The organism is Hafnia paralvei ATCC 29927 (assembly GCF_001655005.1).
In the GTDB taxonomy this organism is placed as follows: domain Bacteria; phylum Pseudomonadota; class Gammaproteobacteria; order Enterobacterales; family Enterobacteriaceae; genus Hafnia; species Hafnia paralvei.
Map to the genome: position 1 here is coordinate 1 of NZ_LXET01000010.1, position 57,671 is coordinate 57,671.

Here is a 57,671-nt window from a genome sequence, read left to right on the forward strand (position 1 = left end):
GACTCGGACGCCTGCACGGAGTGCATGTAGGTTTCGGTGCTCTAGGCGTACGAAACCTTAACCGCACTCCAATGTTTAGGCGTACGAAACCTTACTTTGAAATTGCATTCACGATCAGAACACTTCATTTTCCTCTTACCGCAAAAACTCCGGTAATTTCCCCTCATATTCTGAAATAGCCGCCTCATGCTGCAACGTCAATCCAATGCTATCTAAACCATTCATCATGCAGTGGCGGCGGAAACTATCCAGCTCAAACGAATAGCTTTTATCTCCCGCTTGCACGGTTTGTGTTTCTAAATCAACGGTGAAACTCATCCCCGGTGCGGCTTCAACCTGTGCGAACAGTTCATCTATTTCGGCTTCGCTCAAGGTGACCGGCAGCAGCTGGTTATTGAACGAGTTACCGTAAAAAATATCGGCAAAACTCGGCGCAATAACCACTTTAAAGCCGTAGTCGGTCAGAGCCCATGGCGCATGTTCGCGAGAAGAGCCGCAGCCGAAGTTTTCGCGCGTCAACAAAATGCTGGCACCTTTGAATTCGGGCTGATTCAGAATGAAGTCAGGATTTGGCTGCTGCCCCGCATCATCCAGAAAACGCCAGTCGTTAAACAGGTGTTGACCAAAGCCGGTGCGAGTCACTTTTTGCAAAAACTGCTTAGGAATAATGGCGTCAGTATCGACGTTGGCGGCGTCTAAAGGAACCACGATCCCACTATGTTTAATTAAACCAGACTGAGTAGATGTAGCCATGAAGAGTGCTCCTGTTAGACCGCTGCGGTCGCTAATTCACGAATATCGGCAAAGTGTCCGCTCACGGCTGCCGCTGCGGCCATGGCAGGGCTAACTAAATGAGTACGACCACCGCGGCCCTGACGTCCCTCAAAGTTACGGTTGCTAGTAGATGCACAACGTTCACCCGGATTCAGGCGGTCGTTATTCATCGCCAAGCACATGGAACAGCCCGGCAAACGCCATTCGAAACCGGCTTCGATGAAAATCTTGTCTAAACCTTCTGACTCCGCTTGGGCTTTTACTGGCCCCGAGCCGGGAACGACGATGGCTTGTACGCCATTGGCAACTTTACGGCCTTTGGCTATTGCCGCTGCCTCACGTAAATCTTCAATGCGTGAGTTGGTGCAGGAGCCGATGAATACTTTGTCGATCGCGACGTCGGTCAACTTAACACCTGCTGCTAAATCCATGTAGGCCAGCGCTTTTTCCGCCGAGGCGCGTTCAATAGGATCGCTGAAGGATTCGGGCGTTGGGATAGGCTGATTAATCGCAATCACCTGTCCTGGGTTGGTTCCCCAGGTTACCTGCGGTGCAATCTCGCCTGCGTTCAACGTGATGATGGCGTCGAATTGAGCACCTGCATCGGATTTCAACGTACGCCAGTACTCGACGGCTTTTTCCCAGTTATCACCCTGTGGGGCAAACTGACGCCCTTTCAGATAGGTGAACGTGGTTTCATCTGGCGCAACCAGACCCGCTTTAGCGCCCATCTCAATGGCCATATTACACAGCGTCATCCGGCCTTCCATTGACAGTGCTTCAACGGCTTTGCCACAGAACTCGACAACATGTCCGGTACCGCCCGCGTGACCGATTTTTCCAATCACGGCCAAAACGATATCTTTGGCCGTGATGCCTTCTGCCGCATCGCCGATAATTTCAATTTTCATGGTCTTCGCCCGCCCCTGTTTCAAGGTTTGCGTGGCTAAAACATGTTCAACTTCAGAGGTCCCAATGCCGAAAGCCAGTGCGCCAAATGCACCGTGAGTTGCCGTGTGAGAGTCACCACAGACGATAGTATTGCCCGGCAGCGTCATTCCTTGTTCTGGCCCGATGACGTGAACAATGCCTTGGAATGGATGATTCAGATCATACAGTTGAACCCCAAATTCCTTGCAGTTTTTCATCAACTCTTGCATTTGGATGCGTGCCATATCGCCGCAGGCATTAATGTCTTTAGTCTGCGTTGATACGTTGTGATCCATGGTGGCAAAGGTTTTACTTGTTTGGCGTACCGGACGCCCCATCGCGCGCAGGCCGTCAAACGCCTGTGGAGAAGTCACTTCATGCACCAAGTGGCGGTCGATATACAACAGTGGCGTTTCGTTTTTAGCTTCATAAACCACGTGTGTATCAAACAGTTTCTGATATAAAGTTTTCGCCATGATCAGGCCTCCTGAGCGATAAAGCGGGCGATGACATCACCCATTTCTGAGGTTGAAATAGCCTGACCATCACCGGCTAAATCACCAGTGCGGAAGCCTTGTTCTAATGCTTTGTTTACCGCTTGCTCTACGGCGTTGGCCGCGTCGTCAGCGTTCAGGCTGTAACGCAGCAGCAGGGCGAATGACAGAATTTGTGCGATAGGGTTGGCAATGTTTTTGCCCGCGATGTCTGGCGCAGAGCCGCCCGCAGGCTCATACAGGCCAAAGCCTTGTTCGTTCAAACTGGCGGAAGGCAACATCCCCATAGAGCCAGTGATCATGGCACACTCGTCAGACAGAATATCGCCAAAGATATTGGAGCACAGCATCACGTCAAACTGCGAAGGGTCTTTGATCAACTGCATGGTGGCGTTGTCGATGTACATGTGATTTAACGCGACATCTGGATAGTCTTTGCCAATCTCGGTAGCAATTTCGCGCCACAAAATAGAACTTTGCAATACGTTAGCTTTGTCGATTGAGGTCACTTTTCCACGGCGCTTACGGGCAGCTTCGAAGGCGATACGCGCGATGCGTTCAATCTCGAAACGGTGGTATACCTCGGTATCAAACGCACGCTCATGCATTCCCTGACCTTCACGGCCTTTCGGTTGGCCGAAGTAGATACCGCCGGTCAATTCGCGCACGCACAGGATATCAAAGCCGCGTGCGGCAATATCGCTGCGCAGCGGGCAGAATTCTTCTAAACCTTCATATAAACGCGCTGGGCGCAGATTGCTAAACAGCTTGAAGTGTTTACGCAGTGGCAATAAGGCTCCGCGTTCTGGCTGCTGCGCCGGTGGCAGATTTTCCCACTTGGGGCCCCCGACGGAGCCAAACAAAATAGCGCTGGCTTGTTCGCAGCCTGCGATGGTTGCCGCCGGCAGGGGTGTGCCATGCTTGTCGATTGCCGCACCACCAACGTCATATTCGCTGGTGGAGATACGCAGGCCAAAGCGCTGACGTACGGCGTCGATGGTTTTGTAGGCCTGAGCCATGATTTCTGGACCGATGCCGTCTCCGGGTAAAACGGCGATGTGATGTGTTTTGCTCATGATTAGACGGCTTCCTGATTAGAATGTGATGATGTTGTTTGTGTCTGGTGGATGCGTTGTTTTTCTTTTTCCACCTGTTGTGCACGCCAGATATTGTTCAGAACGTTAATTAACGCCAGAGCTGATGACTCAACGATGTCCGTTGTGATGCCAACGCCGTGAAAGCGACGACCATTATAATTAGCGACGATATCCACCTGACCCAGCGCATCTTTACCTTGGCCTTTGGCTGACAGCTGATATTTGACGATATCAATGTCATAACCGGCGATACGGTTGATAGCCTGATATACCGCATCAACAGGGCCATTACCGGTCGCAGCTTCGGCGCTAATTTCTCCTCCGATATTCAGTTTTACCGAGGCTGTAGCCATTACGCTGGTGCCAGATTGCACGCTGAAGTAGTCCAAACGGAAATGCTCAGGCTCTTCTTGCTGTTTATTGATGAAAGCTAAGGCTTCTAAGTCGTAGTCGAAAACTTGACCTTTTTTATCAGCCAGCTTCAGGAAAGCGTCATACAGAGTATCCAGATTGAAGTCGGTGCCTTCGCGATATCCCATCTCTTCCATATGATGCTTCACCGCGGCGCGTCCGGATCGTGAGGTCAGATTCAGCTGTACCTGATTCAGACCAATCGATTCTGGCGTCATGATTTCGTAGTTTTCGCGGTTTTTCAGCACGCCGTCTTGGTGAATACCTGATGAGTGGGCAAAAGCGTTAGAACCGACGATGGCTTTGTTGCCAGGGATGGGCATATTGCACATTTGGCTGACAAACTGGCTAGTACGATAGATTTCCTGATGATGAATATTGGTGTGGACGCCCAGCATTTCGGAACGAGTGCGGATGGCCATAATGACCTCTTCCAACGCACAGTTTCCAGCACGTTCACCGATACCATTGATCGTCCCTTCGACCTGACGAGCCCCCGCTTGTACGGCAGTAATAGAGTTAGCGACCGACATCCCTAAATCATCGTGACAGTGTACGGAGATAATGGCTTTATCTATGTTTGGAACTCGCTCGTACAAATTGGTGATGATGCCACCAAATTGATACGGCGTGGTATAGCCAACGGTATCGGGAATATTGATGGTCGTCGCGCCGGCTTTGATCGCCGCTTCCACGATGCGGCACAGATTGTCTAACGGAGTGCGGCCCGCGTCTTCACAGGAAAATTCGACGTCGTCAGTATAATTGCGAGCGCGTTTGACAGAATGTACCGCCATCGCGACCACATCTTCAAAGGACTTTTTCAGTTTAGATTCAACATGTAACGTTGAGGTAGCCAAAAAGACATGGATGCGGAAGGCTTCAGCCACGCGCAGCGCTTCAGCCGCAACGTCGATATCTTTATCTACGCATCGCGCTAAACCACAGACTCGGCTATTTTTGATGTTGCGTGCGATGGTCTGTACTGATTCAAAATCGCCAGGTGAAGAAACGGGAAAGCCAACCTCCATCACGTCAACGCCCATGCGCTCTAAGGCCATTGCGATCTGCATCTTTTCTTTGACGCTCAGGCTGGCTTGTAACGCTTGTTCACCATCGCGCAGCGTGGTGTCGAAAATAATGACTTGTTGGCTCATGCAGGTTGCTCCTCGCAGTTTTTATTAACTCATCAGTTTTTATTAACGCGTTGCGCTGCTTTTGATGCAAAAAAAAGCCCGCGCATTTGCGCGGGCTTTCTTGTGTTTGGTTGGAATCAGTTTTGATTACCGCCCACAGGCTCACCGCGCAAATTGGATGCGAGAAGGAGGAGGCCTAGGAGACGAGTCATCTTGATCATGTGATTCCGCTCTTAATCTGGGTGAATAAACTCAATGCTTAAAGTGATACTGGATAGCGGTAACCTTGTCAACGGCTATTTAGTTGAGTGAAGAAAACTCATCTTCTTGCGCGATAGTGATTAATGTTCCCGTTGTCATGTAATACAGAATTGTGAAGTTCCTTCAATCTTTATTCGAAACATTAGTGTGCTAATTGCGTTCGGCTTATTCTATAGCTTCATGCGTTTTTATTGTAACTAATTGGATGAGAACAGTATTTCCATAAATATACATGGGTATTATTCATTGTTATTTAATCATTGCTTCCTTGAATTTTAAGTACAACTAAATCATTAATCAGTAGAATGTATCAATATTGAATGAGTGGCTGCCTAATGAGTGATTGTTGTACTCGCATGTCATTGTAATTCGAATTGTATAAATTTATCTCAAATCATGTGAGTGCTTTAATTCATAAAGCTTAATGGCTATCTATCATTTATGAATTCATTTGCCCTCAGAATTTTAATCAAACCGTAATGTCGTTTGTTTTAATTTCGACGTTAACAAAGTTATTTATATTAGGGTGATGTATGTCAGCACAAAGTGAAGTTATGTCATTGGCCGAGAATGGAAGTACAGAACTGGTTCAGTTAAGAAACGTTGATCTTAATTTGCTTACCGTTTTTGATGCGGTAATGCAGGTGCAAAATATTACCCGAGCGGCACATGCTTTGGGCATGTCTCAACCCGCAGTAAGTAATGCCGTTGCTCGCTTAAAAGTGATGTTCAATGATGAACTGTTTATGCGCTATGGCCGAGGTATTCAGCCAACTCATCGTGCATATCAGCTGTTTGGTTCGGTTCGTCAGGCATTGCAGATTGTACAGAACGAACTCCCAGGTTCAGGTTTTAATCCGCTGATCAGCGAAAGAGTTTTCAATGTTGCAATTTGTAGCCCATTAGATATTCGCTTAACAGCGAAGCTGTTTAATCAGATCAAAGATAGCGCTTCCCATGTTCAATTACATTTAAACTCATCGGTGAATGAAAATATTGAGCGTAAATTACGTTATCAAGAAAAAGACTTCCTGATCAGTTACAGCCGTTTTGAAAGTGATGAATATTCCTGTGAGCCGTTATTCAAAGATGAGTTTGTTTTAGCGGTATCCAAAAATCACCCGCGTATTAATAATATGGTTAGCGCTCAGCAGTTATTGGTTGAGCAGCATGCGGTTGTTGGATTAAATCTCTTCTCATCGCTGAGTCGTGGTTATTATGAGTCTAGTGAATTAGCACGCTGCATTGCATATCAAGGTACTGATATGAATAGCGTATTGAGCGTTGTTTCTAAAACAGAAATGGTTGCTATTGCACCTCGTTGGCTTGTCGAAGAATACGCTGAGCATTTGAATCTCTCTGCCGTGCTTCTGAGTGATATCGAAAGAGAGCGTACCTGCTACCTGAGCTGGCACCATGCGGCAGAGCGTGACAGCGGTCACCAGTGGATGAAGTCAGTCCTCAGCGAGTTTGGTAGTAAGTTTTAATTATTAATTAATTCAAAAATTGAAATTACATAAAATGGAGAGCCCAGCTCTCCATTTTTATCTTTAGCACAATAGCTCATAAACTAGTGTTTTATACATCCTGAACCCTCTTTTCCCAGTTTTTTATGTTTTTCATTTTTTCGTCTATCGCGCCTAGATTTTCCATCTATGGTGTCGATGTCATGGCTATAAATCATTCAAAAAATCGATCATAACTCACATTTATGGATTGAATAATCGTTGACCCGACAGCTAGAACAGGTAGACTTCCGCCAAAAGAGCGCACAGCTGTAAGCTGAATGAGATTTTTCACTTATATCTCATGGCGACTTCCACTTCGATAAATTCAATGAACTTCTTCTATGATCAATGAGTTAAATAAATACCATCTGGTTGAACGTATTCAGCAGCAGATCAAACATATTCCGCATCGCGTTGCGCTACGTGAATGGTCTGCTCACGGCGAAACACCCTATACTTGGCAGCAGGTCGGACTGCGCGTTGAAAAATTGGCGCTGGCATTGTGTGCGCTAGGTGTTGATGTTCAGGAACGAGTGGCGATCTTTGCCCACAACTCGGTTTCATGGTCACTGATTGATCTAGCGATTTTACACCTGCGTGCGATCACGGTTCCTGTTTACTCGACGAATACCGCAGCTCAGACGGCATTTGTTCTCAATGATGCAGACGTACGTATTTTGTTTGTTGATGGTCAATCTCAATATAACGCGGCGCTAGCATTACGCGGAGTATGCCCTCAGCTTGAGCATATTATTGTTATGTCGGACAGTATCGACATGCAGGGCTGCGAAATTGCATGTACGCTAGATTCATTCGCGGCCAGTGCACAAGAACGCTTTTTACCTCTGTTAAAAGAACGTATTGAACAGGCTGACATGAGCGATCTGTTCACGCTGATCTACACATCAGGGACTACCGGTGAGCCGAAAGGCGTCATGCTGAATTACACCAATATGGGTGCTCAACTGCGTTTGCATGACGAACGTCTGACCGTAACAGCAGAGGATGTGTCACTTTGTTTTCTGCCACTTTCGCACGTATTTGAACGCGCTTGGAGCTTCTATGTTATGCATAGTGGCGCGCAAAACGTGTATCTCAGCGATACCAATCAGGTACGCGAAGCGATGCAGTCAGTGAAACCAACAGTGATGTGTGCGGTGCCGCGTTTCTACGAGAAAATTTTCAGCGCCATCCATGAAAAAGTGGCACAGGCGAAATGGCATAAACGCGCCATGTTTAAGTGTGCAATTTGGGTAGGGGAGAAACGTTTCCTCACTGAACGAGCAGGCTGCAAGCCGAACGTCGTTTTATCAGCTATGCATAAGCTGGCTGATAAACTCGTGCTGAGCAAACTGCGCGGGATTTTGGGGGGACGCGTGCGATTTTTGCCTGCGGCTGGGGCAAAACTGGATGATAACGTTATTCTCTTCTTCCAAGCATTGGGCGCAAATATTAAATATGGCTATGGCATGACAGAAACCTGCGCCACAGTATCTTGTTGGGAAGAGAACGATTTCCGCTTTGGTTCTATCGGCAAACCTCTGCCCGATGTTGAAGTTCGCATTGGCCACGAAAATGAAATCCAAGTGCGCGGACCGATTGTTATGTGCGGTTACTACAACAAACCGTTAGAAACTGCGGCAACCTTTACGGAAGATGGCTGGCTGAAAACGGGCGATGCGGGGGCATTAGATGAAAATGGCAACTTGTTTATTACTGAGCGCCTAAAAGATCTGATGAAAACCTCCAATGGTAAATACATTGCGCCACAAATGGTGGAAGGTACGCTAGCACAGGATCGTTTTATTGAGCAGGTTGCCGTGATCGCCGACGCAAGAAAGTTTGTGTCTGCCTTGATCGTGCCTTGTTTCGAATCGCTGGAAGAGTACGCCAAGTCGATCAACTTAAAATATCACGATCGTCTGGATTTACTCCGTCATAGCCATATTGTAGAAATGTTTGATCAGCGTCTACGTGAGATGCAAAAGGGTTTAGCGAAGTTTGAGCAGGTTAAGCGTTTTACGCTGCTGCCCGAAGCTTTCTCGATGGAGCAGGGAGAACTAACCCCAACCCTGAAACTGCGGCGAAAAATTATTAATTCTCGCTATCAGATGGAAATCGAGTCCATGTATTTGGAACATTAATTTCTATCACTGTGGTATCAACGGCCAGCGCTTCTGCTGGCCGTTTTCTTTTCGTGTGGTATCACAGACTATCTTTTAGGGCTGAGAATGATTTAGTTCTGTAATTTAGTCACCTGCAGCGATAAGCGCGGAGCTAACCCCTTACTCTTAGCGTTTTATGCCTAAAAAAATCAAGAATCCAGCAAGGTTACAATTCCTCCACTTTTGCTTCTGAGTTTGCCGTTTGCGCACTTGTTATTCCCACGTTAAGGTAATAAATCAAACACAACACATAAAAACAGGGATAAACCCTAATGCTGGCCTGCTAAGCGTGATTTTAGGGGAAGTACACCGATGGGGTCGTAGCAGCTTTAGCTGCCGGAGTGCCCCGCGGTGTGCTAGCCCCGTATATCTCGATCTCTTAAACGATTCGCATTAGTGATAAACCCTGGATATAACCTACGCAAAGTCAGCCGGGAGGCAAACCATGGAGATGTTGTCAGGAGCCGAGATGGTCGTTCGATCGTTGATCGATCAGGGAGTAAAGCATGTATTCGGTTATCCGGGCGGGGCCGTTCTTGATATTTACGACGCTCTGCATACGGTTGGAGGTATTGAACATGTGCTCGTGCGTCATGAACAAGGCGCAGTGCACATGGCCGACGGTTTTGCGCGGGCTACAGGAGAAGTGGGCGTGGTGCTGGTCACATCAGGACCGGGAGCGACCAATGCCATCACCGGTATTGCGACGGCTTATATGGATTCGGTGCCTATGGTGGTGATCTCTGGTCAGGTGGCCACGTCTCTGATTGGTAATGATGCGTTTCAGGAATGCGACATGGTGGGGATATCCCGTCCAGTCGTGAAACACAGTTTCCTAGTTAAGCATACCGAGGATATTCCTACCATTCTCAAAAAGGCCTTCTATTTAGCGTCTACCGGACGCCCAGGCCCAGTCGTAGTCGATTTACCTAAAGACATCATGAATCCGGCGATTAAGCTGCCTTATTCATACCCTGAAAGCGTCAAAATGCGTTCTTATAACCCAACCTTGCAAGGTCATCGTGGTCAGATTAAGCGCGCCTTGCAGACGTTGTTAGCAGCCAAACAGCCGATTATCTATGCCGGCGGTGGGGTGATTAGTTCTGGCTGCCATGAAGAACTGCGTGAACTGGCTGAGCGCTTGAATATTCCAGTCACTACCTCGTTGATGGGGCTGGGGGGCTTTCCTGCATCACATGCGCAAAGCCTAGGGATGTTGGGAATGCACGGCACTTATGAAGCCAACATGGCGATGCATAATGCAGATGTTATTTTTGCCGTTGGTGTCCGTTTTGACGATCGCACCACCAATAATCTTGCTAAATATTGCCCAAATGCGACTGTGCTACATATTGATATCGATCCGACATCGATCTCGAAAACCGTAGATGCGGATATTCCGATCGTCGGTGATGCTAAAGAGGCACTAGCGACGTTCCTAGAGTTGTTAGGTCAGAAAGAGGTTAAACAAGACTTCGATGGCCTGCGTGATTGGTGGCAGAGCATTGCTCAATGGCGTGCGCGCAAATGCTTGAGTTACGACACCACAAGTGGCCGCATTAAGCCACAGCAGGTCATTGAAACTTTGCATCGGCTGACGAAAGGGGAAGCCTATGTTGCATCTGACGTGGGGCAGCACCAAATGTTTGCCGCACTCTATTATGGCTTTGATAAACCGCGGCGCTGGGTGAACTCGGGCGGTTTGGGCACGATGGGCTTCGGTTTACCCGCGGCGCTTGGGATTAAATTAGCCCTGCCAGAAGAAACCGTGATTTGCGTGACAGGGGATGGCAGTATCCAGATGAATATTCAGGAGCTATCTACCGCATTGCAATACGATTTACCGGTCGTGGTGATTAACCTGAACAACCGTTTCCTAGGCATGGTGAAGCAGTGGCAAGATATGATTTACGCGGGACGTCACTCGCAGTCATATATGGAATCGTTGCCAGATTTTGTAAAGCTCGCAGAAGCCTATGGACATGTTGGTATTTCTATCCGCACGCCGGATGAACTGGAAAGCAAATTAGAACAGGCATTGGCGGTTAAAAACCGTCTGGTGTTTGTTGATGTGACCATCGATGAAACTGAACACGTTTACCCAATGCAGATCCGCGGTGGGTCAATGGATGAAATGTGGTTAAGCAAAACGGAGAGGACTTAATAATGCGCCGGATCTTATCTGTATTACTGGAAAACGAATCAGGCGCACTGTCCCGCGTGGTTGGCCTGTTTTCGCAGCGTGGGTACAACATTGAAAGCCTGACTGTAGCCCCGACTGATGACCCCACGCTTTCGCGTATGACTATTCAAACCGTCGGTGACGCTAAGGTGCTAGAACAGATTGAAAAACAACTGCATAAATTGGTCGATGTTCTGCGAGTGAGTGAGTTGGTACAAGGATCGCACGTAGAGCGAGAAATCATGCTGGTGAAGCTACAGGCTAGCGGTTATGGACGAGAAGAAGTTAAGCGTAGCACCGATATTTTCCGTGGTCAGATCGTAGACGTCACAGCTTCGCTTTACACCGTTCAGCTAGTTGGCACCAGCGACAAGCTCGATGCCTTCCTAAGTGCCGTACGAGAGGTTGCTGAAATTGTTGAAGTCGCTCGTTCAGGCATCGTGGGTGTATCTCGTGGTGACAAAATAATGCGTTAATGCAGGTCAATTTTCTGTCTAATAGTGCTATTTGGAGGCTCAGCTTTGTGCTGAGCCTCTTACTTTTTCCTATTTGCTGATGCCTTTCAGCAAAACCGGTTGCTCCTTTCTTCTTTATGCGGTTAGATCAATGCTATTAAAGGCCATTCGGTCTTCTTATTTCATTTGATGCAGGTAATGTATTTTACTGGCTCAAGAGGGGGATAACGTGAAGTTGGATGAAATCGCGCGTCTTGCAGGGGTCTCGCGGACGACGGCCAGTTATGTCATTAACGGTAAAGCCAAACAGTACCGTGTAAGTGATAAGACGGTTGAGAAAGTGATGGCTGTGGTTCGTGAGCATAACTATCATCCAAACGCCGTTGCCGCGGGATTGCGTGCTGGGCGCACCCGTTCAATCGGATTGGTTATACCTGATCTGGAAAATACCAGTTATACCCGTATTGCAAATTATCTGGAGCGCCAAGCGCGTCAACGTGGCTATCAGTTACTCATTGCTTGTTCAGAAGATCAACCTGACAATGAAATGCGTTGTATTGAACATCTGCTACAACGTCAGGTTGATGCGATCATAGTATCGACGGCGCTGCAGCCAGAACATCCGTTCTACCAGCGCTGGGCAAAGGATCCTTTGCCGATCATTGCGCTGGATCGCGCACTCGATCCTGAACACTTTATTAGCGTTGTCGGTGCCGATCGTGAAGATTCGGAGATGTTGGCGGAAGAGTTACGGAAATTCCCAGCGAAATCGGTGCTCTATCTTGGCGCACTTCCTGAGCTATCCGTGAGCTTCCTGCGCGAACAAGGTTTTCGTGATGCTTGGCGAGAAGATCCACGTGAAGTGCAATATCTTTATACCAACAGTTATGAACGTGACGCGGCAGGTGTCGCATTCTCTAACTGGTTAAAAAATAATGAAATGCCGCAGGCGTTGTTCACGACTTCCTTCCCGCTTTTGCAAGGGGTTTTGGATGTGACATTGAAACACCACGGGCATTTACCTACCGATTTGGCCATTGCGACTTTTGGTGATAATGAGCTCCTAGATTTTCTGGATTGCCCAGTACTGTCAGTCGGTCAGCGTCACCGTGATATTGCCGAACGTGTTCTGGAACTGGTACTCGCAAGTTTAGATGAACCGAAGAAACCGAAGGCGGGATTGAGCCGGATGCGTCGTGTTTTATTAAAGCGCGGACGACTAAACCGGATGTAAGCAGCAATAATAAAGTGTTATCTCATCAATGGGCGCCGGTTTTTACCGGCGCTTTTTTATGCCTGTGCTTTGATATAGCCCGAGACTTTGAAGAGTCTACGGCAGTAATCAAGGAAGTACCCATAGGCGACGCCCATAGCCATTGAAACCACCGCATTACTGGTGACCGCAGCCAGGATTTGCGCGCCATCAGCCCCGACATACCACAGAATAATGGCATAAACCGGTGACTGGAAAGAGACATAGGCAATCAGATCCGCCAAGATTTTTGCCATGCCTTTTGAACGACAGCGTTGTGACTGGCGAATGAACCAGTCGCGGTACACGCCATAGGGCCAAGCAATAAGAATATTGACGGGGATGGAAAGCAAGCGAGATGACAACGACTGATTAAAGCTCATGCCAGAAATAAAAACTTCAATCAGCATGCCGACGATAAAGGAATAAACTACCAGCGCAAAAATATCTGCGGCAGCGCTGCGGGCACGTGAAGCGGGTGAGAACATAACGGCTAACTCCATTTTGAAACTAGTCATTAATACTGCTTTGTTGTGCTTTTGTTGGTGTTATGAACTGCATTTTGGTTGCTTAAATAGCATACATGATTGTTGTTTGTTTTTTAACTAGCTATAAATTTTAATTTATAATGACTTTTGCTACAAAAAACTCTTAGAGTAGCGCGCCGAAGAGAATTTCATGATTTCTCACCGTGGCGTTAAAATTTTTGTTTTCTTTCAATTTGTTGTGTGAAAATCATACAAATAACGTTTGTCGATCACGAGTTCGCCGCCAAATCGGGAGGTTTGCAAAATAAAATTGATATTTGAGAACTATCTGAGGTGAACGTTATTCAGAGGTAAATTTATCTAAATTACGATTTAAAAAAAGCAGTTAGATATTTAGTGCCTAAAGCCATTATTATCTGACGATAAAGTAAGATAAAATGTCAGACAGAAAAAATTAAATGAAGGTTTTTTAATTAATTGATTGATGTTAAAAGGTATTTTTAATTTCTGGCATTGAATAACTTATGCTGAATTAGTCTTTGCTTTACCAATGTAAAGCGTATGTAAATTATCCAAGACATGTTCAAAATGAGAGCTATATTGCAAAGTCTGGTTAAATTTTAATTTTTGGTAAAATTTCTGTGTTTCGAGTCACTGACACTTCCCTCCAAGAATTTCCCTTAATTTATCATGATGTTAATTTTATTATTCCTCTTTAGGACTTTTCATAGTGGAAGGTTTTAAATTCACTTCAAGCAAAAATAATCCCAAACCGCATCCGCTCTGGCTTGACAAGGTTTTCCTACCCTCCGTAAACTTCCTTATGTGGGAATTTGTGGAGTAAAGTGGTGAGATGGGGCAACGAGGGGTAATTTAGGTATGTTTCGTGGCGCAACAACCATCAACCTTGACGGTAAAGGACGCTTAGCGGTTCCGATGCGCTATCGCGAATTACTGCTTGAGGAATCGCAAGGTCAAATGGTTTGCACCATCGATCTCCATCAACCATGCCTATTGCTTTATACCCTGCCTCAGTGGGAAGTGATTGAACAAAAGCTTTCGCGTTTATCGAGCATGAATCCTGTAGAGCGCCGCATTCAGCGTCTGCTGTTAGGTCATGCGAGTGAGTGTCAGATGGATAGCGCGGGTCGATTGCTGATAGCAAGTACGTTGCGTCAGCACGCAGGACTCACAAAACAAGTGATGCTAGTTGGGCAGTTCAATAAGTTTGAGCTGTGGGATGAAGAAAACTGGTATCAACAAGTCAAGGAAGATATTGACGCACAACAGACCGTTACGGAGCCTTTATCCGAGCGGCTACAGGATTTGTCGTTATAGTCATGTCAGAAGAAAATTACCAACACAAGACCGTGTTGCTTGATGAGGCGGTAAACGGCCTTAATCTGCGCAGTAACGGCATTTATATTGATGGCACTTTTGGTCGCGGTGGTCATTCCCGTCTTATTTTGTCTCAGTTGGGACAGGAAGGACGCTTGCTGGCTATCGATCGTGACCCGCAGGCTATTGCCGCAGCAGCAGAAATCACCGACCCACGCTTTTCTATCATCCACGGCCCATTCTCCGATATGGCGACCTATGTACGCGAATTAGGTCTGGAAGGTCAAATCAACGGTGTTTTGCTTGATCTTGGAGTGTCTTCACCACAGCTTGACGATGCTGAGCGTGGTTTCTCCTTTATGCGTGACGGACCGCTTGATATGCGTATGGATCCAACCCGTGGCCTTTCTGCCGCAGAGTGGTTGATGAAAGCGGAAGAAGAAGATATTGCCTGGGTGCTGAAAACCTTCGGCGAAGAACGCTTTGCTAAGCGCATTGCTCGCGCCATCGTTGAGCGTAATCGTCTTGAGCCGATGACACGGACGCATGAATTGGCAACGCTGATTGCGAACGCAAGCCCATTCCGTGAAAAGCATAAGCATCCTGCCACGCGCAGCTTCCAAGCGATCCGTATCTATATCAATAGCGAACTGGAAGAGATTGAACGCGCACTGAATGGCGCGTTGGAAATTCTATCCCCAGAAGGACGTCTGTCGGTTATCAGCTTCCACTCGTTGGAAGATCGCATTGTTAAACAGTTTATTCGCCACCATAGCCGTGGTCCTCAGGTTCCAGCCGGTATCCCTTTAACCGAAGCTCAACTGCGCAGCCAAGGTGGTCGTAAGTTGAAAGCGCTCGGGAAAATGAAACCAAGCAGTGATGAAGTAAGCGCTAACCCACGAGCACGAAGTTCTGTCCTGCGTTTTGCGGAAAGGACGGTTGAATGATCGGTAACGAGCGCCACACGCTAGTTGCCGTTATTGGCGGAGATATTCTCCGCCACGGCAAGCTGCCTCTGATTCTGTTTATCGGTGTGCTGGTTTCGGCTGTGCTGGTGGTAACAACAACGCATAAAACACGCTTGTTGACCGCGCAGCGCGAGCAGTTAGTGCTTGAGCGTGACGCTCTAGATATCGAGTGGCGCAATTTGATTCTGGAAGAGAATGCGTTAGGCGATCACAGCCGCGTGGAACGAATTGCAACAGAGAAGCTGCAAATGCAGCACGTAGACCCATCTCAAGAGAATATCGTGGTTAAACAATAGAGTATTTAACCGGTTATATTTTCAATGAACCACCTTTGACGTAGGTAAATGTGTAATCAATGAAAGCAGTGCGACCCGGAAAGTTAAAGCGTCAGGAAGATCAGGCCAGCTTTGTCAGCTGGCGTTTTGCGTTGCTCTGCGGGTGCATATTTATTGCATTAATGGGTTTATTAGGACGAGTTGCCTATCTACAGGTGATTAACCCCGACCGTTTGGTGCGTGAAGGCGATGCGCGTTCACTAAGAACTCAGCCTATCCTCACTTCGCGTGGAATGATCAGCGACAGGGCTGGGCGACCGCTCGCGGTGAGTGTGCCGGTAAATGCGATTTGGGCTGATCCGAAAGAAGTGAACGAACACGGTGGTATCACCTTAGATACCCGTTGGAAAGCGTTGGCTGATGCATTAGAAATGCCGCTAGACAAAATGGCTGCGCGTATCAACGCCAACCCCAAAGGCCGTTTCGTTTATTTGGCGCGTCAGGTTAACCCGGCGATGGCTGATTACATCCACAAACTCAAACTTCCAGGCATTTTCCAAAAGCAAGAGTCTCGCCGTTATTACCCTGCAGGGCAAGTGACTGCTCACATTATCGGGGTGACCAACATTGATGGTCAGGGGATTGAAGGCGTTGAAAAAAGCTTTGACCGTTGGTTAACTGGCCAGCCCGGCGAGCGTACCGTTCGCAAAGACCGCTTTGGTCGCGTTATTGAAGATATTTCGTCCGTTGACAGTCAGGCCGCTCATAATCTTGCCCTCAGTATTGATGAACGTTTACAAGCGCTGGTTTACCGTGAACTGAACAATGCCGTCGCATTTAACAAAGCCGAATCGGGTACTGCGGTGTTGGTTGATGTGAACACGGGTGAAGTATTGGCGATGGCTAATAGCCCTTCATACAACCCGAACAATCTAGCAGATACGCCAAAAGAGGCCATGCGTAACCGCGCTATCACCGATATTTTCGAGCCAGGTTCTACGGTAAAACCGATGGTAGTCATGACCGCGTTGCAACACAACGTGGTGAAAGAGAACAGCGTACTGAATACGCTCCCCTATTTTGTTAACGGGCACCAGATTAAAGACGTTGCCCGCTATGCAGAACTCTCTATCACGGGGATTCTCCAGAAATCGAGTAACGTTGGTGTATCAAAGCTGGCGTTAGCGATGCCGTCCTCTGCGCTGGTAGAAACCTACTCGCACTTTGGATTGGGTAAGGCGACCAATTTGGGGCTGGTCGGAGAAAGCAGTGGCATGTACCCAAAAAAACAACGGTGGTCTGACATAGAGAGGGCCACCTTTTCTTTCGGATATGGGCTGATGGTAACGCCGTTACAGCTAGCACGTGTCTATGCAACGATTGGCAGCTTGGGTATCTATCGCCCGCTGTCGATAACAAAAGTCGATCCGCCGGTGCCAGGTGAGCGTGTGTTCCCTGAGCCAATTGTGCGTACGGTCGTACATATGATGGAAAGCGTAGCGTTGCCGGGTGGTGGTGGTACTAAAGCCGCCATTAAAGGCTACCGTATTGCGATTAAAACCGGTACGGCGAAGAAAGTAGGCCCTGATGGCCGTTATGTTGATAAGTACATTGCTTACACCGCAGGCGTAGCGCCAGCGAGTAATCCTCGATTTGCTCTGGTTGTGGTCATCAACGATCCGCAGGCAGGGAAGTATTACGGTGGTGCGGTATCCGCCCCGATCTTTGGCGCTATCATGGGTGGCGTACTGCGCACCATGAACGTTGAGCCGGACGCGTTGCCCACGGGTGATAAAAACGAATTAGCGAACAATAAAAAAGAGGGTTCAGGTGGCAGATCGTAATTTGCGCGCGCTTTTGGCTCCTTGGGTAGCAGATGCTCCGGAGCGCGTTTTGCGAGAAATGACATTAGACAGCCGCATTGCGGCTGCGGGCGATCTGTTTGTGGCGATTGTTGGCCACACCGCAGATGGTCGCCATTATATTCCGCAAGCGATAGCGCAAGGCGTTGCTGCAGTCATCGCAGAGGCAGATGGGGAAGCAGAAGATGGCACCATTCGTGAGAGCCATGGTATTCCCGTCATTTACCTGAGTCAGTTAAATCAGCGTCTTTCGGCGCTGGCAGGCCGCTTTTACCATCAGCCAGGTGCTGATTTACGCTTAATCGGCGTGACGGGTACCAACGGTAAAACAACCATTACGCAACTACTGGCGCAGTGGGGGCAGTTGTTAGGTGAAACTAGCGCGGTGATGGGAACCGTAGGAAATGGTTTGTTAGGGCAGGTTCATCCAAGCGAGAACACCACCGGTTCAGCCGTTGATGTTCAACACCTGTTGCGTAGTCTGGTATCTCAAGGCGCTACGCTGGCAGCGATGGAAGTCTCCTCGCATGGTCTGGTTCAGGATCGTGTCGCGGCGCTGCCGTTTGCAGCTTCTGCGTTCACAAATCTGAGCCGCGATCACCTTGATTATCATGGCGATATGGAGCACTACGAACAGGCTAAATGGCTGCTGTTCTCAACCCATCACAGCGGTGAAAAGATTATTAATGCCGATGATGAAGTCGGTCAGCGTTGGTTGGCTAAGTCACCGGATGCGGTAGCTGTCACCATGGAACAGCGTCTGCCGGAGAACTGGGCTGGACGCTGGGTTTCTGCAAGCCAAGTTGACTATCACGATAGCGGTGCAAGCATCAGTTTTGATTCGTCATGGGGTAAGGGTGTGCTGGAAAGCCGCCTGATGGGCGCATTTAACGTGAGCAACCTGCTGGTGGCCGCGGCAACGATGCTGGCGCTTGGTTATCCATTGGATGTGCTGTGCACAACTTCATCCCAGCTGCAGCCAGTATGTGGTCGTATGGAAGTTTTCACTGCACCAGGAAAACCTACCGTCGTTGTCGATTACGCCCATACGCCGGATGCGCTGGAAAAAGCCCTCGAAGCTGCTCGTCTGCACTGTAAAGGGCAACTGTGGTGCGTCTTTGGCTGCGGTGGCGATCGTGATAAAGGTAAGCGCCCACTCATGGGGGGCATTGCCGAGCAATATGCGGATCGTGTTGTAGTGACTGATGATAATCCTCGTAGCGAAGAGCCTCGAGCCATTATGGCCGATATTCTCAACGGTATGCTCGATGCTGGGCATGCGCAGGCGATTTCTGGCCGCGCTGAAGCGGTGACCGGCGCGATCATGCAGGCGAAGCCTGATGATGTGATTCTGGTTGCTGGCAAAGGCCACGAAGATTACCAGTTAGTGGGTAACCGTCGCTTGGACTATTCCGATCGTGTGACCGTTGCGCGTCTGCTGGGGGTGATAGCATGATCCCCGTTTCCTTGCAGGCTGTTGCACTGGCTGTAAACGGCCAATTGATAGGCGCAGACACGCAGATTAGCGATGTTGTCACCGATACACGCAAGCTGACTGATGGCTGCCTGTTTATCGCGCTAAAAGGTGAAAAATTCGATGCCCATGACTTTGCTGCGGATGCCGTAGCAAAAGGCGCAGGGGCTTTGTTGGTAAGTAAGCGCTTACCCATTGATGCACCGCAGATTGTGGTAGCTGATACCCATATCGCGCTGGGCTTACTCGGTGCATGGATACGCCAGCAAATGCCGGCTCGTATTATTGCGTTGACGGGATCATCCGGTAAAACCTCAGTGAAAGAGATGAGCGCAGAAATTCTGCGCCAGTGCGGTAACGTGCTGTATACCGCGGGTAATTTTAATAACGACATCGGTGTGCCGCTGACGTTATTGCGCCTTGAACCAGAGCATGAGTTTGCTGTGGTCGAGCTGGGGGCTAATCACGTCGGTGAAATTGCCTATACGGTCAATCTGGTTAAGCCGGAAAGCGCGCTGGTCAATAATCTCGCCGCGGCTCATCTAGAAGGATTTGGCTCTTTGGCCGGAGTCGCGAAGGCTAAGGGCGAGATATTTGATGGTTTAACGTCAAATGGAACGGCCATCATCAACGCTGATAGCAATGATTGGCCGCACTGGCAAGAAAAGATCACCCACCAACGCGTATGGCGTTTCTCGCCGCAGGCAGCGGAGGCGGTAGATTTCTTTGCTAGCGACGTGCGTATAACGCATCAAGGTACCGAATTTGAGCTGCATACGCCGTTTGGTACTGTTCCAGTCATTCTACCGTTGCCAGGTCGCCATAATGTTGCGAATGCGTTGGCGGCGACCGCGCTGACGATGTCCGTGGGGGCAACGCTAGAGAACGTACGGCAGGGACTGAGTGAGTTAAAAGCGGTTCCGGGTCGACTGTTCCCGATTCGTTTAAATGCACAGCAGCTGATCCTTGATGATACCTACAACGCGAACGTAGGCTCAATGACCGCCGCAGCACAGGTGCTTGGTTCTATGCCCGGTTACCGAGTGATGGTGGTGGGCGATATGGGGGAGCTGGGCACGGAAGAAGAAGACTGTCACCGTCAGGTGGGCATTGCGGCCCGCGAAGCGGGGATTGATAAAGTGCTGAGCGTTGGCCGCTTGAGCCATCTCATCAGCGAGACCAGTGGTTGTGGTGAACATTTCACGGACAAAACGGCTCTGATTGAGCGCCTGAAAAACCTGTTATGCGAACATGCGGCGATCACCATTTTAGTTAAAGGTTCACGTAGTGCCGCTATGGAGCAGGTAGTACGAGGCTTATCTGTGCAGGAAATGCAGGAGAATCAATCATGTTAGTCTGGCTGGCCGAACACTTGGTCAAATACTATTCCGGTTTTAACGTCTTTTCCTATCTGACGTTTCGCGCCATCGTCAGCTTACTGACCGCGCTGTTCCTGTCCCTATGGATTGGGCCGCGAATGATTGCTCGTCTGCAAAAAATGTCTTTTGGTCAAGTTGTTCGTAACGACGGACCTGAATCGCATTTCAGTAAACGTGGTACACCGACGATGGGGGGCCTGATGATCCTCACGTCTATCACTATTTCCGTGCTGATGTGGGCATATCCTTCCAATCCATATGTGTGGTGTGTGCTGTTCGTACTGCTTGGTTATGGTGTTGTTGGTTTTGTCGATGATTACCGCAAAGTGGTGCGCAAAAACACTAAGGGCTTGATTGCTCGCTGGAAATATTTCTGGCAGTCGGTGATTGCGTTGGTGGTGTCCTTTGCTATGTACTCCATCGGTAAAGGCACTCCAGCCACTGAGCTGGTGGTTCCCTTCTTCAAAGACGTTATGCCGCAGCTGGGCCTGCTCTACATCTTATTGAGCTACTTCGTCATCGTTGGCACCAGTAACGCGGTTAATTTGACCGATGGGTTAGATGGTTTGGCTATCATGCCTACGGTCTTTGTTGCAGCGGGGATGGGGCTGGTGGCGTGGGCAACCGGTAACATGAATTTTGCGGCGTACCTGCATATCCCTTACCTGCGCCATGCGGGGGAGTTAGTGATTGTATGTACCGCGATCGTGGGGGCTGGACTTGGATTCCTTTGGTTTAACACCTATCCGGCTCAGGTCTTCATGGGAGACGTCGGCTCTCTGGCCTTAGGTGGGGCACTGGGTACGATTGCTGTTCTGCTGCGTCAGGAGTTCCTGTTGGTGATTATGGGCGGTGTGTTCGTGATGGAAACACTGTCGGTTATTTTGCAGGTCGGCAGCTTCAAATTGCGCGGACAGCGTATTTTCCGAATGGCACCCATTCACCATCACTATGAGTTGAAAGGCTGGCCAGAACCTCGCGTTATCGTGCGTTTCTGGATTATCTCTCTGATGCTGGTGCTGATTGGCCTAGCAACCTTGAAGGTGCGTTAATATGGTGGACTATCAGGGTAAGAAAGTCGTCATTATCGGCCTAGGCCTTACTGGCCTGTCGTGTGTTGATTTCTTTATGGCGCGTGGCGTTACGCCGCGCGTTATTGATACCCGTTTGTCTCCGCCGGGGCTGGACAAGCTGCCGGAAAACGTCGAGCGCCATCTAGGAGATATGAACCAAGAGTGGTTACTGGACGCCGATCTCATCGTGGCTAGCCCAGGCATCGCTCTGGCGTCCCCTGCGCTGAGCGTTGCCGCTGAGGCGGGCGTTGAAATCGTAGGGGATATCGAACTGTTTTGCCGTGAAGCTCAGGCGCCCATTGTTGCTATTACGGGGTCTAACGGAAAAAGTACCGTGACGACGCTGGTGGGAGAAATGGCGAAGTCTGCAGGCTGGAGCGTTGGCGTGGGTGGAAATATTGGTCTGCCGGCTCTGATGCTGCTTAAGCAAGAGTGCGATCTCTATGTGCTTGAGCTTTCTAGTTTTCAACTTGAAACCACGACCAGCTTGCGCGCTGCTGCTGCGACGATCCTTAATGTTACCGAGGATCACATGGATCGCTATCCGCTGGGTTTGCAGCAGTATCGCGCCGCAAAGCTACGAGTCTATGAAAATGCGAAAGTGTGCGTTGTGAATTCTGACGATGCCTTGACGATGCCCATCCGCGGAGCTGACTCTCGCTGTGTCAGTTTTGGCGCTGATGTTGGTGATTATCATTTGAACCGTCAACAGGGTGAAATCTGGCTGCGTGTGCGTGGGGAAAAGATCCTGAACACACGTGAAATGAAAATCACCGGAAAGCATAACTTTACGAATGCGTTGGCCGCATTGGCGTTGGCTGATGCTGTGGGTATTCCGCGCGCCTCTAGCCTGAAAGCGCTAACTACATTCACTGGCTTGGCTCATCGTTTCCAGCTTTCACTGGATCATAACGGCGTACGTTGGATCAACGATTCGAAGGCAACCAATGTGGGTAGCACCGAGGCGGCATTGAATGGCCTGCACGTCGATGGCACTTTGCATCTTCTGCTGGGTGGCGATGGTAAATCGGCAGATTTTAGCTCTTTAGCGCAATACCTACAGGGTGATAACGTCCGTTTGTACTGCTTTGGTCGCGATGGCGAACAGCTTGCCGCACTCCGTCCAGAGGTTGCCGAGCAGACTGAAACCATGGAACAGGCCATGCGTATTATTGCAACTAGAGTGAAGTCTGGCGATATGGTTCTGCTTTCTCCTGCCTGTGCCAGCCTCGACCAGTTTAAAAGCTTTGAACAACGCGGCGATGAGTTTAGCCGCTTAGCCAAGGAGCTTGGCTGATGCGCTTGAGACTCCCACGGTTACCTCGTCCAAGATTATCACTGCCGCATTTCGGTATTATCACCCGTTTTCGTGAATGGGTGATGGGCGCAGGTGAAAGCGATGCCGCGATGGTGGTGTTATATGACCGTACGCTGCTTTGGCTGACCTTTGGGTTGGCTGCCGTTGGTTTTATTATGGTGACGTCAGCCTCAATGCCGATTGGCCAGCGTTTGGCAGACGATCCATTCCTGTTCGCAAAACGTGATGCGCTTTATCTGGCTTTGGCGTTTGGTTTAGCCATGGTGACATTACGCGTGCCAATGGAAATTTGGCAGCGTTACAGTAACGCACTTTTGTTAGCGTCCGTTGCGATGTTGCTCATTGTTCTGGTGGTGGGAAGCTCGGTTAACGGTGCATCTCGCTGGATTGCTTTTGGCCCGCTGCGAATTCAGCCTGCTGAGATCTCCAAACTGGCGCTGTTTTGCTACCTATCGAGCTATCTGGTGCGCAAAGTAGAAGAGGTCCGTTCGAATTTTTGGGGTTTCTGTAAGCCGATGGGCGTGATGGTGGTATTAGCCGTGTTGCTGTTGGCCCAGCCCGATTTGGGGACGGTAGTTGTGCTGTTTGTGACTACGCTCGGTCTGTTGTTTTTGGCGGGTGCCAAAATGTGGCAGTTCTTGGCGATCATCGGATCCGGTATTTTTGCCGTAGTGCTACTGATTATTGCTGAACCTTACCGTATGCGACGTGTTACTTCGTTTTGGAATCCATGGGCCGATCCGTTCGGTAGTGGTTATCAGCTAACACAATCTTTGATGGCTTTTGGTCGCGGAGAATTTTGGGGACAAGGCTTAGGTAACTCAGTTCAGAAACTGGAGTATTTACCCGAGGCGCATACCGATTTTATTTTCTCTATTTTAGGCGAGGAACTTGGGTATTTCGGTGTGGTTCTCGCTTTGTTAATGGTATTCTTCGTGGCTTTTCGTGCGATGTCTATTGGACGCCGTGCATTAGAGGCCGATCAGCGTTTTTCTGGTTTTTTAGCCTGCGCCATAGGTATTTGGTTTAGTTTTCAGGCACTGGTGAACGTTGGCGCCGCTGCGGGGATGTTGCCGACTAAAGGACTAACGCTGCCGCTGATTAGTTACGGTGGCTCCAGTTTGCTTATTATGTCGACCGCATTGGTATTGCTGTTACGCATAGATTATGAAACCCGTCTGGAGAAAGCGCAGGCGGTAGTAAGGAGTGCCCGATGAGTAGCAATACTGATCGTCAAAAGAATAAACGCCTGATGGTGATGGCTGGCGGCACTGGGGGACACGTTTTTCCTGGTTTGGCTGTCGCACATTATTTGCAGGCTCAAGGATGGCAGGTTCGCTGGTTAGGTACCGCCGATCGTATGGAAGCACAGTTGGTTCCACAGCATGGTATTGAAATTGATTTTATTCAGATTTCTGGCCTGCGTGGCAAAGGTTTAAAAGCTCAGTTGGGTGCTCCGGTGCGTATTTTCCGCGCGGTTCGTCAGGCTAAAGCGATTATGAAAGCGTATCAGCCCGATGCCGTGTTAGGGATGGGCGGGTATGTTTCCGGCCCCGGTGGTTTGGCTGCGTGGCTATGTGGAATTCCTGTTGTACTGCATGAGCAAAACGGGATTGCAGGTTTAACTAACCGCTGGCTGTCCAAGATTGCCAAGCGTGTATTGCAGGCTTTCCCCGGCGCATTTCCTAACGCTCCGGTAGTGGGTAATCCGGTGCGTGAAGACGTCTTAGCACTACCAATACCTCAGCAACGTTTAGCCGGCCGAATGGGGCCGATTCGCGTTCTGGTGGTGGGTGGCAGCCAAGGTGCGCGGATCTTAAACCAGACGATGCCAAAAGTTGCGGAACAACTGGGTGATAGAATTACGTTGTGGCATCAGGTCGGTAAGGGCGCATTGCCGGCGGTATTGGCCGACTATGAGAAAGCTGGGCAGACGCAGCACAAGGTGACCGAGTTTATTGATGACATGGCTGCGGCCTATGACTGGGCGGACGTCGTGGTATGCCGCTCAGGAGCTCTAACCGTGAGTGAAATTGCTGCAGCGGGCCTTCCCGCGTTATTTGTGCCTTTTATGCACAAAGATCGCCAGCAATATTGGAACGCGTTGCCGTTGGAGCAAGCTGGTGCTGCAAAAATTATTGAACAGCCACAGCTTACCGTGGAGTCAGTCACAGCGACGTTGGCTGGATGGGATCGTCAGACCCTATTAGAAATGGCAGAGAAAGCTCGCGCTGCCGCAATTCCGGATGCGACTGAACGTGTTGCCGCCGTGATTTGTGAAGTTGCGAAATAATTTACCGCTGAGCGGGAGTTCGTTTGATAACAGTTTATTTGATAACCGTTTATTCAATAACTCCGGCCAAAATGACAGAACTGAGAAACAGTGAATAAGAACGTAAATACTCAACAGCTCGCGAAACTGCGTACCATGGTGCCTGAGATGCGTCGCGTCCGGCACATTCACTTTGTCGGCATCGGCGGTGCTGGCATGGGCGGTATTGCCGAAGTGTTGGCTAACGAAGGTTATCAAATTAGCGGTTCTGATTTAGCACCGAATCCCGTCACGCAGCAGCTCACTGAGCTGGGCGCGCAGATTTATTTCCACCATCGCCCTGAGAATGTCAAAGATGCGAGCGTTGTGGTGGTTTCAACGGCAATCTCTGCGGATAACCCAGAGATTGTTGCCGCACGTGAAGCGCGTATTCCTGTGATTCGCCGTGCGGAAATGCTCGCTGAGCTGATGCGTTTTCGCCATGGTATTGCGATTGCGGGTACTCACGGTAAAACGACCACCACGGCGATGGTTTCCAGTATTTATGCCGAGGCAGGTTTAGATCCGACGTTTGTGAACGGTGGATTAGTCAAAGCCGCTGGCACACACGCGCGTTTAGGTTCTAGTCGTTATCTGATTGCGGAAGCAGATGAAAGTGATGCATCGTTCCTGCACTTGCAGCCAATGGTGGCTGTGGTAACAAATATTGAAGCCGATCATATGGATACTTATCATGGCGACTTCGAAAATTTGAAGCAGACGTTTATCAACTTCCTGCACAATTTACCGTTTTATGGCCGTGCAGTGATGTGTATTGACGATCCTGTCGTGCGTGAGCTACTGCCGCGTGTTGGTCGTCATATTACGACCTATGGCTTCAGCGAAGATGCGGATGTACGTATTGAGTCGTACCAGCAGAATGGCGCTCAGGGAACGTTCTTTATCTGTCGTCAGGATAAGCCTCGTTTGGCGGTAACGCTAAATGCGCCAGGGCGCCATAACGCTTTGAATGCGGCAGCAGCCGTTTCTGTTGCGACAGAAGAAGGGATTGCGGATGAGGACATTCTACGTGCGTTAGAGGGCTTCCAGGGCACCGGGCGCCGCTTTGATTTCCTCGGCGAGTATGCGCTCGAGAATGTGAACGGCAAAGAAGGTAAAGCGATGCTGGTTGATGACTACGGACATCATCCTACCGAGGTGGATGCCACCATTAAAGCCGCTCGTGCGGGATGGCCTAATCGTCGTCTGGTGATGATTTTTCAGCCTCATCGTTTCACTCGTACTCGTGACCTGTATGACGATTTTGCAAATGTGTTGTCTCAAGTTGACGTATTGCTGATGTTGGATGTTTATTCCGCTGGCGAGACGCCTATTCCGGGAGCTGATAGCCGTTCATTGTGTCGCACCATTCGCGGCCGCGGCAAGTTGGATCCAGTTTTGGTTTCCGACGCTGCAACCTTGCCAGCAACGCTGGCACAGTTTTTACAAAATGACGACCTGATTTTGACTCAGGGCGCAGGAAATATCGGCAAAGTGGCGCGAACTTTGGCTGAGCAGAAACTGCAGCCGATTAACGTTGACAGAACAAGTACGGATGAAAAACATCATGGCTGAGAAAGTTGCTGTATTACTGGGTGGTACCTCCGCAGAGCGTGAAGTGTCTTTGCAGTCAGGCCAAGCGGTATTAAAGGGTCTGATAGAGGCCGGTATTGATGCGCATCCGGTTGATATTAAAGACTTCCCTGCGACGCAGTTGAAAGATGCAGGATATGACAAAGTCTTTATCGCCCTTCATGGCCGTGGTGGCGAAGACGGAACTCTGCAAGGCGTTTTGGAGTTTTTGCAACTGCCTTATACCGGTAGTGGTGTGATGGCCTCCGCCTTAACGATGGATAAGCTGCGTACCAAGCTGGTTTGGCAAGCATCAGGCCTGCCTGTTTCGCCTTTTGTTGCTATCAGTCGTGCACAGTTTGACGAAGGCTTAACGCAAGAGATGCTGGTTGCATTGAATGCGTTAGGTTTACCGCTGATTGTTAAGCCAAGCCGCGAAGGTTCTAGCGTTGGTATGAGCAAGGTGAGCGATGCCAGTGAGTTTGATGATGCCCTCGTAGAAGCCTTCCGTCATGATGATGATGTTCTGGTAGAGAAATGGCTGAGTGGTCCCGAATACACCGTCGCCTTCTTGGGTGAAGAGATTTTACCGTCGATTCGTATACAAGCGCCGGGAGTATTCTATGATTATGAGGCTAAGTATTTGTCTGATAAGACCGAATACTTCTGTCCAAGTGGTTTGAGCGAAGATCGCGAACGCGAACTAGCCGAGTTGGCACGTAAAGCTTATAAGTCGCTCGACTGCAGTGGCTGGGGGCGCGTGGACGTCATGATGGATAGCGATGGCGAATTCTATCTGCTGGAAGTGAATACGGCTCCGGGTATGACTAGTCATAGTTTGGTTCCAATGGCGGCGCGTCAGTCTGGGCTGAGCTTCTCTCAGCTAGTTGCCCGCATCTTGGAGCTGGCTAACTGATATGTCGCAGGCAGCCCTGAACACTCGCGACCGTGAACCGGCAGGTTCAGGCCAACGCCGTAGTGGTGCAGGCCTGCGTCGCAGTAATGGTATTCGTTTGTTTGGTATGATTTTTTTATTAATCGTACTGGGTTCAATCGTGGTTAGTGGCTGGATGGTGGTGAGCTGGATGAAAGACGCCAGCCGTATGCCACTCTCCAAGCTAGTGGTGACTGGAGAGCGTCATTTCACTAAGAATGACGATATCCGACAGGCCATTTTGTCATTGGGTGCCCCTGGCACATTTATGACGCAGAACGTTGATGTGATCCAACAGCAGATAGAGCGTTTACCGTGGATTAAGCAGGCTAGCGTGCGTAAGCAGTGGCCTAACGAACTTAAAATTCATCTGGTTGAGTATGTTCCAGTTGCTCGTTGGAATGACTTACGGTTGGTTGATGCTGAAGGTAAGCCATTCAGTGTACCGGCAGAGCGTACGATACAGCAGAAAATGCCGCTGCTGTATGGTCCCGAAGGCAGTGAAAATGATGTGCTGGAAGGGTATCGCTCAATGAGTCAGGAACTGGCGAAAAATAACTTTAAGCTGAAAATGGTGTCAATGAGTGCGCGTCACTCATGGCAGTTAGGTCTAGAGGATGACATTCGTCTTGAGCTGGGACGTGATGATCCATCTGGGCGCTTAGCGCGGTTTGAGGAACTTTATCCCGCGCTACAGCAGCAGGCGCAGGCAACAAACCAACGTATTAGCTACGTTGATCTGCGCTATGACACCGGCGCAGCCGTGGGATGGGCTCCAGCGCCGATTGACACGCAGACACAGCAACACGCTAATCAGCAACAGAATCAGGCACAGGTTAAACAACAATGATCAAGTCGACGGACAGAAAACTGGTAGTTGGACTGGAGATCGGAACGGCAAAAGTAGCCGCTCTGGTAGGGGAAGTTCTGCCCGATGGCATGGTCAATATCATCGGTGTGGGGAGTTGCCCATCCCGTGGCATGGACAAAGGTGGCGTTAACGATCTGGAATCCGTCGTTAAGTGTGTCCAGCGTGCCATTGATCAAGCCGAATTGATGGCAGATTGCCAAATTTCTTCGGTCTATTTAGCGCTATCTGGCAAACATATCAGCTGCCAGAACGAAATAGGGATGGTTCCTATTTCCGAAGAAGAAGTGACGCTGGAAGATGTAGAAAACGTTGTCCACACCGCGAAGTCCGTTCGCGTACGTGATGAGCACCGTGTTCTGCATGTTATTCCGCAGGAATATGCGATTGACTACCAAGAAGGCATCAAGAATCCGGTTGGGCTCTCGGGCGTGCGTATGCAGGCTAAAGTTCATCTGATTACCTGCCATAATGATATGGCTAAGAATATTGTCAAAGCCGTTGAGCGCTGTGGCCTCAAGGTTGATCAACTGATTTTTGCCGGACTTGCAGCGAGTTATGCTGTATTGACCGAAGATGAGCGCGAACTGGGCGTTTGTGTGGTAGATATCGGCGGTGGCACCATGGATATGGCAGTCTATACCGGTGGAGCCCTGCGTCATACCAAGGTTATTCCTTATGCGGGCAATGTGGTCACGAGTGATATTGCCTACGCATTCGGCACTCCGCCAACCGACGCAGAAGCTATCAAGGTTCGCTACGGTTGTGCAATGGGAACGTTGGTGAGCAAAGACGAGAGCGTTGAAGTGCCAAGCGTTGGTGGTCGTCCGCCACGTAGCCTGCAACGTCAGACCTTGGCTGAAGTTATTGAGCCTCGTTATACCGAATTGTTGAATCTGGTGAATGATGAAATTCTGCAGTTGCAGGAACAGCTTCGCCAGCAGGGTGTAAAACATCATCTGGCTGCAGGGATTGTTTTGACCGGTGGTGCCGCGCAGATCGACGGACTGGCAGCGTGTGCGCAACAGGTGTTCCATACGCAGGTGCGTATTGGACAGCCTCTGAATATCACCGGCCTGACAGATTATGCGCAGGAACCTTACTACTCAACGGCGGTTGGGTTACTGCATTACGGAAAAGAGTCGCACCTTAGCGGTGAGGCTGAAGTAGAAAAAAGAGCTTCAGTCGGCAATTGGTTCAAGAAAATCAATGGCTGGCTGAGAAAAGAGTTTTAATGTTTAAAAAAAGAGATCATCCTTACGCGTTAATGATCTCGAAGCGACAGGCACAAAACGGAGAGAAACTATGTTTGAACCAATGGAATTAACCAATGACGCGGTGATTAAAGTCATCGGCGTCGGCGGCGGCGGTGGCAACGCCGTAGAGCACATGGTGCGTGAGCGTATCGAAGGCGTTGAATTCTTCGCGGTTAACACCGATGCTCAAGCGTTGCGTAAAACGGCTGTTGGCCAAACCATTCAGATCGGTAGTGGAATCACTAAAGGTCTGGGGGCGGGTGCGAACCCAGAAGTAGGTCGTAACTCTGCAGAAGAAGACCGTGAAGGTCTGCGAGCTGCATTGGAAGGCGCTGATATGGTATTTATCGCAGCCGGCATGGGCGGCGGTACAGGTACCGGTGCTGCGCCAGTTGTGGCTGAAGTTGCTAAAGATTTAGGTATTCTGACTGTTGCTGTTGTGACTAAGCCTTTCAATTTTGAAGGCAAGAAGCGCATGGCGTTTGCAGAGCAGGGTATCGCTGAACTGTCCAAGCACGTGGATTCCCTGATCACTATCCCGAACGACAAATTATTGAAAGTTCTGGGTCGTGGTATCTCCCTATTAGACGCATTCGGCGCCGCTAACGACGTACTGAAAGGTGCGGTACAGGGTATTGCGGAACTGATTACACGCCCAGGTCTGATGAACGTTGACTTTGCGGACGTGCGTACCGTGATGTCCGAAATGGGCTATGCCATGATGGGATCGGGTATTGCCTGTGGCGAGGACCGTGCAGAAGAAGCGGCTGAAATGGCTATCTCTTCTCCACTGTTAGAAGATATCGATCTGTCTGGCGCACGCGGTGTGCTGGTTAACATCACCGCGGGCTTCGACCTGCGTTTGGATGAGTTCGAAACCGTAGGTAACACCATTCGCGCATTTGCTTCTGATAATGCAACTGTCGTTATCGGTACTTCTCTGGATCCAGAGATGAACGATGAACTGCGTGTTACCGTCGTTGCAACCGGTATCGGCATGGATAAGCGTCCTGAGATCACTCTGGTTACCAGTAAACAGGCTCCACAGCCAGTTATTGACCAGCGTTATCAGCAGCATGGCTTATCTCCGTTGCCACAAGAGAGTAAACCTGCAGCAGCGAAAGTCGTTAATGACCAAACTGCTCAGGGGAGTAATAAAGAACCTGACTATCTGGATATTCCGGCCTTCTTGCGTAAGCAAGCAGACTAATTTGCTCAGATATTTGGCATCTCCGCTCTTTGTGCTAAACTGTCCCGCCGCCCCTAGTATAAAATTACTTTGCTAGAGGTGGTTGGATGGATAAACACTGCGAGATAAAACGATGATCAAACAACGGACATTAAAACGTATTATTCAGGCGACTGGTGTCGGTCTTCATACCGGCAAAAAGGTCACACTGACTATGCGCCCAGCCGCGGCTAACACCGGGGTCATCTATCGTCGCACTGACTTGAATCCACCGGTTGATTTTCCGGCTGATGCAAAATCCGTGCGTGATACCATGCTCTGTACTTGCCTGGTTAATGAGCATGACGTACGTATTTCTACCGTAGAACATCTGAACGCCGCATTAGCGGGCTTGGGTATCGACAACTTAATTATTGAAGTTGACGCGGCAGAAATCCCTATCATGGATGGCAGCGCCAGTCCTTTCGTGTATTTGTTGTTAGAAGCAGGTATCGAAGAGCTGAACTGCGCGAAGAAATTCCTTCGCTTGAAGCAGGCTGTGCGTGTTGAAGATGGTGATAAATGGGCTGAACTGTCTCCGTATAACGGTTTCAGCTTAGACTTTACCATTGACTTCAATCATCCAGCGATTGATTCCAGCTCACAGCGTTATCGGATGGATTTTTCCGCCGAATCGTTTGTGCGCCAGATTAGCCGTGCACGTACTTTTGGTTTTATGCGTGATATCGAATATTTACAGTCCCGTGGGTTGTGCCTGGGCGGTAGCTTCGATTGTGCCATCGTAGTGGACGATTATCGCGTCCTCAACGAAGATGGTCTGCGTTTTGAAGACGAATTTGTTCGTCACAAAATGCTGGATGCCATTGGTGACTTGTTCATGTGTGGACATAACATCATTGGTGCATTCACCGCATACAAATCAGGTCATGCATTGAACAACAAACTGTTACAAGCAGTATTAGCTAAGCAGGAAGCTTGGGAATACGTAACGTTTGAAGATGATGCCGAAATGCCAATCGCATTCCGTGCACCAACAACAGTTTTAGCTTAACGCTGACTGTTTCTGATCACGACTGGCGGAGTTAGTACTCTCTCCGGCTAATGAAGCCAGTCGTTCTAATTTTTATTCCTATTTTTTCTTTTTCTCCTGCTATCTTCATTTCTGTTTTTCATTTCTAAGCAAAATATACCGTCTTTATCGTATTAATATGGCTTCCCACGTCTGTGATTGATTAATCCTGATGTCGATTGATGATAATAATGGTAAAATCTTCCGCCTATGTGTGGTGGAAACACGGAAATTTAATGTGATTGGTATTCTCAATCGTTGGCGACAATTTGGCAGACGCTATTTTTGGCCGCATCTCCTTTGGGGGATGGTCGCGGCTACGCTTGGCGTGCCTAATGCGTTAGCGAATACTGAGCAGACCAAGGTTGCCGACCCATCCACCAGCTTGCAGCGCCTAATCAACGCTCACAACACCAATGAGTTTTCTTGGTTGCAGGCTAGCAAACGTCGCGGTAGCTTCCAATCCATAGACTATTGGCACCAGCACGCACTGCGAACGGCTATTCGTCATTTAAGCTATCGAATGACACCGCAGGTTACTGCCGAACCAGCTAATGATATTCAGGTTGATGAGCTGCATGCTCAGCAACTGGTTTTACTCAGTTCTCTAAGCTCGTTGTTAACGTTACAGCCAGCGATCACGCCATCTACCCCCGTTCTACTGATGCCCATGTTGGATACTGCGCCGAATGCGCATGCTCCAGCACTTTGGGTCGCTCAGGTTCAAGGCATTCGTGCTGGACCGCAATTGCGTTATATCTAATCGCTTGTATTACCCTCTCATCATTATAAATTTGGGCGATTGTGAAGTATCGCTCGCTAAGAGATATTAGGACTTATGTTAATCAAATTATTGACCAAGGTTTTTGGTAGTCGTAACGATCGTACCTTGCGCCGTATGCGCAAAGCTGTAGCTCTGATTAATCAGATGGAACCGGAGATGGAAAAACTCTCCGACGACGAACTGAAAGCAAAAACTAACGAATTCCGCGAGCGTTTGGCAAAAGGTGCAACGGTAGAAAGCCTGTTGCCAGAAGCCTTTGCAACCGTACGCGAGGCGAGTAAACGCGTATTTGGCATGCGTCACTTCGACGTGCAGTTGTTAGGTGGTATGGTTCTGAACGATCGCTGTATCGCGGAAATGCGTACCGGTGAAGGTAAAACGCTGACGGCAACTCTGCCTGCTTATCTGAATGCGTTAAGTGGCAAAGGCGTGCACGTGGTTACCGTGAACGACTACTTGGCACAGCGTGACGCCGAAAATAACCGTCCACTGTTCGAATTCCTCGGCCTTTCTGTTGGTATCAACTTGCCGGGTATGACCGCGCCAGCGAAACGCGCAGCCTACGCTGCGGATATCACCTATGGTACGAATAACGAATACGGTTTTGACTATCTGCGTGACAACATGGCGTTTAGCCCTGAAGAACGCGTTCAGCGCAAACTGCACTATGCGCTGGTGGATGAGGTTGACTCCATTCTCATCGACGAAGCGCGTACGCCGCTTATCATCTCTGGTCCGGCTGAAGATAGCTCTGAGATGTACATCCGCGTTAACAAGCTGATCCCTAAACTGATCCGTCAGGAAAAAGAAGACTCCGACACCTTCCAGGGTGAAGGCCACTTCTCCGTTGATGAAAAAAGTCGTCAGGTTAACCTGACCGAACGCGGTCTGATCTTGATTGAAGAAATGCTGGTTGAAGCCGGCATTATGGAAGAAGGGGAGTCACTGTACTCTCCGGCGAACATCATGCTGATGCATCATGTTACTGCGGCATTGCGTGCGCATGTGCTGTTTACCCGCGACGTTGACTACATTGTTAAAGATGGCGAAGTCATCATCGTCGATGAACATACTGGGCGTACCATGCAAGGCCGTCGCTGGTCTGATGGCCTGCATCAGGCTGTTGAAGCTAAAGAAGGCGTTGAAATTCAAAACGAAAACCAAACGTTGGCTTCAATTACCTTCCAGAACTACTTCCGTCTGTATGAAAAGCTGGCGGGTATGACCGGTACTGCAGATACCGAAGCGTTCGAATTTAGCTCCATTTACAAGTTGGATACCATCGTTGTCCCTACTAACCGCCCAATGATCCGTAAGGATATGCCTGATCTGGTCTATATGACGGAAATGGAAAAGATTGGAGCCATTATTGAAGACATCCGCGAATGCACCAAACGCGGACAACCTGTGCTGGTTGGTACTATTTCCATCGAAAAATCGGAAGTGGTTTCTCAGGAACTGACTAAAGCAGGCATCAAGCACAACGTTCTGAACGCTAAGTTCCATGCTAAAGAAGCGGATATTGTTGCCAACGCAGGTCTACCTAGTGCTGTGACCATTGCCACTAACATGGCCGGACGTGGTACCGATATCGTGTTAGGGGGTAGCTGGCAAACTGAGGTCGCCGAGCTGGTTGAGCCGACGGATGAGCAGATCGAAGAAATTAAAGCTGCGTGGAAAATTCGTCACGACGCGGTTCTTGCTGCAGGTGGTTTGCATATCATCGGTACTGAGCGTCATGAATCTCGTCGTATCGATAACCAGCTACGTGGCCGTGCGGGCCGTCAGGGTGACGCCGGTTCTTCTCGCTTCTACCTGTCTATGGAAGATGCCTTGATGCGTATCTTCGCGTCTGACCGTGTCACTGGCATGATGCGCAAACTGGGTATGAAACCGGGTGAAGCGATTGAGCATCCATGGGTAACTAAAGCGATTGCTAATGCGCAGCGTAAAGTGGAAAGCCGTAACTTCGATATTCGTAAGCAATTACTGGAATATGATGATGTGGCAAACGACCAACGTCGTGCCATTTACTCCCAGCGTAATGAACTGCTGGATGTGAGCGATGTGAGCGAAACCATCACCAGCATTCGTGAAGACGTATTTAAAACGGTTCTCGATACTTACATTCCACCGCAGTCGCTGGAAGAAATGTGGGATATCGATGGTCTGCAAGAGCGCCTGAAAAACGACTTTGATTTGGAAATGCCGATCAAAGAGTGGTTGGATAAAGAGCCAGAACTGCATGAAGAAACTCTGCGTGAGCGTATCTTCCAGCAGGCCGTTGAAGTGTATCAGCGCAAAGAAGAAGTTGTGGGCGTAGAAATGATGCGCAACTTCGAGAAAGGCGTGATGCTGCAAACGCTGGACTCCCTGTGGAAAGAGCATTTGGCCGCGATGGATTATCTGCGTCAGGGTATTCATCTGCGTGGTTATGCGCAGAAAGATCCTAAGCAGGAATACAAACGTGAATCCTTCGCGATGTTTGCTGCCATGCTTGAATCACTGAAATATGAAGTGATCAGCGTTCTGAGCAAGGTTCAAGTACGCATGCCAGAAGAAGTTGAAGCGATGGAGCAGCAGCGTCGTGAAGAGGCTGAACGTTTGGCTCGCCAGCAGCAACTGAGCCACGTTGACGATGAAACCGTAGCGGCACAGTCTCTGGCATCACAGACCGGTGAGCGCAAAGTGGGCCGTAACGATCCATGCCCATGTGGTTCTGGTAAAAAATACAAACAGTGCCATGGTCGTCTGCAAGGCTAATCGCGTAGCACATTGATCTGTTGGCTATAAGGGATACGCATTTGCGTGTCCCTTTTTCTTGTCAATAGCGACGAGAATTTGAATAAAAGGAATAAGCTATGAGCCTAAAGCATCTGCACATTGCGGTCGGTATTATCCGTAATGATGAGGGAGAGGTTTTTATTACTCGCCGCGGTGGTGACTCACATTTATCCGGTTTATGGGAGTTCCCAGGTGGAAAAATTGAAGCTAATGAGAGTCCCGTGCAGGGCTTGTATCGTGAGTTGCTGGAAGAGACAGGTATCGAAGTGCGAGATTGTGAATTACTCTGCCAGCTCGATCATCGGTTTAGCGATCGCATAGTGACCTTGTATTTCTATCTGGTGACGGATTGGGATAAAACGCCGTATGGGCGAGAAGGGCAGCCAATGCGCTGGGTGCATCAGCATCAGCTCAAGGCCGAAGAGTTTCCTGAGCCGAACAAACCGATCATTGAGCAGCTTAACCGCGCTTAAGAATGGTTAGCGCAGGCAACTGCTCTGCGCTATCTATAAGAAGAGCCAGCGATGCGCTTATTGCTGTTCTTCACTCCAATCATCGCTTTCTGAGAGATCAGGATTGCTCGGAATTCGTTTCTCTTCATCCGCCCATTCGCCTAAATCAATCAATTGGCAGCGTTTGCAGCAAAATGGTCGATAAGGACTTTGCTCGCCCCAGACTACGGATTTGCCACAGATCGGGCAGTTCACCGTCATAATTTCATCTGTCATTTCATTTTTCCTTTCTTGGTTCACGTGCACTGTTTCTGCCTTGCGAACCTTTGATGCATTTTTAGCAGCAGGCCAGATCAAACTTCAAACGCTCTGGAACAACGCCGTGTTCGCTATCAAGCGGTAAGAAGCGGATCGCAAACCGAGTTTTATGCCCGGACACTTGCGGATAAACCTGTAAATCTAGCGCGATGTTCATCCGTAGCAGGTCTGCATCTTCAGCATTGTCTTGATAAAAACCATTCAGGCTGATCATCGGTTTGAAAACGCCAGAATTACGGATCAGGCTTAGGATCAACGTCAAGGTTGCAGATAACGGCTCGAGGGATGTCAGCCAAGAATCCACCAACTCATCGCGAACGTCTTGCGGCTGATGAAGCCAAATGTGCAGTGTTGGCAGATCAAAACTACAGCAGCCGCCAGGGATCCCCAAGCGTTGACGAACCAAGGCGATTAGGCGATCCTCACGTAGTTGCTGGCCGATGCGCGGTGCCGCCATCAGGGTTGCGGCCTGATTCTTCAATTGACTGCGTAACTGGCGGATCATCTCCTGATCGACACCGGGAACCTCAGTCCATTGCAACAGTTTACGTTGCTGTCGTTCGAGTTCTTTTAGTAACTCGGTGCGAACTTCGCCACGCTCGAGAACATCGAGTAAATCAGAGGTGGTTCGAAAAAAAGCCAGTGCGCCAGTGATATCTTGAAGATGTCTATGTTGCTGTAATTGTTGAAGTAAAAAGTCAATCCGTAGCCAAGTACGCATTTTTTCATTTAGCGGATGTTCAAACAAAACAGTAGTAGATGTATCACTCATGGTGTGGATCCTGTTGGGTCGCTGCCGCCAAACTCAAATAATGACGATGCAGTGAGGCAACGCGCGGAGCGATGGTTTCAGGGCTGCCGCTGTTCTCAATAATATCATCAGCACAGGCCAAGCGTTGGGCGCGCGTTGCCTGTGCTGCCAAAATGTTCTCGGCCTGTTCGCGAGAAATGCCGTCGCGAGCCATAGTGCGTTGAAGCTGCACGTCTGGATCGACGTCAACGACCAATACGCGGTGTGCTCGTTTAGATAGCCCATTTTCAACCAGTAGCGGGACGACCCACAGGGCATAGGGGGCAACAATCGCAGCCAGCAGACGTTGAGTTTCTAGATGAATCAAAGGATGGAGTAGACCATCAAGCCACTGTTTTTCCTGTGGCTGATTAAAAATAACTTCTCGTAAAGCCGCTCGGTTGAGGGCACCATCATTTTGTAAAATCTCTGGGCCAAAGTGCTCAGCAATTTTTTGCAGCGCTGGAGCGCCGATAGCGACAACCTGTCTGGCAATGATGTCTGCATCAACCACAGGAACGCCCAATTGATTGAACGCCTCCGCAACAGTGCTTTTACCACTGCCGATCCCCCCAGTTAATGCCACGATGTAAGTCATCACGCCACCTTTACATAGCTGATTAGCCAAATAATGCCGGTTGGTTAACCTTTAAATTCACCCACAATGGATGAGAGAAATAAATGACATGCGAATCATAATGGTCTTAGCGCCAAGTGCAAGCAAGGATCTTATTGACTCTGTTTATTTTGAGACAAAAACAGGTGGAGGCAGAAAATTCCCGCTTGGCGGTGAAGAAATGTGATGCAGATGGGGTTGGCAGAATTGGATAAATTTGTAGGAGTGTAACCTAAATTTTGATGAAAAAGCAGTCTTGCCGATATGGAATTCTTGCGTATGATAACGTCACTGGAACTGGCGTCATGTAATAACCAAACGTTTGCATGATTGCATTCCCTGCGAATCGTCGCCGTTAACCAGGAAACCAAACACATGCGTATTGAAGAAGATCTGAAGTTAGGCTTTAAAGATGTCCTGATCCGCCCTAAGCGTTCAACGCTGAAGAGTCGCTCCGAAGTTGAGCTTGAGCGTGAGTACACCTTTAAGCATTCAGGATGGAAGTGGTCCGGCGTTCCGGTTATCGCAGCCAATATGGACACCGTAGGCACTTTCCGCATGGCTGAAGCACTCGCTTCTTTCGATGTTCTCACCGCAGTACACAAACACTATAGCGTAGAGCAGTGGCAGGCGTTCGTTCAGCGTTCTTCTGAAAGCGTTCTGCGTCATGTCATGGTTTCAACCGGAACCTCTGAAGCTGACTTCCAGAAAATGAAACAGATTCTGGCGCTATCTCCCTCTCTAAAATTTATCTGCATCGATGTCGCTAACGGCTATTCTGAGCATTTCGTTGCATTCCTACGTAAGGCGCGTGAAGCTTGCCCAGACAAAGTGATCTGTGCGGGGAACGTCGTGACTGGGGAAATGGTTGAAGAGTTGATCCTGTCTGGCGCAGATATTGTGAAAGTCGGTATCGGTCCAGGGTCTGTATGTACCACGCGTGTAAAAACCGGTGTGGGTTATCCTCAGCTGTCTGCCGTTATTGAATGTGCTGATGCTGCCCATGGTCTGGGCGGACAAATTGTTTCTGACGGCGGTTGTACCGTACCGGGTGATGTTGCTAAAGCGTTTGGCGGCGGCGCCGATTTTGTGATGTTGGGCGGGATGCTGGCAGGGCATGACGAGTGCGAAGGTCGTATCGTTGAAGATGAAAGCGGCGACAAATTCATGCTGTTCTATGGTATGAGCTCTGAATCTGCGATGAACCGCCATGTAGGCGGCGTTGCTGGCTACCGTGCAGCAGAAGGTAAAACGGTGCGTCTACCCTTGCGTGGCCCAGTCGATAACACTGTTCGTGATATTTTGGGCGGTCTGCGTTCAGCCTGTACCTATGTGGGCGCTGAGCGTCTGAAAGAGCTGACTAAACGTACGACGTTCATCCGCGTGGCTGAGCAGGAGAACCGCGTGTACGGCTCCAACTAAGTCTATCGTTTTATCTAGGCAGCCATTCGGTTTATTCAGGATGGCTGTTTTTATTTGGGCTACATGATTCCGCCTAACTGGAAAATAGGTAGATACATTGCCAAAACCAGTCCACCAACGATAACTCCCATCACCGTCATCATTATTGGTTCAATCATCTGCGATAGCGTATCGCTCAGGCTATTTGCTTGATATTGATAATGCTGTGCTAAACGCGACATCATTTGGTCGAGCCTACCTGACTCTTCACCGACTCGTATTAGCTGAAAACACAGCGATGGAAATACGCTCTGCTGCTTTATCGCTAAGCTAAGCGCCTCTCCCTGATGCAAATTTTCAATTACCGCTTCGACGGCCAACCTAAAGATAGGGTTCTGCTGCGCCTGCGCTGCATTCTCTAACCCTTTCAGCAAAGGCAATCCTGCTTGTTGGGTCATGGCAAGGCTATAAAACAGCTGGCTGAGATTAGCCATCGTGATCAGCCGGCCAATGATAGGTAAATGCAGCAGGGAGCGCTGGATCCGAATTCTTAGCTGAACTGAACGCCGGTAGCGATATGTCGATATGAGAGCGATAGAGAGGAGAAGGCCAATAAACAGCGGTGCATGATGGATAAGTGTCTCAGAACAGGCCATCAATAGACGGGTAAAATGAGGCAGTGGCGCATTAAAATTTTTATACAGTTCGGCAAACTGAGGGAGAACCCAAACTAGCATGATTGCAATGACGATTACCGTAACGCTTAACAATAATGCGGGATAGCGTAGCGCTTTGACAATTTTAGCTTTGAGCTCGACCTGGCGCTTTTGCTGTTCAGATAATGCCAAACAGCTTTCATCCAACCTTCCTGTGAGTTCTGCGGTCGCAATGGTCTTTCCATAGACGGGGGGAAAGATGCTGGAGTAGTCCATCATGGCTTCCGACAGAGGAATGCCGTTATTGATTTGGCTAGCTAAACGTTGCAACAAACATTGCCAATGGCGCAATGGATGGTCCTCTGCCAGTAACGTTAGACACTTTGCCAAAGGTAATCCGGCATGTAGCAGGGTCGCTAACTGTTCAATATAGCGAATACGATCGTTATTTTTCCACGTCAAAGAACGGAAATGATATTGCTGCTGCAATTTTAGCGGTGATAATCCCTGTGCATGCAGTTGAGCAAGAGCCTGATCTTTGTGTTCTGCCAGAGAGAGACCTTTTTGTAATTGCTGTTGAGCATCTAATGCTAACCAAGCATAGAGAGTGTAATTCATCTATTTTTCACCAAAATGGCCGCCAAGGACTCGGATAATTTCAGAAAGCGTCGTTTTCCCTCGGTGGGCTAACTGGAGCCCAGAATCCCACAGTGAAATACTGCCCTGACGCTGTGCTAGCGTCTGTATTTGCATTGCGGATGCTTGAGCTAACACCGCTTGTTGAATTGTGCTGGATATCGGTAAAACTTCATACACCGCCCTACGGCCATAATAGCCGTTGAAACAATGTTCGCAGCCAACGGCGCGCCAATGGTGAAATTCATCCTGCGGCCATCCTTCCGGAATGAGTGTCTGCGGGGAGTGGTCTAATTGGCGACAGTGCAAGCACAGCTTGCGGACTAATCTCTGGGCAATCACGAGGCTAAGGCTGGCTGCGATAAGATAGGGTGCGACGCCGAGCTGTGATAGACGGACTAGCGTTTCGCAGGCTGAGTTAGTGTGCAGCGTAGATAACACCAGATGGCCCGTTTGTGCAGCATTCACCGCGATATTAGCGGTTTCGGCATCGCGGATTTCACCAATCATGATGATGTCTGGATCTTGGCGTAGAAGGGCGCGCAGAACCGCGGTGAAATCTAGCATCGCCTTGGAATTAATTGCGGTTTGATTAACGCTCTCCAAGGGGGATTCTATCGGATCTTCAACGCTGCAAATATTGATCTCAGACGATCGTAGAGAGTTAAGGCTGCTATACAGCGTGGCCGTTTTACCACTGCCTGTTGGTCCGGTGACTAAAATAAGCCCCTGCGGTTTTTCTAAAGCCTGTTTAAAACTGCGTAGTGCATCGGGCTCGAAGCCTAAGCTATCCAGTTCAAAAGGCTGAGCGCCTTCCTGCACTTGCCGTAATACCACCTTTTCCCCGAGGCGGGTTGGCAGGGTTGAAATACGAAAGGTGACGTTTTGCGTATTTATCGTGGCTGATAACTGCCCATCCTGCGGCAGACGACGTTCCGCTATGTCCAGCTCAGCCATCACTTTTAGCCGAGGAATTATACGTAGCGTTTCGGCCCCGCTTGCGATGGGGAGCTCTTGCAAAACGCCGTCAATACGCAATCGAACGCTTAAACCGCGGGCGTTTGGCTCTAAGTGGATATCAGAGGCTCTGCGCTTAACCGCCTGCGTTAGAATATGTTCGAGTCGTTGCATGACTCTGGAGTCATCTTCAGTAGGACCCGAGGGGGCCGTATGATTTTGAATGGCAGACTCTAACTGTGCAGGGCTCCAGCTGTGCCAAACGACAGATTTTCCCGTCGCAAACTTGATGGCATCTGTCAATTTGCTGGGGGCGTTGGTATCACGTCCAGCAATTTGAATCGTTTGCATATCTTCGCTAATCACCACACAACCAAACTGCTGGCATAGCTGTTCATGACGCGTGGGGGTCATTGACTATCTCCCACCGACGGAAAGCGTAGGACCTGTTCGCAGGCGGTAGTCAACGACGCATTGCCGCCGGAAACCTGACAGTTTTTTTGCCAGTTAAGATCGCCCGTAGAGCTATCTAGCTTTGGTGTAAGTGTTGCGGTTAGTCCTTGTAGTGCCTGCAATCCGATTGCAGCAATCGTTCCTTGAGAAACATTAAGGCTACTCACATAAGTGGTGCTTTTATTGGGTGGGATCCCGTTGGCACCAATATTACATTCAGTGAGACTCCCTTGTTCAAGCGCACATAATTCTACGGCGGTTTTATAGGGCATCATGGCTTGTAGCATGTCGGTCATCGCCGCTTTTTGGATGTAGCTTTGATAGGCCGGTATCCCGACTGCGCTGAGGATGGCAATAATGGCAATAACAACCATTAATTCGATTAGCGTAAATCCACTTTGTTGGTTGAAGTTGAGTATCGTTGTTGGGGCATTGTTCATGAGATATCTCCGCTGATGGATGCGGCGCAGCATGCAATGAACGGATGCGGTTACCAAGCGGTGTATCGCAAGATTGGAAAGGGGCTTGATGAGGGATTAATGAATGTTGCAATGTTACCCGCCTTAGTGCGAAGCCTCTCGCAATATGGCGGGGTGAAAATGAAGCTACTGGAAGCGCATAGAAAGATCGAGTGCGCGAATATGTTTGGTTAACGCGCCGACGGAAATGAAATCGACACCGGTTTCTGCAAACTCACGCAGGGTTTCATCGGTTACATTGCCCGAAACCTCCAGAAGTGCCCGTTCGCCGGTCAGCGCAACGCCTTCGCGCATCATGTCGGTGGTGAAATTATCCAGCATGATGATGTCTGCGCCTGCGTCTAGCGCTTCTTTCAGTTCATCGATGGATTCAACTTCCACTTCGACCGGCACATCCGTATGCATCCAGAATGCCTGTTCGACCGCTTTTTTGATGGAGCCTGCCGCAATGATGTGGTTCTCTTTAATTAAGAATGCATCAGACAGGCCTAAACGATGGTTGCTACCGCCGCCGCATAGCACCGCATATTTGAGTGCGGTACGCATGCCAGGAATGGTTTTTCTGGTATCCAACAAACGCGTTTTAGTCCCAGCCAGAATTTGCACGTAGTGATTTACCGTTGTAGATACGCCACTCAGCGTTTGTAAAAAGTTTAACGCGGTGCGTTCGCCTGTGAGCAAGATTCGTGCGGGCCCAGTGAGTTTACAAAGGCATTGATTTGGCACTAAAGCGTCACCATCTTTTACCTGCCATTCAACGGTGACTTTGTGCCCGAGCTGAAGAAAAACCTCTTCCAGCCAGCGCACGCCGCAAAAAATGCCGGCTTCACGCGTAATGATCGTTGCGGTGGCCTGTTTATCACTTGGCAGCAACTGAGCGGAGATATCACGATCAGCATCCACTTCGCCACCGAGATCTTCGCGTAAGGCGTTAGAGACAGAGTAAGGAATATCGTTTTCAATACGTTCTAACAACTCGGCTCGGCGCGCATCGGCACTGTAGCGACGTGTCGGCATAATAAAAACTCCGAAAGTAGCAGAAGATGGCCTAAGGCCCATAGGCTTAGACTGTTGATATAGGTCCAAGTATAAAGAATAATCATGCTACTCTGTTGCTGGTATCGATGTAAATCAACGCAGTCAGGAGTATCTGTAATAAATGCGATTAGAAGACGGCTGGATTGTAGGAGTCGAGCGCGTACCCTCTCCTCATTTTGATGACCGCCCAGATGGTGAAGAACCGTCACTGTTAGTGGTGCACAATATTAGCCTCCCACCGGGAGAGTTTGGCGGCCCTTATATTAGCCAGCTATTTACGGGGACTTTGCGGGCGGAAGATCACTCTTTCTTTGCTGAAATTCAGCATTTACGAGTATCGGCTCATTGCCTGATTCGTCGTGATGGCCAAATTATTCAATATGTGCCGTTTAATCGCCGCGCATGGCATGCTGGCGTCTCTCGTTTTGAAGGTCGTGAGCGTTGTAACGATTTTTCAATCGGTATTGAATTGGAAGGAACGGACACTCAGCCATTCGAACCTGAGCAATACCGTAAGTTGGCAGAAATTAGCGCATTACTGATGAAAGAATATCCGATAACGCCCCAGCGAGTGACAGGACATAGTGATATTGCTCCGGGAAGAAAAACCGATCCCGGCCCTATGTTTTTCTGGGATGATTATCGTGAGATGTTAAGTCATTACACTAAAAATAAATAAAAAATAGGGAGTTAAGATTCATGACTCTGTTTTCGCTGTTATTGGTTTTGGCGTGGGAGCGTTTGTTTAAGCTCGGTCATCATTGGCAAATAGATCATCGTTTTGAGCCTTTGTTCCGTTTAGGTTCTGGTGTGTCATTAGCTAAAACGCTGTTGATGACTATCATTTGGATGGCGGTGGTCTTCGTGGTTTTGTGGGCAGCTCACGGTATGTTCTTTGGCGTGTTGTCCTTAGTCCTATGGATTATTATTGCGTTGTTTTGTATTGGTGCTGGGGAGATCCGCAAGCATTACCGCGCGTACCTAGTGGCGGCTCGTAAAGGTGATGAGCACGCGACCGATCAAATGGCGACCGAATTAGCTTTAATTCACGGTCTGCCTACAGATTGCACTCCTGATGTGCGTTTGCGTGAGTTACAGAATGCGCTGGTTTGGATTAATTTTCGGTTCTATTTAGCGCCGTTGTTCTGGTTTGTGGTCGCGGGGCCTTATGGTCCTGTCGCTTTAGCGGGTTATGCAATGCTGCGTGCTTATCAAACTTGGTTAACTCGTCAGGAATCCCCTTTATTACGGGCGCAATCCGGTGTGGATTTAGTGCTCCATTGGTTGGACTGGATTCCTGTGCGTTTGGCCGGAGTAACCTATGCGCTGTTAGGGCATGGTGAGAGAGCACTACCTGCATGGTTGGCTTCACTGGGTGATGTTCACACCTCTCAATATCAAGTCTTGACTAATTTAGCTCAGTTCTCTTTGGCGAGAGAGCCGCATTTAGACCCGATTAAAACACCGCGAGCGGCGGTGACTTTAGCACGGAAAATCACGATGGTATTGCTGGTGGTTGTGGCATTACTGACGATTTATGGGGCGCTGATGTAGGTAGTGTCAGGTTTCGTCCGCCTACGCTACTCGTTACATGGAAACACTCATGATAACTGGCGGACGAAACCTGTCGTAAATTCAGTATAGAGAAAGAACGAATGTGATTTTTACCTATTATCTGCTAGCGGTTCCCCAAACACCGGCATGCCTTTCTCATCCCAATGAAAAATTTTGATGCGAGTGTGGCGATTAGGATCATACAACGGATCGCCTTCAATCGCGGTGTAGTTGCGTGCGTGATAAACCAATACGTCTTGGCCCTCTTTAGTGCGCGTAAAACTATTATGCCCAGGGCCGAACTGACGATGGTGTCTGGCGGTGCTAAACACAGGTTTATCGACTTTATGCCATGCGCTAGCATCTAAAATATTGACACCTTCTTTGGCCCATAATAGCCCCATACAGTAGTTTTCGTCGGTGGCGCTAGCGGAGTAGGTGACAAAGATCTTATCACCGTGACGAATGACCGCAGGGCCTTCATTGACCCAGAATCCTTGAATTTCCCAGTCAAACTCGGGCTTTGTTAACATTACCGGATGGCCTTTGATCGACCATGGCGTTTCGAGCTCTGCGAGATAAAGGTTGGAGTTACCCCTAATATCGGGATCTTTCTGTGCCCAGAGATAATAGTGCTTTCCTTGGTACTCAAAGCTGGTGGCATCTAACGAAAACGTATCCAGCGGCGTGACGACTCTGCCTCGCTCGATCCACTTTCCATTTAGCGGATTTGGTTCATCACATGTGAGTGCAAACATGCGGTGCTGGAATAAGCCATCTTTGATTTCAGGGGAATGGGCGGCAGCAAAATAGATAACCCATTGTCCGTTGATGAAATGCAGTTCTGGAGCCCAAATGAGATGGCTCATCGGACCGCTTTCTGGTTTGCGCCATATTGTGGTGGGTTCGGCTTCTGCTAATTGCTCTAAGGTCTGAGCACGGCGGAGTTCTAAGCGATCGTATTCCGGTACCGAGGCAATAAAGTAATACCAGCCATCCTGATGCAAATGGATATAGGGATCGGCTCGTTGCTCAATGAGTGGATTGGGAAAAGTCGTCATCTCTAGCTCCGTTATAGTTATTTCGCTATATCAATTGATATTTCAATGAATTAGATGGTGTTTGGTTTTGCCTGCTTGGCATCGATGAGTTCATTCAGCTCATGATAATTTTCACGACGCTTGGCCAAGTCGCTCTGGATTTTAATCATCATTGCGCGATCGACTTTCAGTAAGCGAACCACTCCGGCGGTAATCAAGTAACCCACACCGGGGATGACGGTAAACAGCAAGATAATCCCACCGATAGCGGTTTCACTCTGATGTGCTGCACCGGCGTCGTAACCGTATGCAGAAAGCAAGAACCCCACCATTGCGCCAGCGACAGCTAATCCGACTTTCAGGAAGAACAGATTACCGGAGAAACTAATACCGGTGCTGCGCTTACCCGTTTTCCATTCTCCGTAGTCATCGACGTCGGCCATCAGCGACCAATGTAGAGGCGAAGGTAATTGATGCAGAATATTGAGTAAGAAATAGAGTACCAAAACCAGCGTTGTGGCGTGTGGGTTTACCCAATAGAAGCTACAGGAGAAAATGGCTAGCACGATATTGGTCCAGAAGAAGACCTTGAGTTTACAGAAGCGGTCGGTTAGCGGTTTTGCTAGGGCGCTGCCGAACATCATGCCAATAACACCAAGGCTGATAAACATTGTGGCGAAGTGGGTGCTTTTTTCCATCACCCACACCACGTAATACATGGTTGCCGCCATACGAATAAAACCAGGGCAGACGTTGCAAAATGTGAGCAATAAAATACGTACCCACTGATCGTTTTTCCACACGTCACGCAAATCCTGTTTGAGTGCATCGTTGCTGGGAACCGCAGGTTTAATTCGTTCACGTACCGTGGCAAAGCAAAACAGGAACATACACAGGCCAATCAGCGCTAATACCCCCATCGCCATTTGATAGCCTTTGGCTTTGTCCTCACCACCAAACCAGTCAGCCATTGGCAATAGGGTTGAGGAGAGGATCAGCGTAGCGACGCCAACCATGATAAAGCGATAGGATTGACAGGAAACGCGCTCTTTAGGATCGGCGGTAATGACGCCGCCCAGCGAACAATAGGGAATATTAATTGCGGTATAGGTGAGGGACATAAGAAAGTAAGTTGCAAAAGCGTAGATAACCTTGCTGTTGTATGTCCACTCTGGGGTGGTAAACATCAGTACGCTAAAAATGACGTAAGGGAATGATATCCACAGCAGGTAAGGACGAAAACGCCCCCATCGAGTTTGGGTTCGATCGGCTATCGCGCCCATAATCGGATCGGTTACCGCATCCAGTACGCGTACCGAAAGCAGTAGCACCCCCACTAATGCTGGAGTTAAGCCAAAGACGTCGGTATAGAAATAGCTCAGGAACATCATGATCGCGCCACCGATCATGTTGCAGCCAGCGTCTCCCATTCCGTACCCGATTTTTTCTGTTATCGAGAGTTTGTTTTCGTTCATGGCTAGCTTCCTCATATAGAAAATTTTTAGCTATCTTAATGAGGATTATGTGCTTACGAGGCTTGATTCTATGGGTAAAGGTTTAGCTGGCGAGATGGATTAATGTGCTACTGGATTGGAATTGTGAGCAGGGTAACAATTTGGCGATAGGGGGCGGAAACGTCTTACTGGAAAAACAAAGCCTCCGATTTGCGGAGGCTTTGTTTGATTCATTACTCAAGCTAAGAGTGACTGGATACGCTTTGAGCGTTGCGCTGGTTACGCTGTTTTATCGCATAACCAATACCCAGAATAATTAGCCAAACGGGAATTAACAGAACGGAAATCTGAATTCCTGGCGTGAAATACATGATAACGAGGATGGCGCAGAGGAACGCCAAGCATAGGTAGTTGCCAAATGGATACCAGAAGGCCTGAAACTTAGGTACTACGCCCTCACGATTTTTGGCCGCACGGAAACGAAGGTGCGCCAGACTGATCATCGCCCAGTTGATGACCAGAGCAGAAACCACCAGAGCCATGAGGAGTTCGAAGGCTTTCCCCGGCATTACGTAGTTGATCAGCACGCACAGTAACGTTGCCGCCGCAGACAAACCAATGGCAACCACGGGTACGCCACGGGCATCCACTTTCAGCAGCGCTTTAGGGCCGTTGCCTTGCTTAGCCAGACCGAACAGCATACGGCTGTTGCAATAGACACAACTGTTATAAACAGACAGTGCCGCGGTAAGAACAACAATGTTCAGGATGGTAGCAACCACGTTGCTGTCCAATTCGTGGAAAATCATTACAAATGGGCTTCCGCCTTCGACCACTTTGCCCCAAGGGTAGAGTGACAGCAGAATAGACAAGGAACCAATGTAGAAAATCAAGATACGATAGATAACCTGATTGGTCGCTTTTGGAATACTTTTCTCTGGATTATCAGCTTCAGCGGCGGTGATCCCGACCAGCTCTAGACCACCAAAGGAGAACATGATCACCGCCATGGCCATGACGAGTCCCATGATACCGTTCGGGAAGAAGCCGCCTTGTTCCCACAGATTGGTCACAGTTGCTTCTGGCCCCGCATGGCCGCTGAGTAACAGCCATGCACCGAAGACGATCATGCCGATAATTGCCACGACTTTAATGATGGCGAACCAGAATTCCATTTCACCATACACTTTGACGTTGGCAAGGTTAATGGCATTAATGGCAAGGAAGAAGACCGCAGCGGAGACCCAGGTGGGAATATCAGGGAACCAGTATTGGACATAAATACCGACAGCAGTAAGTTCAGCCATCGCGACTAAAACGTAGAGCACCCAATAGTTCCAGCCGGAAGCAAACCCCGCGAAGTTACCCCAATATTTATAGGCAAAGTGGCTAAAAGAACCTGCTACTGGCTCTTCAACGACCATTTCACCTAATTGGCGCATGATTAAGAAGGCGATGAAGCCTCCAATTGCGTAACCCAGAATAACGGATGGGCCAGCCATTTTGATGGTTTGCGCGATACCTAAAAATAGCCCGGTGCCGATAGCACCACCCAGTGCAATGAGCTGAATATGGCGATTTTTCAATCCCCTTTTCAGTTGGTCACCCTGCGGCTGAGCGCGATGTTGCTGGTCACTCATGTCTCTTATCCTCTAAATACGCCAGCCGATATTCACTTCTGGCTCACCGTTGCTGTCATTTGTAATAATTAAAATACGAAGTGTGTAATTTATTGTTTACAACAGGCATCCGATAGATTTGTCTCATCGGCTACCAATGGATGGAGAATAATGATAAGCGAAAGAAAATGCACCAAATTTATAATGCCAAACGCCGATACAGATCACATCAATGGTTCGATGCACTTTTGCATGAGCAGTAAGAAGAATTGAGCATTGTTTATAAAATAGACGCTTTAGAGGAAATCGGCGAAGTAACCGAAAAAAGACTTAAATTTTACAAAAAAAAAGTGCCGACTCGAGGTATACCTTAAGCCAAGGAGGGGAGTTGCCAATTGATTGGATCTTATCCAATACCATTCGACGGTTTCTAAATGATGTTATCTCCCTCAGCCTTCTTTACTTAATTTTACCTATCGCTCGTAACATATTTATCTTCAAGGAATTAGCATCAATGATGCCAACCCAAACCAAATAAAAATGCATGATAATGAATTTATATGCAGTTTTCATGCAGCTTTAACGCTTCAGCTTGGGTGTGTTTAGGTTTCAATAAAGTTAAAATACCCTTAGGGCTAGTAAATGGTATTACCACGTTACAGTTATAGTATTGCTGTGTTGTTTGAGTGACTTTGTTAAAAAATGCTCGCTTTCATGATTTCAATCAAAGCCTGTATGGACAGCAGGTGAATACTTTGTTACTTTAGCGTCACGTTTTTGAAATTGGTATTACCAATTGACTTTGCGCCACTCGCAGAGATTTTAAGCGGCTTGCGAATACTCAAAACAAGAGAACGCCAATAAAGAAGAAGCACTCGCAGAGAAGATAAGAGCGACATGGCCTACAGCAAAATTCGTCAACCTAAATTATCAGATGTCATCGAACAGCAACTGGAATATCTGATTCTGGAAGGCACTCTGCGTCCCGGAGAGAAACTTCTTCCTGAGCGTGAGCTGGCGAAACAGTTTGATGTGTCTCGACCTTCATTAAGAGAGGCGATACAGCGCCTAGAAGCAAAAGGATTGCTGTTGCGTCGTCAGGGAGGCGGTACCTTCGTTCAAACAAACCTCTGGCAGAGCTTCAGCGATCCGTTAGCTGAACTGCTGGCAGACCATCCAGAATCACAATTCGATTTACTTGAAACTCGTCATGCGCTGGAAGGTATTGCGGCTTATTACGCAGCACTGCGTGGCACAGACGAAGATTTCACCCGCATTCGCGCGTGCCATGTGGTTATCCAAGAGGCGCAGCAGAGCGGCGATTTAGACGCCGAAGCCGATGCGGTTATGCAGTATCAGGTCGCAGTGACCGAAGCTGCACACAACGTGGTTCTTTTGCATTTGCTGCGCTGCATGGCGCCCATGCTGGAACAAAACGTTAAACAGAACTTTGAGTTGCTTTACTCACGCCGTGAAATGTTGGCAAAGGTAAACGACCATCGTGCCAGCATTTTTGAGGCGATAGTGGCCCGTGAGCCAGAGAAAGCTCGCGAAGCATCACACCGCCATCTGGCATTTATTGAGGATATTTTGCTGGAGCTTAATCGAGAGCACAGCCGCCGTGAGCGGTCATTGCGTCGACTCCAGCAACGCAAGGATTAAAAACGGATTATGAGAGCTTAGCCCTCTGATAGTCCGTTTTATTGCAACACCACTAGGCAACTAAACCCTGATTGGGCCTGTCTTCGTGTTTTTTCCTACATGAAGAAAACACACGAAGACAGGCTCCTGACAAACCATTAGACAGATAAGGAATACCACCATGTCAGAACGTTTAAACAATGACGTGGACCCGATCGAAACCCGCGACTGGCTGCAGGCGATCGAATCGGTCATCCGTGAAGAAGGTGTAGAGCGCGCTCAGTACCTGATTGATCAAGTATTGGGTGAAGCCCGTAAAGGTGGAGTCAATCTGCCTACCGGAGCGACCAGCCGCAACTACGTCAATACCATCGCGGTAGAAGACGAACCTGCGTACCCAGGTAACCTGGAGCTGGAACGCCGCATCCGTTCAGCGATTCGTTGGAACGCGATCATGACCGTTCTGCGTGCATCGAAAAAGGATCTGGAGCTGGGTGGCCACATGGCTTCTTTCCAGTCTTCCGCAACGGTATACGAAGTCTGCTTTAACCACTTCTTCCGCGCGCGTAACCAAAAAGACGGCGGCGATTTGGTTTACTTCCAGGGCCACATTTCTCCGGGCGTTTATGCTCGTGCCTTCCTTGAAGGTCGCCTGACTGAAGAACAGATGAATAACTTCCGTCAGGAAGTTCACGGTAAAGGCCTGTCCTCTTACCCGCATCCTAAATTGATGCCTGAATTCTGGCAGTTCCCAACCGTATCAATGGGCTTGGGCCCAATCGGTGCAATCTATCAAGCTAAATTCCTGAAATATCTGGAACACCGTGGCCTGAAAGATACTTCTGAACAAACCGTTTACGCTTTCTTGGGCGACGGTGAGATGGATGAGCCAGAATCTAAAGGTGCGATCACTATCGCAACTCGTGAAAAACTGGACAACCTGTGCTTCATCATCAACTGTAACCTGCAGCGCTTGGATGGCCCAGTCACCGGTAACGGCAAAATCGTTAACGAACTGGAAGGCATCTTCGCAGGCGCTGGCTGGAACGTGATCAAGGTTATCTGGGGCGGTCGTTGGGATGAGCTGCTGCGTAAAGACACCAGCGGTAAACTGATCCAACTGATGAACGAAACGCTGGACGGTGACTACCAGACCTTCAAATCCAAAGATGGCGCTTATGTTCGTGAGCACTTCTTCGGTCGTTACCCTGAAACCGCCGCTCTGGTTAAAGACATGAGCGATGACGAGATCTGGGCATTGAACCGTGGTGGTCACGATCCTAAGAAAGTCTACGCAGCACTGAAAAAAGCGAAAGAAACCAAAGGTCAAGCGACGGTTATTCTGGCTCACACCGTTAAAGGTTACGGCATGGGTGACACCGCTGAAGGTAAAAACATCGCTCACCAGGTTAAGAAAATGAACATGGACGGCGTGCGCCAGTTCCGTGATCGTTTCAACGTGCCAGTTGCTGATGCTGATATCGAAAAACTGCCATACGTTACCTTCGATAAAGATTCTGAAGAGTCCAAGTACCTGCACGAGCGTCGTCAGGCGCTGCAAGGTTACCTGCCAACGCGTCTGACTCACTTCACCGAGAAACTGGAAATGCCTGCTCTGTCAGACTTCGGTTCTCTGTTGGAAGAGCAGAACAAAGAAATTTCTACCACCATCGCTTTCGTTCGTGCCCTGAACGTGATGCTGAAGAACAAGTCGATCAAAGATCGTCTGGTTCCAATCATCGCCGATGAAGCGCGTACCTTTGGTATGGAAGGCCTGTTCCGTCAGATCGGTATCTACAGCCCGAACGGTCAGCAGTATACGCCTCAGGACCGTGAGCAGGTTGCTTACTATAAAGAAGACGAAAAAGGTCAGATCCTGCAGGAAGGTATCAACGAACTGGGTGCAGCATCATCTTGGCTGGCGGCGGCAACGTCTTACAGCACCAACGATCTGCCAATGATTCCGTTCTACATCTACTACTCCATGTTTGGTTTCCAGCGTATCGGCGACCTGTGCTGGGCAGCGGGTGACCAGCAGGCTCGTGGCTTCCTGATCGGCGGGACTTCAGGTCGTACAACCCTGAACGGTGAAGGTTTGCAGCATGAAGATGGCCATAGCCATATTCAGTCTCTGACTATCCCTAACTGTATTTCTTACGATCCAGCATACGCTTACGAAGTTGCAGTCATCATGCATGACGGCTTGGAGCGCATGTACGGCGAAGCGCAAGAAAACGTTTACTACTATATCACTACGCTGAACGAAAACTACCACATGCCGGCAATGCCGCAGGGTGCAGAAGAAGGTATCCGTAAAGGTATCTACAAACTGGAAACTCTGGAAGGTAGCAAAGGTAAGGTTCAACTGCTGGGTTCAGGTTCTATCCTGCGTCACGTACGTGAAGCGGCTAAGATCTTGGCTGAAGAGTACGGCGTGGGTTCTGACACCTACAGCGTAACATCCTTCACCGAATTGGCTCGTGATGGTCAGGACTGTGAGCGTTGGAATATGCTGCACCCAACCGAAACTCCACGCGTACCGTACATCGCTCAAGTGATGAACGATGCTCCAGCGGTTGCGTCTACCGACTACATGAAGCTGTTCGCTGAACAGGTTCGTACTTACGTTCCAGCCAGCGATTATCGCGTACTGGGTACTGACGGCTTTGGTCGTTCAGACAGCCGCGAAAACCTGCGTCACCACTTTGAAGTTGATGCTTCTTACGTTGTGGTTGCTGCACTGGGTGAATTGGCTAAACGCGGTGAAATCGAAGCATCTGTTGTTGCTGATGCCATTAAGAAATTCGATATCAACCCAGAAAAAGTTAACCCGCGTCTGGCATAAGAGGTACAGAAGAATGTCTATCGAAATTAATGTACCGGACATCGGTGCTGATGAAGTTGAAGTCACCGAAGTGATGGTGAAAGTGGGCGATAAAGTGGAAGCAGAACAGTCTTTGATCACCGTTGAAGGTGACAAGGCTTCCATGGAAGTCCCATCGCCGCAGGCCGGTGTGGTTAAAGAAATCAAAGTTTCCGTGGGCGATAAAGTCGAAACCGGCAAACTGATCATGATCTTTGAAGCCGAGGGTGCAGCCGCTGCTGCGCCAGCTAAAGCGGAAGAGAAATCAGCTGCACCAGCTCCGGCGGCTGCCGCTGCGGCAAAAGATGTTGAAGTTCCAGACATCGGCGCTGACGAAGTTGAAGTCACCGAAGTGATGGTGAAAGTCGGTGATACCGTTGAAGCAGAACAGTCTCTAATCACCGTAGAAGGCGATAAAGCCTCTATGGAAGTGCCAGCTCCATTTGCGGGCGTGGTTAAAGAGATCAAGATTGCCACCGGCGATAAAGTGAAAACGGGTTCTCTGATTATGGTCTTTGAAGTGGCCGGCGCTGCGCCTGCGACTTCTGCCCCTGCTCAGGCTGCGGCACCTGCAGCTTCAGCTGGCGCATCAGCGGTTAAAGACGTCGAAGTTCCAGATATCGGCGGCGACGAAGTTGAAGTGACTGAAGTGATGGTGAAAGTCGGCGATAAAGTTGCCGCTGAGCAGTCACTGATCACCGTAGAAGGCGATAAAGCCTCTATGGAAGTCCCAGCTCCGTTTGCGGGCGTGGTCAAAGAGATCAAGATTGCGACCGGCGACAAAGTGAAAACCGGCTCGCTTATCATGACCTTTGAAGTGGAAGGCGCGGCACCCGCAGCCGCGACGTCTACCAACACCGCTGCGAAACAGGAATCTGCTCCAGCTAAACAGGAACAGAAAGCTGCGCCAGCTTCAGCCGCTAAAGCTGAATCTAAAGGCGAGTTTACTGAGAACGACGCTTATGTCCACGCAACACCGGTTATCCGTCGCTTAGCGCGTGAATTTGGTGTGAATCTGGCGAAAGTTAAAGGTTCTGGCCGTAAAGGTCGTATCCTGCGCGAAGACGTTCAGGCGTACGTGAAAGACGCGGTTAAACGTGCTGAATCTGCACCTGCTGCTGCAACCGGCGGCGGTCTGCCAGGCATGCTGCCATGGCCGAAAGTGGACTTCAGCAAGTTTGGTGAAATCGAAGAAGTGGAAATGGGGCGTATCCAGAAAATTTCTGGTGCTAACCTGAGCCGTAACTGGGTCATGATCCCGCACGTTACGCACTTCGACAAAACTGATATCACCGATCTGGAAGCGTTCCGCAAGCAGCAGAACGAGGAAGCCGCTAAGCGTAAGCTGGACGTGAAATTCACCCCAGTTGTGTTCATCATGAAAGCCGTGGCGGCAGCGCTTGAGCAGATGCCACGTTTCAACAGCTCTCTGTCTGAAGATGGTCAGAAGCTGACGCTGAAAAAATACATCAACATCGGTGTTGCTGTTGATACGCCAAATGGTCTTGTTGTTCCAGTCTTCAAAGATGTGAACAAGAAGAGCATCACTGAACTGTCTCGCGAACTGATGGCCATTTCTAAGAAAGCGCGTGACGGTAAGCTGACCGCGGGCGAAATGCAGGGCGGCTGCTTCACCATCTCCAGCCTTGGTGGTATCGGGACGACTCACTTCGCGCCAATCGTTAACGCGCCTGAAGTGGCTATTCTGGGTGTATCCAAGTCTGCGATGGAACCGGTTTGGAATGGTAAAGAGTTCACTCCGCGTCTGATGATGCCAATGTCTCTTTCCTTCGACCACCGCGTGATTGACGGTGCTGATGGTGCTCGCTTTATCACCATCATCAATAACATGCTGTCAGACATTCGTCGCCTAGTGATGTAACCCCAAAAGCCGGCCAAACGGCCGGCTTTTTTCTTCAAGTGCGCCAATGCTGGTGCTAATACGGTTCAGCATTGGATAGTGAGACTTTCGTCACCCGATCAAAGCTTTACAGAATTGTTAACATTTTTGTAAACTATGGGCAGTACGAGCGTCCCGGTGGTCGATGGGCGTTATGAATGACTCTCCATATCCGTGGGTAATATTCCCGAGGATATACAGGTTGTGAGCCAAACAATGACGTTGGCAGTGATGTTATCAATATGGATGATGTCGCACCCGCCGGACAAACAATAAAGAGGTCATGATGAGTACTGAAATTAAAACTCAGGTCGTGGTACTTGGGGCGGGCCCAGCAGGTTACTCTGCGGCTTTCCGTTGCGCGGATTTAGGTTTAGAAACCATCATCGTTGAACGTTATTCCACCTTGGGTGGCGTATGTTTGAACGTCGGTTGTATCCCTTCTAAGGCTTTGCTGCACGTAGCGAAAGTGATTGAAGAAGCCAAAGCATTGGCTGAACACGGCATCGTTTTCGGTGAGCCGAAAACTGACATCGATAAAGTCCGTGTCTGGAAAGAAAAAGTCATTACTCAGCTGACCGGCGGTCTGGCTGGGATGGCTAAAGGTCGTAAAGTCAAAGTGGTTAACGGTCTGGGCAAATTTACCGGCGCTAACACTCTGGAAGTTGAAGGTGAGAACGGTAAAACCGTGATCAACTTTGATAACGCAATTATCGCTGCGGGCTCTCGTCCAATTCAACTGCCATTCATTCCACATGAAGACCCACGCGTTTGGGATTCAACGGATGCGCTGGCGCTGAAATCAGTCCCAGAGCGTCTACTGGTGATGGGCGGTGGTATCATCGGTCTGGAAATGGGGACCGTTTACCACGCGCTGGGTTCTCAGATTGATGTGGTTGAAATGTTTGATCAGGTCATTCCTGCTGCTGACAAAGACGTGGTGAAAGTGTTTACCAAGCGTATCAGCAAGCAATTTAACCTGATGCTGGAAACCAAAGTGACGGCGGTTGAAGCCAAAGAAGATGGCATCTACGTTACGATGGAAGGTAAGAAAGCGCCGGCTGAGCCACAGCGTTATGATGCCGTTCTGGTTGCTATCGGCCGTGTACCTAACGGTAAACAGCTGGATGCAGGTAAAGCAGGCGTTGAAGTTGACGAGCGTGGATTTATTCATGTCGACAAACAGCTGCGTACTAACGTGCCTCATATCTTTGCTATTGGTGACATCGTGGGTCAGCCAATGCTGGCGCACAAAGGTGTTCACGAAGGCCACGTTGCCGCTGAAGTTATCGCAGGTATGAAGCATTACTTCGATCCGAAGGTCATTCCTTCAATCGCTTACACCGAGCCAGAAGTTGCCTGGGTTGGTATGACCGAGAAAGAAGCGAAAGAAAAAGGCATCAGCTACGAAACCTCCACCTTCCCGTGGGCTGCTTCTGGCCGTGCTATCGCTTCCGATTGTGCTGACGGTATGACTAAGCTGATCTTTGACAAAGAATCTCACCGCATTATTGGTGGTGCGATTGTGGGTACTAACGGCGGCGAGCTGTTAGGTGAGATCGGTCTGGCAATCGAGATGGGCTGTGACGCTGAAGACATCGCGCTGACTATCCATGCTCACCCAACGCTGCATGAATCCGTTGGTTTAGCCGCAGAGATCTACGAAGGTAGCATCACTGACTTGCCTAACCCGAAAGCGAAAAAGAAATAAGTTTTTGCGTTTAATGCGCTGAAATTGCTAAACGGCTCCCTAACTTAGGGAGCCGTTTTTTTTACGATATATACAACCAGTAATGAAGCTGACTGAGGGCGATTTTTTCAGAACCGGTTTAAGTACGCAGAGGTGGAACTGTTTTTTGGCGGGCTAATCGTCTTTGAATCCGATAAAAAAGGCTGCAGTGAACAGAAGCACGCCAACGATGAGTGCAAATAGGAAGAAGTTCATCCCCCAAACCATGGTGCCACTGTCTAAATCAGTGCGCGTTAAATGATCACCATTGAGCACTAAATATTGAGTCTGCGAGCTATCAATCAGATAAAACAGCGCCGCAATTGCCAGTAATACCGAGGCAATTTGTAGCACCGTAAGATAAAAAGTTTTTGATTTCCTTTTGAACTTCATTTCGCATCCTGCACCTGCTTACAACGATAGAGGATCATAGCGAAAAAATAGGCGACTAGATCCTAGAACAGATCA

At 49.1% G+C, this 57,671-nt stretch carries 47 protein-coding genes; 31 read left to right on the forward strand and 16 right to left on the reverse strand.

All coding sequences use genetic code 11. The features are described from left to right. Positions 1 to 135: 135 nt before the first annotated feature. The 4 genes from leuD to leuA are packed head-to-tail and all read right to left on the reverse strand — an operon-like array spanning position 136 to position 4,863. Positions 136 to 753 carry a 3-isopropylmalate dehydratase small subunit gene (gene leuD / locus M988_RS03490; RefSeq protein ID WP_008814609.1) on the reverse strand — a complete coding sequence of 206 codons (618 nt, stop codon included), beginning with the start codon at positions 751 to 753 and terminating at the stop codon, positions 136 to 138. 14 nt (positions 754 to 767) lie between these two features. Next, positions 768 to 2,180 (reverse strand): 3-isopropylmalate dehydratase large subunit, encoded by a 1,413-nt coding sequence (leuC, locus tag M988_RS03495; RefSeq protein WP_064572867.1) that lies wholly within the window; start codon positions 2,178 to 2,180, stop codon positions 768 to 770. Between the two features lie 2 nt (positions 2,181 to 2,182). Next, positions 2,183 to 3,274, reverse strand: a complete 1,092-nt coding sequence (gene leuB / locus M988_RS03500; protein WP_004094577.1) for a 3-isopropylmalate dehydrogenase — start codon at positions 3,272 to 3,274, stop codon at positions 2,183 to 2,185. Positions 3,275 to 3,276: 2 nt separating this feature from the next. Continuing rightward, positions 3,277 to 4,863 carry a 2-isopropylmalate synthase gene (gene leuA, locus M988_RS03505; protein ID WP_004094574.1) on the reverse strand — a complete coding sequence of 529 codons (1,587 nt, stop codon included), beginning with the start codon at positions 4,861 to 4,863 and terminating at the stop codon, positions 3,277 to 3,279. 773 nt (positions 4,864 to 5,636) lie between these two features. Between leuA and leuO the strand changes: the two genes are divergently transcribed. The 5 genes from leuO (at position 5,637) to cra (ending at position 12,647) form a co-directional block, all read left to right on the forward strand. Next, the gene (gene leuO, locus M988_RS03510; protein ID WP_008814606.1) at positions 5,637 to 6,590 is read left to right on the forward strand and encodes a transcriptional regulator LeuO; all 954 of its coding nucleotides are present in this window, start codon (positions 5,637 to 5,639) and stop codon (positions 6,588 to 6,590) included. Between the two features lie 362 nt (positions 6,591 to 6,952). Further along, positions 6,953 to 8,755, forward strand: a complete 1,803-nt coding sequence (locus tag M988_RS03515; RefSeq protein ID WP_008814605.1) for an AMP-dependent synthetase/ligase — start codon at positions 6,953 to 6,955, stop codon at positions 8,753 to 8,755. A 466-nt stretch (positions 8,756 to 9,221) separates the two neighbouring features. After that, on the forward strand, positions 9,222 to 10,940 hold the full coding sequence (ilvI, locus tag M988_RS03520; RefSeq protein ID WP_008814604.1) for an acetolactate synthase 3 large subunit: 1,719 nt from the start codon (positions 9,222 to 9,224) through the stop codon (positions 10,938 to 10,940). A gap of 2 nt (positions 10,941 to 10,942) precedes the next feature. Further along, positions 10,943 to 11,434 (forward strand): acetolactate synthase small subunit, encoded by a 492-nt coding sequence (ilvN, locus tag M988_RS03525; protein ID WP_008814603.1) that lies wholly within the window; start codon positions 10,943 to 10,945, stop codon positions 11,432 to 11,434. 208 nt (positions 11,435 to 11,642) lie between these two features. After that, the gene (gene cra, locus M988_RS03530; protein ID WP_004094567.1) at positions 11,643 to 12,647 is read left to right on the forward strand and encodes a catabolite repressor/activator; all 1,005 of its coding nucleotides are present in this window, start codon (positions 11,643 to 11,645) and stop codon (positions 12,645 to 12,647) included. Between the two features lie 56 nt (positions 12,648 to 12,703). Here the strand turns inward: cra and M988_RS03535 are convergent, their stop codons facing one another. Next, a complete protein-coding gene (locus M988_RS03535; protein ID WP_008814602.1) occupies positions 12,704 to 13,153 on the reverse strand; it encodes an L-alanine exporter AlaE in 450 nt (149 codons plus the stop codon). Between the two features lie 879 nt (positions 13,154 to 14,032). Here M988_RS03535 and mraZ point away from each other — a divergent pair. The 19 genes from mraZ to mutT all read left to right on the forward strand — a co-directional run bounded on the left by mraZ (position 14,033) and on the right by mutT (position 36,080). Further along, positions 14,033 to 14,491, forward strand: a complete 459-nt coding sequence (mraZ, locus tag M988_RS03540) for a division/cell wall cluster transcriptional repressor MraZ (protein ID WP_008814601.1) — start codon at positions 14,033 to 14,035, stop codon at positions 14,489 to 14,491. A gap of 2 nt (positions 14,492 to 14,493) precedes the next feature. After that, entirely contained in the window at positions 14,494 to 15,438 is a 945-nt protein-coding gene (gene rsmH, locus M988_RS03545) for a 16S rRNA (cytosine(1402)-N(4))-methyltransferase RsmH (RefSeq protein WP_064572869.1), read from the forward strand. Then, positions 15,435 to 15,755: a cell division protein FtsL gene (gene ftsL, locus M988_RS03550; RefSeq protein WP_004094561.1), complete on the forward strand. Its 321-nt coding sequence runs from the start codon at positions 15,435 to 15,437 to the stop codon at positions 15,753 to 15,755. The genes rsmH and ftsL overlap by 4 nt, the downstream gene beginning before the upstream one ends. 59 nt (positions 15,756 to 15,814) lie before the next feature. Continuing rightward, positions 15,815 to 17,578 carry a peptidoglycan glycosyltransferase FtsI gene (locus M988_RS03555; RefSeq protein ID WP_008814599.1) on the forward strand — a complete coding sequence of 588 codons (1,764 nt, stop codon included), beginning with the start codon at positions 15,815 to 15,817 and terminating at the stop codon, positions 17,576 to 17,578. Then, positions 17,565 to 19,052, forward strand: coding sequence for a UDP-N-acetylmuramoyl-L-alanyl-D-glutamate--2,6-diaminopimelate ligase (murE, locus tag M988_RS03560; RefSeq protein WP_064572871.1), 1,488 nt, complete (start codon positions 17,565 to 17,567; stop codon positions 19,050 to 19,052). Before M988_RS03555 ends, murE begins: the two co-directional genes overlap by 14 nt. Beyond that, the gene (gene murF, locus M988_RS03565) at positions 19,049 to 20,425 is read left to right on the forward strand and encodes a UDP-N-acetylmuramoyl-tripeptide--D-alanyl-D-alanine ligase (protein ID WP_008814597.1); all 1,377 of its coding nucleotides are present in this window, start codon (positions 19,049 to 19,051) and stop codon (positions 20,423 to 20,425) included. The genes murE and murF overlap by 4 nt, the downstream gene beginning before the upstream one ends. Next, positions 20,419 to 21,501, forward strand: coding sequence for a phospho-N-acetylmuramoyl-pentapeptide-transferase (gene mraY, locus M988_RS03570; protein WP_004094552.1), 1,083 nt, complete (start codon positions 20,419 to 20,421; stop codon positions 21,499 to 21,501). The genes murF and mraY overlap by 7 nt, the downstream gene beginning before the upstream one ends. 1 nt (position 21,502) lies before the next feature. Next, positions 21,503 to 22,819, forward strand: a complete 1,317-nt coding sequence (gene murD, locus M988_RS03575; protein ID WP_008814596.1) for a UDP-N-acetylmuramoyl-L-alanine--D-glutamate ligase — start codon at positions 21,503 to 21,505, stop codon at positions 22,817 to 22,819. An 83-nt stretch (positions 22,820 to 22,902) separates the two neighbouring features. Next, positions 22,903 to 24,057, forward strand: coding sequence for a cell division protein FtsW (gene ftsW, locus M988_RS03580; protein ID WP_233454444.1), 1,155 nt, complete (start codon positions 22,903 to 22,905; stop codon positions 24,055 to 24,057). After that, positions 24,054 to 25,133: an undecaprenyldiphospho-muramoylpentapeptide beta-N-acetylglucosaminyltransferase gene (murG, locus tag M988_RS03585; RefSeq protein ID WP_008814594.1), complete on the forward strand. Its 1,080-nt coding sequence runs from the start codon at positions 24,054 to 24,056 to the stop codon at positions 25,131 to 25,133. The genes ftsW and murG overlap by 4 nt, the downstream gene beginning before the upstream one ends. Positions 25,134 to 25,268: 135 nt before the next feature. Continuing rightward, positions 25,269 to 26,726, forward strand: a complete 1,458-nt coding sequence (gene murC / locus M988_RS03590) for a UDP-N-acetylmuramate--L-alanine ligase (RefSeq protein WP_039190229.1) — start codon at positions 25,269 to 25,271, stop codon at positions 26,724 to 26,726. After that, a complete protein-coding gene (locus M988_RS03595) occupies positions 26,719 to 27,639 on the forward strand; it encodes a D-alanine--D-alanine ligase (protein ID WP_008814592.1) in 921 nt (306 codons plus the stop codon). Before murC ends, M988_RS03595 begins: the two co-directional genes overlap by 8 nt. Before the next feature lies 1 nt (position 27,640). Further along, positions 27,641 to 28,507, forward strand: a complete 867-nt coding sequence (ftsQ, locus tag M988_RS03600; RefSeq protein WP_008814591.1) for a cell division protein FtsQ — start codon at positions 27,641 to 27,643, stop codon at positions 28,505 to 28,507. Next, complete coding sequence (gene ftsA / locus M988_RS03605) at positions 28,504 to 29,760, forward strand: cell division protein FtsA (RefSeq protein ID WP_004094542.1); 1,257 nt, start codon at positions 28,504 to 28,506, stop codon at positions 29,758 to 29,760. The genes ftsQ and ftsA overlap by 4 nt, the downstream gene beginning before the upstream one ends. 70 nt (positions 29,761 to 29,830) lie before the next feature. Then, the gene (ftsZ, locus tag M988_RS03610; protein WP_004094540.1) at positions 29,831 to 30,991 is read left to right on the forward strand and encodes a cell division protein FtsZ; all 1,161 of its coding nucleotides are present in this window, start codon (positions 29,831 to 29,833) and stop codon (positions 30,989 to 30,991) included. A 112-nt stretch (positions 30,992 to 31,103) separates the two neighbouring features. Further along, positions 31,104 to 32,021 (forward strand): UDP-3-O-acyl-N-acetylglucosamine deacetylase, encoded by a 918-nt coding sequence (lpxC, locus tag M988_RS03615; RefSeq protein ID WP_004094538.1) that lies wholly within the window; start codon positions 31,104 to 31,106, stop codon positions 32,019 to 32,021. 256 nt (positions 32,022 to 32,277) lie between these two features. Beyond that, a complete protein-coding gene (gene secM / locus M988_RS03620; RefSeq protein ID WP_039190226.1) occupies positions 32,278 to 32,802 on the forward strand; it encodes a secA translation cis-regulator SecM in 525 nt (174 codons plus the stop codon). A gap of 75 nt (positions 32,803 to 32,877) precedes the next feature. Next, positions 32,878 to 35,586, forward strand: coding sequence for a preprotein translocase subunit SecA (gene secA / locus M988_RS03625; RefSeq protein ID WP_004094534.1), 2,709 nt, complete (start codon positions 32,878 to 32,880; stop codon positions 35,584 to 35,586). A 98-nt stretch (positions 35,587 to 35,684) separates the two neighbouring features. Beyond that, positions 35,685 to 36,080, forward strand: coding sequence for an 8-oxo-dGTP diphosphatase MutT (mutT, locus tag M988_RS03630; protein ID WP_008814589.1), 396 nt, complete (start codon positions 35,685 to 35,687; stop codon positions 36,078 to 36,080). 57 nt (positions 36,081 to 36,137) lie between these two features. On the opposite strand, the gene yacG is transcribed toward mutT, so the two are convergent. From yacG to coaE, 3 genes are all read right to left on the reverse strand, one after another. Further along, a complete protein-coding gene (gene yacG / locus M988_RS03635) occupies positions 36,138 to 36,335 on the reverse strand; it encodes a DNA gyrase inhibitor YacG (RefSeq protein WP_008814588.1) in 198 nt (65 codons plus the stop codon). A 61-nt stretch (positions 36,336 to 36,396) separates the two neighbouring features. Next, a complete protein-coding gene (gene zapD, locus M988_RS03640) occupies positions 36,397 to 37,149 on the reverse strand; it encodes a cell division protein ZapD (RefSeq protein WP_004094527.1) in 753 nt (250 codons plus the stop codon). Further along, complete coding sequence (gene coaE / locus M988_RS03645; RefSeq protein ID WP_020303575.1) at positions 37,142 to 37,765, reverse strand: dephospho-CoA kinase; 624 nt, start codon at positions 37,763 to 37,765, stop codon at positions 37,142 to 37,144. Before coaE ends, zapD begins: the two co-directional genes overlap by 8 nt. Positions 37,766 to 38,158: 393 nt before the next feature. On the opposite strand from coaE, the gene M988_RS03650 reads away from it, so the two are divergent. Then, positions 38,159 to 39,205 carry a GMP reductase gene (locus M988_RS03650; RefSeq protein WP_039190166.1) on the forward strand — a complete coding sequence of 349 codons (1,047 nt, stop codon included), beginning with the start codon at positions 38,159 to 38,161 and terminating at the stop codon, positions 39,203 to 39,205. Positions 39,206 to 39,264: 59 nt separating this feature from the next. Here M988_RS03650 and hofC read toward each other — a convergent pair whose 3' ends face one another. From hofC to nadC, 4 genes are all read right to left on the reverse strand, one after another. Next, positions 39,265 to 40,458 carry a protein transport protein HofC gene (gene hofC / locus M988_RS03655; protein ID WP_064572873.1) on the reverse strand — a complete coding sequence of 398 codons (1,194 nt, stop codon included), beginning with the start codon at positions 40,456 to 40,458 and terminating at the stop codon, positions 39,265 to 39,267. Continuing rightward, a complete protein-coding gene (gene gspE, locus M988_RS03660; protein ID WP_064572875.1) occupies positions 40,459 to 41,847 on the reverse strand; it encodes a type II secretion system protein GspE in 1,389 nt (462 codons plus the stop codon). Further along, a complete protein-coding gene (gene ppdD, locus M988_RS03665; RefSeq protein WP_064572877.1) occupies positions 41,844 to 42,326 on the reverse strand; it encodes a prepilin peptidase-dependent pilin in 483 nt (160 codons plus the stop codon). The genes gspE and ppdD overlap by 4 nt, the downstream gene beginning before the upstream one ends. A 165-nt stretch (positions 42,327 to 42,491) precedes the next feature. Beyond that, positions 42,492 to 43,382: a carboxylating nicotinate-nucleotide diphosphorylase gene (gene nadC / locus M988_RS03670; RefSeq protein WP_008814582.1), complete on the reverse strand. Its 891-nt coding sequence runs from the start codon at positions 43,380 to 43,382 to the stop codon at positions 42,492 to 42,494. Positions 43,383 to 43,524: 142 nt separating this feature from the next. On the opposite strand from nadC, the gene ampD reads away from it, so the two are divergent. Together ampD and ampE are read left to right on the forward strand one after the other, a co-directional pair. After that, complete coding sequence (ampD, locus tag M988_RS03675; protein ID WP_039190156.1) at positions 43,525 to 44,082, forward strand: 1,6-anhydro-N-acetylmuramyl-L-alanine amidase AmpD; 558 nt, start codon at positions 43,525 to 43,527, stop codon at positions 44,080 to 44,082. A gap of 20 nt (positions 44,083 to 44,102) precedes the next feature. Then, a complete protein-coding gene (ampE, locus tag M988_RS03680; protein ID WP_064572880.1) occupies positions 44,103 to 44,957 on the forward strand; it encodes a beta-lactamase regulator AmpE in 855 nt (284 codons plus the stop codon). A 110-nt stretch (positions 44,958 to 45,067) separates the two neighbouring features. Here the strand turns inward: ampE and M988_RS03685 are convergent, their stop codons facing one another. From M988_RS03685 to M988_RS03695, 3 genes are all read right to left on the reverse strand, one after another. Next, positions 45,068 to 46,018 carry a glycoside hydrolase family 43 protein gene (locus M988_RS03685; protein ID WP_064572882.1) on the reverse strand — a complete coding sequence of 317 codons (951 nt, stop codon included), beginning with the start codon at positions 46,016 to 46,018 and terminating at the stop codon, positions 45,068 to 45,070. A gap of 50 nt (positions 46,019 to 46,068) precedes the next feature. Beyond that, positions 46,069 to 47,472 (reverse strand): glycoside-pentoside-hexuronide (GPH):cation symporter, encoded by a 1,404-nt coding sequence (locus M988_RS03690; protein ID WP_064572884.1) that lies wholly within the window; start codon positions 47,470 to 47,472, stop codon positions 46,069 to 46,071. 221 nt (positions 47,473 to 47,693) lie between these two features. Beyond that, positions 47,694 to 49,091, reverse strand: a complete 1,398-nt coding sequence (locus tag M988_RS03695; protein WP_039190149.1) for an amino acid permease — start codon at positions 49,089 to 49,091, stop codon at positions 47,694 to 47,696. Positions 49,092 to 49,967: 876 nt separating this feature from the next. On the opposite strand from M988_RS03695, the gene pdhR reads away from it, so the two are divergent. The 4 genes from pdhR to lpdA all read left to right on the forward strand — a co-directional run bounded on the left by pdhR (position 49,968) and on the right by lpdA (position 57,185). Then, positions 49,968 to 50,732 carry a pyruvate dehydrogenase complex transcriptional repressor PdhR gene (gene pdhR, locus M988_RS03700; RefSeq protein WP_004094492.1) on the forward strand — a complete coding sequence of 255 codons (765 nt, stop codon included), beginning with the start codon at positions 49,968 to 49,970 and terminating at the stop codon, positions 50,730 to 50,732. A 160-nt stretch (positions 50,733 to 50,892) separates the two neighbouring features. Beyond that, positions 50,893 to 53,556, forward strand: a complete 2,664-nt coding sequence (gene aceE, locus M988_RS03705) for a pyruvate dehydrogenase (acetyl-transferring), homodimeric type (RefSeq protein WP_008814576.1) — start codon at positions 50,893 to 50,895, stop codon at positions 53,554 to 53,556. Between the two features lie 13 nt (positions 53,557 to 53,569). Next, positions 53,570 to 55,456, forward strand: a complete 1,887-nt coding sequence (gene aceF, locus M988_RS03710; RefSeq protein ID WP_064572889.1) for a pyruvate dehydrogenase complex dihydrolipoyllysine-residue acetyltransferase — start codon at positions 53,570 to 53,572, stop codon at positions 55,454 to 55,456. Between the two features lie 304 nt (positions 55,457 to 55,760). After that, positions 55,761 to 57,185: a dihydrolipoyl dehydrogenase gene (gene lpdA, locus M988_RS03715; RefSeq protein WP_020303577.1), complete on the forward strand. Its 1,425-nt coding sequence runs from the start codon at positions 55,761 to 55,763 to the stop codon at positions 57,183 to 57,185. Between the two features lie 153 nt (positions 57,186 to 57,338). Here the strand turns inward: lpdA and M988_RS03720 are convergent, their stop codons facing one another. Continuing rightward, positions 57,339 to 57,596, reverse strand: a complete 258-nt coding sequence (locus M988_RS03720; RefSeq protein WP_008814574.1) for a hypothetical protein — start codon at positions 57,594 to 57,596, stop codon at positions 57,339 to 57,341. Positions 57,597 to 57,671 lie beyond the last annotated feature (75 nt).

What these genes read in the sequence shown, in the direction of transcription:
- leuD (WP_008814609.1), bottom strand. Translation starts at nt 753, where the DNA reads ATGGCTACATCTACTCAGTCTGGTTTAATTAAACATAGTGGGATCGTG.
- leuC (WP_064572867.1), bottom strand. Translation starts at nt 2,180, where the DNA reads ATGGCGAAAACTTTATATCAGAAACTGTTTGATACACACGTGGTTTAT.
- leuB (WP_004094577.1), bottom strand. Translation starts at nt 3,274, where the DNA reads ATGAGCAAAACACATCACATCGCCGTTTTACCCGGAGACGGCATCGGT.
- leuA (WP_004094574.1), bottom strand. Translation starts at nt 4,863, where the DNA reads ATGAGCCAACAAGTCATTATTTTCGACACCACGCTGCGCGATGGTGAA.
- leuO (WP_008814606.1), top strand. Translation starts at nt 5,637, where the DNA reads ATGTCAGCACAAAGTGAAGTTATGTCATTGGCCGAGAATGGAAGTACA.
- M988_RS03515 (WP_008814605.1), top strand. Translation starts at nt 6,953, where the DNA reads ATGATCAATGAGTTAAATAAATACCATCTGGTTGAACGTATTCAGCAG.
- ilvI (WP_008814604.1), top strand. Translation starts at nt 9,222, where the DNA reads ATGGAGATGTTGTCAGGAGCCGAGATGGTCGTTCGATCGTTGATCGAT.
- ilvN (WP_008814603.1), top strand. Translation starts at nt 10,943, where the DNA reads ATGCGCCGGATCTTATCTGTATTACTGGAAAACGAATCAGGCGCACTG.
- M988_RS03535 (WP_008814602.1), bottom strand. Translation starts at nt 13,153, where the DNA reads ATGTTCTCACCCGCTTCACGTGCCCGCAGCGCTGCCGCAGATATTTTT.
- mraZ (WP_008814601.1), top strand. Translation starts at nt 14,033, where the DNA reads ATGTTTCGTGGCGCAACAACCATCAACCTTGACGGTAAAGGACGCTTA.
- rsmH (WP_064572869.1), top strand. Translation starts at nt 14,494, where the DNA reads ATGTCAGAAGAAAATTACCAACACAAGACCGTGTTGCTTGATGAGGCG.
- ftsL (WP_004094561.1), top strand. Translation starts at nt 15,435, where the DNA reads ATGATCGGTAACGAGCGCCACACGCTAGTTGCCGTTATTGGCGGAGAT.
- M988_RS03555 (WP_008814599.1), top strand. Translation starts at nt 15,815, where the DNA reads ATGAAAGCAGTGCGACCCGGAAAGTTAAAGCGTCAGGAAGATCAGGCC.
- murF (WP_008814597.1), top strand. Translation starts at nt 19,049, where the DNA reads ATGATCCCCGTTTCCTTGCAGGCTGTTGCACTGGCTGTAAACGGCCAA.
- mraY (WP_004094552.1), top strand. Translation starts at nt 20,419, where the DNA reads ATGTTAGTCTGGCTGGCCGAACACTTGGTCAAATACTATTCCGGTTTT.
- murD (WP_008814596.1), top strand. Translation starts at nt 21,503, where the DNA reads ATGGTGGACTATCAGGGTAAGAAAGTCGTCATTATCGGCCTAGGCCTT.
- ftsW (WP_233454444.1), top strand. Translation starts at nt 22,903, where the DNA reads ATGGGCGCAGGTGAAAGCGATGCCGCGATGGTGGTGTTATATGACCGT.
- murG (WP_008814594.1), top strand. Translation starts at nt 24,054, where the DNA reads ATGAGTAGCAATACTGATCGTCAAAAGAATAAACGCCTGATGGTGATG.
- murC (WP_039190229.1), top strand. Translation starts at nt 25,269, where the DNA reads ATGGTGCCTGAGATGCGTCGCGTCCGGCACATTCACTTTGTCGGCATC.
- M988_RS03595 (WP_008814592.1), top strand. Translation starts at nt 26,719, where the DNA reads ATGGCTGAGAAAGTTGCTGTATTACTGGGTGGTACCTCCGCAGAGCGT.
- ftsQ (WP_008814591.1), top strand. Translation starts at nt 27,641, where the DNA reads ATGTCGCAGGCAGCCCTGAACACTCGCGACCGTGAACCGGCAGGTTCA.
- ftsA (WP_004094542.1), top strand. Translation starts at nt 28,504, where the DNA reads ATGATCAAGTCGACGGACAGAAAACTGGTAGTTGGACTGGAGATCGGA.
- ftsZ (WP_004094540.1), top strand. Translation starts at nt 29,831, where the DNA reads ATGTTTGAACCAATGGAATTAACCAATGACGCGGTGATTAAAGTCATC.
- lpxC (WP_004094538.1), top strand. Translation starts at nt 31,104, where the DNA reads ATGATCAAACAACGGACATTAAAACGTATTATTCAGGCGACTGGTGTC.
- secA (WP_004094534.1), top strand. Translation starts at nt 32,878, where the DNA reads ATGTTAATCAAATTATTGACCAAGGTTTTTGGTAGTCGTAACGATCGT.
- mutT (WP_008814589.1), top strand. Translation starts at nt 35,685, where the DNA reads ATGAGCCTAAAGCATCTGCACATTGCGGTCGGTATTATCCGTAATGAT.
- yacG (WP_008814588.1), bottom strand. Translation starts at nt 36,335, where the DNA reads ATGACAGATGAAATTATGACGGTGAACTGCCCGATCTGTGGCAAATCC.
- zapD (WP_004094527.1), bottom strand. Translation starts at nt 37,149, where the DNA reads ATGAGTGATACATCTACTACTGTTTTGTTTGAACATCCGCTAAATGAA.
- coaE (WP_020303575.1), bottom strand. Translation starts at nt 37,765, where the DNA reads ATGACTTACATCGTGGCATTAACTGGGGGGATCGGCAGTGGTAAAAGC.
- M988_RS03650 (WP_039190166.1), top strand. Translation starts at nt 38,159, where the DNA reads ATGCGTATTGAAGAAGATCTGAAGTTAGGCTTTAAAGATGTCCTGATC.
- hofC (WP_064572873.1), bottom strand. Translation starts at nt 40,458, where the DNA reads ATGAATTACACTCTCTATGCTTGGTTAGCATTAGATGCTCAACAGCAA.
- gspE (WP_064572875.1), bottom strand. Translation starts at nt 41,847, where the DNA reads ATGACCCCCACGCGTCATGAACAGCTATGCCAGCAGTTTGGTTGTGTG.
- ppdD (WP_064572877.1), bottom strand. Translation starts at nt 42,326, where the DNA reads ATGAACAATGCCCCAACAACGATACTCAACTTCAACCAACAAAGTGGA.
- nadC (WP_008814582.1), bottom strand. Translation starts at nt 43,382, where the DNA reads ATGCCGACACGTCGCTACAGTGCCGATGCGCGCCGAGCCGAGTTGTTA.
- ampD (WP_039190156.1), top strand. Translation starts at nt 43,525, where the DNA reads ATGCGATTAGAAGACGGCTGGATTGTAGGAGTCGAGCGCGTACCCTCT.
- ampE (WP_064572880.1), top strand. Translation starts at nt 44,103, where the DNA reads ATGACTCTGTTTTCGCTGTTATTGGTTTTGGCGTGGGAGCGTTTGTTT.
- M988_RS03685 (WP_064572882.1), bottom strand. Translation starts at nt 46,018, where the DNA reads ATGACGACTTTTCCCAATCCACTCATTGAGCAACGAGCCGATCCCTAT.
- M988_RS03690 (WP_064572884.1), bottom strand. Translation starts at nt 47,472, where the DNA reads ATGAACGAAAACAAACTCTCGATAACAGAAAAAATCGGGTACGGAATG.
- M988_RS03695 (WP_039190149.1), bottom strand. Translation starts at nt 49,091, where the DNA reads ATGAGTGACCAGCAACATCGCGCTCAGCCGCAGGGTGACCAACTGAAA.
- pdhR (WP_004094492.1), top strand. Translation starts at nt 49,968, where the DNA reads ATGGCCTACAGCAAAATTCGTCAACCTAAATTATCAGATGTCATCGAA.
- aceE (WP_008814576.1), top strand. Translation starts at nt 50,893, where the DNA reads ATGTCAGAACGTTTAAACAATGACGTGGACCCGATCGAAACCCGCGAC.
- aceF (WP_064572889.1), top strand. Translation starts at nt 53,570, where the DNA reads ATGTCTATCGAAATTAATGTACCGGACATCGGTGCTGATGAAGTTGAA.
- lpdA (WP_020303577.1), top strand. Translation starts at nt 55,761, where the DNA reads ATGAGTACTGAAATTAAAACTCAGGTCGTGGTACTTGGGGCGGGCCCA.
- M988_RS03720 (WP_008814574.1), bottom strand. Translation starts at nt 57,596, where the DNA reads ATGAAGTTCAAAAGGAAATCAAAAACTTTTTATCTTACGGTGCTACAA.